At 53.5% G+C, this 57,671-nt stretch carries 42 protein-coding genes, 1 tRNA gene and 2 pseudogenes (1 of these 45 running past the window's edge); 24 read left to right on the forward strand and 21 right to left on the reverse strand.

Annotated features, from left to right (window positions below; genetic code table 11):
* On the forward strand, positions 1 to 111 hold a 111-nt coding region (locus tag ACR0BD_RS08100; RefSeq protein WP_480830220.1), incomplete at its 5' end, for a hypothetical protein.
* Between the two features lie 148 nt (positions 112 to 259).
* Here the strand turns inward: ACR0BD_RS08100 and ACR0BD_RS08105 are convergent.
* Positions 260 to 1,972: an adenylate/guanylate cyclase domain-containing protein gene (locus tag ACR0BD_RS08105; protein WP_480829875.1), complete on the reverse strand. Its 1,713-nt coding sequence runs from the start codon at positions 1,970 to 1,972 to the stop codon at positions 260 to 262.
* A gap of 138 nt (positions 1,973 to 2,110) precedes the next feature.
* Positions 2,111 to 3,691 (reverse strand): hypothetical protein, encoded by a 1,581-nt coding sequence (locus tag ACR0BD_RS08110; RefSeq protein WP_480829877.1) that lies wholly within the window; start codon positions 3,689 to 3,691, stop codon positions 2,111 to 2,113.
* A gap of 136 nt (positions 3,692 to 3,827) precedes the next feature.
* On the opposite strand from ACR0BD_RS08110, the gene ACR0BD_RS08115 reads away from it, so the two are divergent.
* On the forward strand, positions 3,828 to 4,007 hold the full coding sequence (locus ACR0BD_RS08115; RefSeq protein WP_480829878.1) for a hypothetical protein: 180 nt from the start codon (positions 3,828 to 3,830) through the stop codon (positions 4,005 to 4,007).
* 308 nt (positions 4,008 to 4,315) lie between these two features.
* On the forward strand, positions 4,316 to 5,629 hold the full coding sequence (locus tag ACR0BD_RS08120) for a PQQ-dependent sugar dehydrogenase (RefSeq protein ID WP_480829879.1): 1,314 nt from the start codon (positions 4,316 to 4,318) through the stop codon (positions 5,627 to 5,629).
* Between the two features lie 81 nt (positions 5,630 to 5,710).
* Here ACR0BD_RS08120 and ACR0BD_RS08125 read toward each other — a convergent pair whose 3' ends face one another.
* The gene (locus ACR0BD_RS08125; RefSeq protein WP_480829881.1) at positions 5,711 to 6,073 is read right to left on the reverse strand and encodes a hypothetical protein; all 363 of its coding nucleotides are present in this window, start codon (positions 6,071 to 6,073) and stop codon (positions 5,711 to 5,713) included.
* A gap of 867 nt (positions 6,074 to 6,940) precedes the next feature.
* On the opposite strand from ACR0BD_RS08125, the gene ACR0BD_RS08130 reads away from it, so the two are divergent.
* Together ACR0BD_RS08130 and ACR0BD_RS08135 are read left to right on the forward strand one after the other, a co-directional pair.
* A complete protein-coding gene (locus tag ACR0BD_RS08130) occupies positions 6,941 to 7,477 on the forward strand; it encodes a hypothetical protein (protein WP_480829882.1) in 537 nt (178 codons plus the stop codon).
* Positions 7,461 to 8,180 (forward strand): hypothetical protein, encoded by a 720-nt coding sequence (locus ACR0BD_RS08135; protein WP_480829883.1) that lies wholly within the window; start codon positions 7,461 to 7,463, stop codon positions 8,178 to 8,180. Before ACR0BD_RS08130 ends, ACR0BD_RS08135 begins: the two co-directional genes overlap by 17 nt.
* Before the next feature lie 168 nt (positions 8,181 to 8,348).
* Here the strand turns inward: ACR0BD_RS08135 and ACR0BD_RS08140 are convergent, their stop codons facing one another.
* From ACR0BD_RS08140 to ACR0BD_RS08165, 6 genes are all read right to left on the reverse strand, one after another.
* Entirely contained in the window at positions 8,349 to 9,626 is a 1,278-nt protein-coding gene (locus tag ACR0BD_RS08140) for a tyrosine-type recombinase/integrase (RefSeq protein WP_480829885.1), read from the reverse strand.
* A gap of 322 nt (positions 9,627 to 9,948) precedes the next feature.
* Positions 9,949 to 11,733, reverse strand: a complete 1,785-nt coding sequence (locus ACR0BD_RS08145; protein WP_480829887.1) for a TniQ family protein — start codon at positions 11,731 to 11,733, stop codon at positions 9,949 to 9,951.
* A gap of 27 nt (positions 11,734 to 11,760) precedes the next feature.
* Positions 11,761 to 12,543 (reverse strand): ATP-binding protein, encoded by a 783-nt coding sequence (locus tag ACR0BD_RS08150; protein WP_480829888.1) that lies wholly within the window; start codon positions 12,541 to 12,543, stop codon positions 11,761 to 11,763.
* A 146-nt stretch (positions 12,544 to 12,689) separates the two neighbouring features.
* Complete coding sequence (locus ACR0BD_RS08155; RefSeq protein WP_480829889.1) at positions 12,690 to 14,957, reverse strand: hypothetical protein; 2,268 nt, start codon at positions 14,955 to 14,957, stop codon at positions 12,690 to 12,692.
* Entirely contained in the window at positions 14,954 to 15,754 is an 801-nt protein-coding gene (locus tag ACR0BD_RS08160) for a hypothetical protein (RefSeq protein ID WP_480829890.1), read from the reverse strand. Before ACR0BD_RS08160 ends, ACR0BD_RS08155 begins: the two co-directional genes overlap by 4 nt.
* Positions 15,755 to 15,952: 198 nt before the next feature.
* A complete protein-coding gene (locus tag ACR0BD_RS08165; RefSeq protein ID WP_480829892.1) occupies positions 15,953 to 16,195 on the reverse strand; it encodes a helix-turn-helix domain-containing protein in 243 nt (80 codons plus the stop codon).
* 253 nt (positions 16,196 to 16,448) lie between these two features.
* Here ACR0BD_RS08165 and ACR0BD_RS08170 point away from each other — a divergent pair, with 253 nt between their 5' ends.
* Both ACR0BD_RS08170 and ACR0BD_RS08175 read left to right on the forward strand, forming a co-directional pair.
* The gene (locus tag ACR0BD_RS08170) at positions 16,449 to 16,928 is read left to right on the forward strand and encodes a metallophosphoesterase (protein WP_480829893.1); all 480 of its coding nucleotides are present in this window, start codon (positions 16,449 to 16,451) and stop codon (positions 16,926 to 16,928) included.
* 11 nt (positions 16,929 to 16,939) lie between these two features.
* The gene (locus ACR0BD_RS08175; RefSeq protein ID WP_480829894.1) at positions 16,940 to 17,323 is read left to right on the forward strand and encodes a hypothetical protein; all 384 of its coding nucleotides are present in this window, start codon (positions 16,940 to 16,942) and stop codon (positions 17,321 to 17,323) included.
* Between the two features lie 181 nt (positions 17,324 to 17,504).
* Here the strand turns inward: ACR0BD_RS08175 and ACR0BD_RS08180 are convergent, their stop codons facing one another.
* A complete protein-coding gene (locus ACR0BD_RS08180; RefSeq protein WP_480829895.1) occupies positions 17,505 to 17,780 on the reverse strand; it encodes a hypothetical protein in 276 nt (91 codons plus the stop codon).
* Between the two features lie 327 nt (positions 17,781 to 18,107).
* Here ACR0BD_RS08180 and ACR0BD_RS08185 point away from each other — a divergent pair, with 327 nt between their 5' ends.
* The 10 genes and pseudogenes from ACR0BD_RS08185 to ACR0BD_RS08230 all read left to right on the forward strand — a co-directional run bounded on the left by ACR0BD_RS08185 (position 18,108) and on the right by ACR0BD_RS08230 (position 39,850).
* Complete coding sequence (locus ACR0BD_RS08185; RefSeq protein ID WP_480829896.1) at positions 18,108 to 19,007, forward strand: HNH endonuclease; 900 nt, start codon at positions 18,108 to 18,110, stop codon at positions 19,005 to 19,007.
* A 156-nt stretch (positions 19,008 to 19,163) separates the two neighbouring features.
* Positions 19,164 to 24,782 (forward strand): annotated as a pseudogene (locus ACR0BD_RS08190) (RecQ family ATP-dependent DNA helicase).
* A 134-nt stretch (positions 24,783 to 24,916) separates the two neighbouring features.
* Positions 24,917 to 25,954 carry a DUF3800 domain-containing protein gene (locus ACR0BD_RS08195; RefSeq protein WP_480829898.1) on the forward strand — a complete coding sequence of 346 codons (1,038 nt, stop codon included), beginning with the start codon at positions 24,917 to 24,919 and terminating at the stop codon, positions 25,952 to 25,954.
* Positions 25,955 to 26,541: 587 nt separating this feature from the next.
* Positions 26,542 to 27,162 carry a M23 family metallopeptidase gene (locus tag ACR0BD_RS08200; protein ID WP_480829899.1) on the forward strand — a complete coding sequence of 207 codons (621 nt, stop codon included), beginning with the start codon at positions 26,542 to 26,544 and terminating at the stop codon, positions 27,160 to 27,162.
* A 7-nt stretch (positions 27,163 to 27,169) separates the two neighbouring features.
* On the forward strand, positions 27,170 to 27,754 hold the full coding sequence (locus ACR0BD_RS08205) for a hypothetical protein (RefSeq protein ID WP_480829900.1): 585 nt from the start codon (positions 27,170 to 27,172) through the stop codon (positions 27,752 to 27,754).
* A 793-nt stretch (positions 27,755 to 28,547) separates the two neighbouring features.
* Positions 28,548 to 29,525 carry a hypothetical protein gene (locus tag ACR0BD_RS08210; RefSeq protein ID WP_480829901.1) on the forward strand — a complete coding sequence of 326 codons (978 nt, stop codon included), beginning with the start codon at positions 28,548 to 28,550 and terminating at the stop codon, positions 29,523 to 29,525.
* Positions 29,495 to 30,895: a hypothetical protein gene (locus tag ACR0BD_RS08215; protein WP_480829902.1), complete on the forward strand. Its 1,401-nt coding sequence runs from the start codon at positions 29,495 to 29,497 to the stop codon at positions 30,893 to 30,895. The genes ACR0BD_RS08210 and ACR0BD_RS08215 overlap by 31 nt, the downstream gene beginning before the upstream one ends.
* On the forward strand, positions 30,885 to 33,053 hold the full coding sequence (locus ACR0BD_RS08220) for an AAA family ATPase (protein ID WP_480829903.1): 2,169 nt from the start codon (positions 30,885 to 30,887) through the stop codon (positions 33,051 to 33,053). Before ACR0BD_RS08215 ends, ACR0BD_RS08220 begins: the two co-directional genes overlap by 11 nt.
* 6 nt (positions 33,054 to 33,059) lie before the next feature.
* A complete protein-coding gene (locus tag ACR0BD_RS08225) occupies positions 33,060 to 37,436 on the forward strand; it encodes a hypothetical protein (protein ID WP_480829905.1) in 4,377 nt (1,458 codons plus the stop codon).
* Positions 37,433 to 39,850, forward strand: a complete 2,418-nt coding sequence (locus tag ACR0BD_RS08230) for a hypothetical protein (protein WP_480829906.1) — start codon at positions 37,433 to 37,435, stop codon at positions 39,848 to 39,850. The genes ACR0BD_RS08225 and ACR0BD_RS08230 overlap by 4 nt, the downstream gene beginning before the upstream one ends.
* 22 nt (positions 39,851 to 39,872) lie before the next feature.
* Here ACR0BD_RS08230 and ACR0BD_RS08235 read toward each other — a convergent pair.
* The 4 genes and pseudogenes from ACR0BD_RS08235 to ACR0BD_RS08250 all read right to left on the reverse strand — a co-directional run.
* Positions 39,873 to 40,109: pseudogene (locus ACR0BD_RS08235) on the reverse strand (IS3 family transposase); the annotation flags it as partial.
* A 139-nt stretch (positions 40,110 to 40,248) separates the two neighbouring features.
* Positions 40,249 to 41,976, reverse strand: a complete 1,728-nt coding sequence (locus ACR0BD_RS08240; protein WP_480829908.1) for a hypothetical protein — start codon at positions 41,974 to 41,976, stop codon at positions 40,249 to 40,251.
* A gap of 41 nt (positions 41,977 to 42,017) precedes the next feature.
* Positions 42,018 to 43,091 (reverse strand): dsDNA nuclease domain-containing protein, encoded by a 1,074-nt coding sequence (locus ACR0BD_RS08245; protein WP_480829910.1) that lies wholly within the window; start codon positions 43,089 to 43,091, stop codon positions 42,018 to 42,020.
* Between the two features lie 405 nt (positions 43,092 to 43,496).
* Positions 43,497 to 43,571: transfer RNA gene (locus tag ACR0BD_RS08250), tRNA-Gln, on the reverse strand.
* A gap of 306 nt (positions 43,572 to 43,877) precedes the next feature.
* Here ACR0BD_RS08250 and ACR0BD_RS08255 point away from each other — a divergent pair.
* A complete protein-coding gene (locus ACR0BD_RS08255) occupies positions 43,878 to 44,786 on the forward strand; it encodes a haloalkane dehalogenase (RefSeq protein ID WP_480829911.1) in 909 nt (302 codons plus the stop codon).
* 20 nt (positions 44,787 to 44,806) lie between these two features.
* Here ACR0BD_RS08255 and ACR0BD_RS08260 read toward each other — a convergent pair whose 3' ends face one another.
* On the reverse strand, positions 44,807 to 45,286 hold the full coding sequence (locus tag ACR0BD_RS08260) for an SH3 domain-containing protein (protein WP_480829913.1): 480 nt from the start codon (positions 45,284 to 45,286) through the stop codon (positions 44,807 to 44,809).
* A 181-nt stretch (positions 45,287 to 45,467) separates the two neighbouring features.
* Here ACR0BD_RS08260 and ACR0BD_RS08265 point away from each other — a divergent pair, with 181 nt between their 5' ends.
* From ACR0BD_RS08265 to ACR0BD_RS08280, 4 genes are all read left to right on the forward strand, one after another.
* Positions 45,468 to 46,454, forward strand: coding sequence for a 2-hydroxyacid dehydrogenase (locus ACR0BD_RS08265; RefSeq protein ID WP_480830221.1), 987 nt, complete (start codon positions 45,468 to 45,470; stop codon positions 46,452 to 46,454).
* A 54-nt stretch (positions 46,455 to 46,508) separates the two neighbouring features.
* Positions 46,509 to 48,302 carry a gamma-glutamyltransferase gene (gene ggt, locus ACR0BD_RS08270; protein ID WP_480829915.1) on the forward strand — a complete coding sequence of 598 codons (1,794 nt, stop codon included), beginning with the start codon at positions 46,509 to 46,511 and terminating at the stop codon, positions 48,300 to 48,302.
* Positions 48,303 to 48,326: 24 nt separating this feature from the next.
* Complete coding sequence (locus ACR0BD_RS08275; RefSeq protein ID WP_480829917.1) at positions 48,327 to 49,724, forward strand: FAD-binding oxidoreductase; 1,398 nt, start codon at positions 48,327 to 48,329, stop codon at positions 49,722 to 49,724.
* A 154-nt stretch (positions 49,725 to 49,878) separates the two neighbouring features.
* Positions 49,879 to 52,386 (forward strand): GcvT family protein, encoded by a 2,508-nt coding sequence (locus ACR0BD_RS08280; protein ID WP_480829918.1) that lies wholly within the window; start codon positions 49,879 to 49,881, stop codon positions 52,384 to 52,386.
* A 66-nt stretch (positions 52,387 to 52,452) separates the two neighbouring features.
* On the opposite strand, the gene ACR0BD_RS08285 is transcribed toward ACR0BD_RS08280, so the two are convergent.
* Positions 52,453 to 53,106 carry a DUF938 domain-containing protein gene (locus ACR0BD_RS08285; RefSeq protein WP_480829920.1) on the reverse strand — a complete coding sequence of 218 codons (654 nt, stop codon included), beginning with the start codon at positions 53,104 to 53,106 and terminating at the stop codon, positions 52,453 to 52,455.
* Positions 53,103 to 54,170, reverse strand: coding sequence for an NAD(P)/FAD-dependent oxidoreductase (locus tag ACR0BD_RS08290; protein ID WP_480829922.1), 1,068 nt, complete (start codon positions 54,168 to 54,170; stop codon positions 53,103 to 53,105). Before ACR0BD_RS08290 ends, ACR0BD_RS08285 begins: the two co-directional genes overlap by 4 nt.
* A gap of 153 nt (positions 54,171 to 54,323) precedes the next feature.
* Between ACR0BD_RS08290 and ACR0BD_RS08295 the strand changes: the two genes are divergently transcribed.
* Entirely contained in the window at positions 54,324 to 54,695 is a 372-nt protein-coding gene (locus tag ACR0BD_RS08295; RefSeq protein ID WP_480696625.1) for a hypothetical protein, read from the forward strand.
* 2 nt (positions 54,696 to 54,697) lie between these two features.
* Positions 54,698 to 55,930, forward strand: a complete 1,233-nt coding sequence (locus ACR0BD_RS08300) for an HlyD family secretion protein (protein ID WP_480829923.1) — start codon at positions 54,698 to 54,700, stop codon at positions 55,928 to 55,930.
* A 63-nt stretch (positions 55,931 to 55,993) separates the two neighbouring features.
* Here ACR0BD_RS08300 and ACR0BD_RS08305 read toward each other — a convergent pair whose 3' ends face one another.
* From ACR0BD_RS08305 to ACR0BD_RS08320, 4 genes are all read right to left on the reverse strand, one after another.
* On the reverse strand, positions 55,994 to 56,362 hold the full coding sequence (locus ACR0BD_RS08305; protein ID WP_480829924.1) for a ribbon-helix-helix domain-containing protein: 369 nt from the start codon (positions 56,360 to 56,362) through the stop codon (positions 55,994 to 55,996).
* A 15-nt stretch (positions 56,363 to 56,377) separates the two neighbouring features.
* Entirely contained in the window at positions 56,378 to 56,692 is a 315-nt protein-coding gene (locus ACR0BD_RS08310) for a muconolactone Delta-isomerase family protein (RefSeq protein WP_480707119.1), read from the reverse strand.
* A 31-nt stretch (positions 56,693 to 56,723) separates the two neighbouring features.
* On the reverse strand, positions 56,724 to 57,119 hold the full coding sequence (locus ACR0BD_RS08315; RefSeq protein WP_480829926.1) for a VOC family protein: 396 nt from the start codon (positions 57,117 to 57,119) through the stop codon (positions 56,724 to 56,726).
* Positions 57,120 to 57,293: 174 nt separating this feature from the next.
* A protein-coding gene (locus tag ACR0BD_RS08320) for a BMP family ABC transporter substrate-binding protein (protein WP_480696588.1) crosses the window boundary here: on the reverse strand, positions 57,294 to 57,671 show its 3' portion. It continues 696 nt past the right edge of the window; 378 of the gene's 1,074 nt are visible here — the last part of the coding sequence; its start codon lies off the right edge, out of view; its stop codon occupies positions 57,294 to 57,296.

Consider the following 57,671-nt stretch of genomic DNA (forward strand, 5'->3'; position numbering starts at 1 on the left):
GGCTCATTGGCGCGGTCGGACCGGTTGGCCAAGTACAACCAACTGATCCGCATCGAAGAGACCCTGGGCGAAGTCGCCGAATACGCAGGCGTGTCGATCTTAAAGCGATAACAGCACCAGCAGACCTAACCAAAGCCCGGTTTTCTCAAAGAAAGCCGGGTGTTTTCTTGTAAAGCTGCGCGAAGACGTCGTCTTGCAATGGGCAAAGCCCTTTGCCGCCAAGTCTTATCCCAAAACTGGGAAAACTGGCGTAACCGGATCAAGATGGTAATCCAGCGTTTTCCCATCCTTGACGCCACGCTTGCGCGCAGGCGGGAACGGTGAATATGGGTATTTGGGTCTGGGCGGAGGCAATTGTGATGTCGGGGCGTAAAGTCTGCAAATCGGCCACTGCAGCGCGCGCCGCATCGGCATCAGGCAAATGCCCAAGCGAAGCAATCAGCATCAGGTGGCTCATGACAAAGCTTGAACGTACCGCAAGCGCCTCGCGACAGGCATTCGCGGCCTGATCATAATGTCCCAAGTGAAACAGTGCGCTTGCTTTAGCAAGGTATCCGGCATAGCGCAACGGGTCATGAGGGCTAAGCTCAATAGACTGCGTGGCGTGTTCAAACGCTTCGTCTGGACGGTTCAGAAGAAACAAATTGATCGACGCCAACATGTGCACCGTTGCGGCATTTGGGTTTTCACTCAGCGCCTGTTTGAATGCCGCCCGGGCGCGGGGCAAGTCGCGCGCCAACATTGAAATAGAGTGCGCCGCATACGCCATCGCGACCCCATCCGCACGATCACTCAGCAGTACTTTTTCCGCAGCGGCCACCGCATCTTTGGGACCTTGGCCGACCGGCTCCAGCCCCTGGACCATGCGTTGAATGTGCAGCCACGCCAGCAATCCGGCTGCGGAGGCGTAGGTCGGATCACGTTCCAGCGCGAGCGTCGTCAGCCGAATAGCTTCGCGGTTGTCGGCATCAGTCAGCAGGTGAAAATGCGACTGCGCTCTGAGGTATAGCTCATAGGCTTCCAAATTCTCGGTGGGTTTTGCGCGTGCCCGGTTGGTCTCGGCGTGCCGCAGCGAAGGTTCGATGGCGGTCACGACTTCAAGCGTGACTTTGTCTTGCAGATCAAAAATGTCGTCCAGCACTCCATCGAAACGATCGGCCCACAGATGGCTGCCGTTTTCCGCGTCGATTAGCTGCCCCGTGATGCGCACACGCTGGCCGGCCCGCCTGACTGATCCTTCCAGTACATAGCGCACACCAAGTGCACGGCCGACTTCGCGTATATCCGTGCTTTTGCCTTTGAACGTGAAAGACGAGTTCCGAGCAACCACCATGAGCCAGCGAAATCGCGAAAGTTCAGTGATGATGTCCTCGGTCATACCGTCGGCAAAGAACTCTTGCTCAGGATCACCAGACATATTGTCGAAGGGCAGCACGGCAATGCCGGGCCGAACATCCACCGGAGCGGACAGGTTAGCTGATGTCCCTTTGGGCCAACACCATACACCAATACGACGAGTGATATTCTTAAGCTCGGTCTGTTCGCCACCGTCGAACAAGGCAGCGTCTCCGCGGTCCAGACTATTGTGAGAGGTGTCGGATAGCAGGATTTGATCGGGTTCGGCCAAAGCCTCAAGTCGAGCGGCAATGTTTATCCCATCGCCGAAAATATCATCCCCGTCGGTGACAACCTCTCCGGTATGGATGCCAATCCGGAGTTTGATTTTCGTCGATTTCTGTGCCGACTGTATCGCAATCGCGCAATCAGCCGCGTCCGACGTCGACTGGAACTCGGCGATCCATCCATCGCCCATGCTCTTGATCAATTTGCCGTTATGCGCGTCCAGCAAGGGCCGTAGAGATTCTTCGCGAAATGATCTGAGACCGGCGACGGTGCCTTCGCGATCTTGGTCCATCAAGGCCGAGTAGCCGACAATATCTGCCGCCAGCACCGTAGTTAACCGTCTTTCCATTCACACCCCCATTTTTCAAAGCTTAACGCGGGTAGGAGCAACTGTCAGCCCGTCAGCAAGGTTTGGACGGGCTGCACGCAGGTGTGAAAATACGTTTGCTGGAGCATGTGTTGCCGGGCAATCAAAGCTGATGATCGACTATGAGTTCATCCAATAGCTGCACGCCGGGACGGGGTTTGATTGCGAACAGATTTGATGGGGATCGGTGTTCGTTTCTCGATCAAGCAGTATCAAAGCTGAATTCGATCCCGGTTTCAAAAACAACACGTCTATGTCGGAACCTTGGTGACCGTTCGCATCAAGCATTTCTCTCAGGTAGCCTACGGTTGATTTCAGATCACCGTATTCTAAGAAATGCATGCTCCACAGCAATACAGGGCATGCTTCAGGGTCATCCGCGACATTTAAGGCGTGGTTCGTATAGTCGGCACTGCGAATTGCGTCCTCGAAACGATCGCGCGGTAAACGGAGCCATTCTCTTTCCTCGTTTGGTTCGAGGTAATATCCATAAAAACGTTCGGGATTATCCTCGGAGATGTGGGGTTGTTCAAACCACGAAATGGCTAACTTGCTTGAGGCACAAGTCTCGATAGAGGCAACGTATTGCGCCGAGAATTTCCAGGGGCCTTTTCGCATATTGCTGAAAAACGCGATGTGCAAACCAGCAATACCAAGCGATGCGACTAATGCCATGTTTACAGCAAGGCCCAACACACGAGGGGATGACCGATGGGACGTCAAACGAAATGTCCACTCTAAAAAGTATGCAAGGGAAATCCAAAACACAGGCGCGAGAGCTAAGAAGAGCCTAAAAGAAAATACGGGTAGGAAAAGAATTGAAACACTTATCCCAAAAACAATCGTAAGGCCGATGACACCGTACAAGAAACCAATGCCCGTAAAGGTTTCTGCTGGCAGGTTTTCCTTGAAAAACGCCAGGCGGCGACCGCTGACAAATAGCGCAGATACTACGAAGATAAGGAGAGCAAAAACTGCAATGGTTGTTGATGAGCCAAGTGCGGTAAAGCCGCGTAGAATATGTTCTGCAAAGAAGGAAAGACTGGCCTCGAACCATGTATCGTCGACATCAATTACGATTTTCGGCATGTGCCAAGTCACTAACAAGACTGCACAAAGCAAAACAACGAGCCCCATGCAAATAACGAAGAGCCTGTGTGGCCAGGTTTTGCAGGTCAGCAATAAAATGCAGAAGGCCGCTCCGGAGGTCAGAATTGTATAATAGTGGAGGAAAACCATACCAATGGCGCACAGAGACAAGGCCGCAATCCAGAAGATGGCTAATTTGCCTTTTGCCAACAGATCTCGGGCGCGGAGGCCACAAAAAGCGAAAAGTGCGACCATAAAGTAGATGATGCCGTAGGAACGCGCTTCCTGCGCGTAGTAGTACCAAACCCAGCTGGATACCGCTATTGCGATGGATACCAATCTTGCCTGCCAGCGAACCGATCCGATGGGAGCAAAGTAAATTAGAACGAGTGCCAAACAAGCTGCAATGGCAGACAGAGCGCGAGAAACTACAATAAAATCTCCGTCCACGACCCTTAGGGCCGCCCAAAGGCTGATATAGTAGCCGGGAGGATGACCGTCTTCGGTCGCACGCGATAGAAGATCCCCGAAAGTGGTCAGCTGCGGGTCAGCGAAATAGGCCGAGAAGAGTTCATCGGTCCAAAGGGACTCGTGGCCCAGACCGTAAAACACCCTTAGGATGGAAAAGGCGACAAATAGTATACTAACGAGGCAGAGAAGCTTCATAAACGATCGTCATTTGAAATTTTTTTCTGATTTTCGTTAGTTCGCGTTCGATTGAAATGTCTTTTGTTTTCTTCGTAGATCAGTGTTGCAGCAAAACACCGTCGGTGGACGCGGCTCGGTCGGTCAATCGTCGAAAAACCGGACAATCTATGAATTAGCCAACCGAACCCACCAAACGCTGGATTTTGATCTAGAAGTACTTGAGCTTTCACGCAAGGATGCCGCCGTCGTCCTTATTTCGGAGCGAACAGGCCAGATCTAAAGGTATGATAACCCGTAGCATAGGGCTTCCGGTACTTCCTCAGAACTGACGAGTGAATGGGGTCGACAAAGCGTGCTCCAACCCTTTGCAAATAGGTTCCAGTTCACCAAAAAATGTCGAAAATTCTGGTAAACGTTTCTAAAAAAAGATTAATTCGATCATATCCCCGTCTCTCACCGACAGTGTTGTCAGATTTATTGCCAGGGCACTTCTTCAAGCCAAACAAGCTTTTCCTTGACCCGATAGCGACATTAGGCCGACCATTACTCACTCATTACACAAATATGAGTAAGTATTGGGAGGATACTATGACAAATCAGTTCATACCTGCTGCCGTGGCACTAAGTGTGATAACGACGGCGTCCGCTGCGTGGTCAGACGGGCATCAAAGCGCGATGGACGTGCCCAAGATCACTACATCCCTTGTTTTAGGAGAACTGGACTCTCCTTGGGATATGGCTTTCTTGCCGGACGGTACGATGTTCTTCACGGAAAAATGCGACGGCCTTTCTGTAAGAACGCCGGATGGCACTGTGAACGCGCTTTACGGCATGAAGGACACCGAGGGGTACGCGGATGCCGGGAGTGATCTTTTCTGCGAGGGACAAGCCGGGATGCTTGGGGTCGTAGCAGATCGCCATTTCGCGAAAAACCGTACGCTTTACGTCTATTCGACCTCATCCAAGTATCACGGTGATGGCTGCAAGACCAATTTTGAGAAGTGCGACGGTAACATCGTGATGAAATTCACTGTTAGCGACGACTTGCAGAGCGTGTCTGACAGAACTGATATTGTCACAGATATCCAATATAAGCCGTTTGACTCGGATCAGCCCTTTGGCGGGCCAGGTGCTCATAATGGTGGTAGAATTCGGATTGGGCCCGGTGGCTATCTCTGGGTCGCGGGCGGAGATCGTCACAGGGGGATTTGTCCGCAGGATGGAACGCTCTTGTGTGGCAAAGTCCTGAGGATTGATGGTGATGGAAACGCCCATCCCGACAACAATCCTCCTGAAGGTTTTGACAAGCGTATCTACACTTACGGGCACAGAAACGTTCAGGGTATTGATTTCCGCCCCAGCGATGGGAAAGCTTTCACGGCAGAACATGGCCCTTGGCACAACGATGAAATCACCGCGCTCGTAAACGGTGGCAATGCTGGATGGGATCCGGCTCAGAACACAGGTGGTCGAGGTGAATGCCCAGACGAGTACTGTGGATACGAGCCGAACCAGAAGGATGCCATGGATCCAGCCCTGCGTGCAGCCTTTACGCCGATGAGCGACACGCGCTTCGAAGACCTGATGCCTGCGTCTTGGAACAACAACGGGTTTTCGCAAGGCACCGGTTCCGCCGCCTTCATCAAGGGTGACAATTGGGGTATTTACGAGGGTCGCCTGGCAGTCGGAATTATGGGTATCGCATTCGGCGACACGCCAGAAGGGTCAAGAATTGACATGATTAGCCTTACACCTGACGGCTTGGGCATTAATGGGATCACGCGGATGCCGCTCGGATTTTCTGATCGGTTCCGCGGGCTTGTTATGGGCCCGGACAACGCCTTGTACGTTGCGACGGATTCGGGCGAAATCCATAAAATATCGGCAGAAAGCCTTAAGTAGGTTTTCAACAAAAATGCCCGTGCCACTTACCTGGCGCGGGCAACATTTTAGCGCGTCTGTCATTGCAACAGAGCGCTTGGACTAACTACCCGCTAACAACGTTTCGGGCACTTCATATCGCTGGCGCTCAACCCTGATGACATGCATGCCGTCCTTCAGGCTCCAGTCGGTATCTGTACCAACACCAGACATCGTCACGTTTGCGCGCAGAAATTTACCATCCTCGAAGTAAAGCTCCCTCTTGAAGCTGTTCGCAAAGACGACCGTCATTGTCGTTTTTCCATTCTCATCGCGCTTGACGAGATAGCTGCATTGATCAAGTGGTCCGTCGGGTTCCTGTGAACAGGCAATTGACTTTGGTGGTTCGCCATTTTGCTCGGCGGACACCTTTGTTGCGCCGAGCAAGATAACGGCACAAATACCAAGCAATCTCGGCGTAGTCATTCGGACGCTCTCCTAGCGGCTTGCTCCTAAAGTTCATCTCAAATGCAACAGGCGGACCTGCCTTTACCCGGTAGACGAAACAACTTTAAAGTATGAGAACGGCGAATAAGACGCAAATTTGCATCCCAAAATTCGATGTAAGCTGGTGAAAAAATTGCACCGGTCTTTGTGAACCGAAGCCACTTAAAAAATTGGATACTAGAGTTTGTGCGATGAGTTGAGGCTGGAGTATACACTTCAACTGCTCAATTGGACGTTATTTCTCGCGGGGTTGAACCTCAAGAGGCTGCTGTCGTTCCATGTTCCGATGAACTGGCTGGGGTGGTAGGATTCGAACCTACGATACACGGCACCAAAACATCAGATAGTCCAACTGGCAAGATACGGTAAACCACAACATATTGATTTACAACGAAGTTATGTGATTCGATTTGTCATTATTTGTGACATTGGACAAATTGGACGATGAGATTGGCCAAAATGTAAGAGAATGTGACACGCCTGCCCAAATTCGGGCATTTGCCCAGAGCCTGTGTAGTCGGGGTAGTTTAGGTGACCCGAGTTCAAGAATCTGCACTTGAAGTGAAGGGGTTGAATTAAGGATATGCTAGCCATGTACCTTCGCCGGTTCTGAAAGTACCTGTTTGCGAGTGCGTGGATCGTGTGCGTCGGCACGAGCAGGCTAATTTTTAAGGCCAATTTAGCATGGAAAGTCGGGTGTCGTAGCCACACGAGCTGTTTGGAAGTGCGCTATAAGTTTCCCTTTTGACACAAGACCATGCGTCAGGCTCTGATCTGGACACAGCAAATTGATTTACTCAACGCCAAGGAGTAGCTTCGGCGGAAATTTGCGCAATGGAGATTAGAATGAACGATTCGGTGCCACAGGTTGCCAAAATCAAATTGAAGGTCGGCTCTATGGAGCTTGAATATGAGGGTGCCCCGGATTTCCTCATAGGCGGCATCGAAGCACTCTTGGAAACTATGGGTTCATTGGCCAGCAAAGTACCGCAAGAAGCCGCGACACCGGAAGCCTCCGCTGAGGCGCTTCCTGGAAACGAGAATGGTGGTGCAATCCCAGCACCCTTACAAAGCGGTACATATACCTTTTCAACAAACACCATCGCAGCCCATTTTAACTCCAGCTCAGGCTCAGATCTGGTGATTTGTGCAATTGCACAGCTTGAATTTGTGCAGGGCAACTCATCGTCTACTCGTTCCGAAATCTTGGCTGAAATGAAATCGGCGACAACTTATTTCAAAAACACTTACAGCAAAAACTTGAGCAAGAGCATTGAAACGCTCCTCAAAGGCAAACGCATCAATCAGATCGCGAAAGACACCTATGCTCTGAGCGCTGGCGAGCGGAAACAATTAGAGGCCAAGTTTGCTGACATCGGATGAGTTAAAAGCTTGGCTGCAAAAGGACCTCAATAAACTCGACAAGGTTCTGCTTGTCTTGGCGACACAGAACGAACCTGTCGCTGTGGCGAAGATCAAAGGACTCGCCGAAGCGGCGGGGTTTCGTGCTTTCCGCAAGTGGAATGTGTCAGCGAATCTCGGAGGATCAAGGGGTAAAGCCATTCGCACGACAGGATGGGAGTTGACCGACGCTGGGAAGATACATTTGCGGGACTTGGGTGTTTCTTCGATCAGCCCTGCTGCAATGCAAGTAGCAGTTGATCTTCGCAACCACCTCGCAAACATCACTGATGAGCAGACGCGCATCTTCGTTGAGGAAGCCATCAAATGTCACGAGGCTGAGTTATATCGCTCGGCTATCGTAATGTCGTGGCTCGGCGCGGTAGATATTCTGCAAAAGCATGTTCACCAAAATCACCTTGCAGCGTTTAATGCGGAGGCGTCTCGCGTGAACGGCAGGTGGAAGACTGCTGTTTCGCAGGATGACATCGGCAAGATGGGCGAAAGCGACTTTTTGGACCGGATCGAGGCACTGTCGATAATAGGAAAAAACGTCAAGGCGCAGCTCAAGACTTGTCTCGATTTGCGCAATGGCTGCGGTCACCCAAACAGCTTGAAGGTATCTGTGAACAAGTCGGCGGCACACATTGAGACGTTGCTGCAAAATGTGTTCGAGAGATTTTAGCGATTCAATGCCGAAGTCAAAGTGCGTACTGGCCAACAGAGGTTGCCACTAGCTAGCAGCCATGGTTGCGGGAGAGGGTATACACTGCCGACGCCTTTCGGCTTAACTGGCACAGCGTCCAATAGTGGTTTCCCTCCCTCGCAATCGTTAACACGAAAAATCTCCCCCTTAATCTTGGTTTTCGCCGTCGTCAGATGCTTGATCAGTTTCATCAGAGGTTAACCTTCCGTCGGCTGACGCCTTCGGCTCGCCATCGCTAGGTTCATCTTTGGGAGGTGGCATGAACGTCTCTGCTACCATGTTAGCTATGGCCTGCATTTTCGTTCTCTCATCACTGATTAGATGACCATACTGTGACATAGTAAACGACGCGTTATGGTGGCCGAGCAGTTTTTGAGCCTCCAAATACTTCCCGCGAAGCATCAACTCGGATGCAAACATGTGTCGCAGGGTGTGGAGTCCGCGCTGCCTGACCCCAGCAATTCGTTGGACTCGATACCAACCGTAGTTGTTGACTTGAGAATGATGCATTGGAAGCCCGGCTTTGGTGCAGAAAACGAAATCGTGGTCGTGTGTGGCAAGGTGATCAATTAACCAATGTCGTGCCAGTGCGCCGATGGGGACTGTGCGGTAGGCATTAGCGGATTTCATTTTCCCGACCCTGTCGCTGTCCGGTCTGCCGCGCCTGCTTTGATCTACCTTCCTACGCAGAGTAATGGATGTGAAATCCTCAGAAATATCGCCTCGCTTGATGCCAAGAGCTTCCGAAATTCTCACTCCGGTTGACGCAATCAATGCAATTAGTGCGCTATACTTTATCCAACTGCGCCTCACCTGCTTATTGGGATGTTCACGAAGCTCAGCAAGTGTTTTGAAGATGATCCTGACTTCTGCCCGAGTATGTATTGACCGTGAGGCGGGTTCGCCCCTGCCGTCATTCAATTGCACTGCTAGTTTGTAGGCAGGGCTTTTGACGAGGAGGTCCCTAGCCACAGCCCAGTTCAGGATCGACTTGGAAAGGTCAAATGCATGCTTGGCAGTTTGTCGGGAAGTGAACTTCTCGGTGAGCTGTCCCATGAACATGCTCATCTTGTCTCTGGTCAGCTCGTTCAGGCGCACATTCCCGATGTACGGGAGTATGTGCTCGTCCAGATAATGTTGGTAGCCTTTTAGCGTGGAGTACTCGAGCGGCATTTTTCCATCCCTGCCGCGCTTTGAAGCTTCCATATATTGTTCGGCGAGTTGAGAGAACTTCATCTCCCGCATGCCCGGTCCGACTTGAGAAGCGTTCATAGCATCGATTTCTCGTTTGCGTTGCTTCGCTTCAGCCAGCGACTTGAAAGTCTCCTCCTTATAATTTTCACTCCAATCACAGTACCAACGCACTCTGTACCGCCTGGAGTCGCCAATGATTCTGTCACTTATACGAACGCTTTTGTTGCGCATGTCGATGTCTCCCGATGTTTTTTGGGGGACGCAGCCGGCCGGAACCGCGACCATGCACTATCTGTGGGGGAGGTGTGGGGCAGAAATCAAGGTAAGTATAACTTACATCTTGAGAGCTTCTAAATGTCTGATTTTTATTGTGGCGTCCGGTTTAAATTGGAGTCTGGAGAATTTCTAACCCACTGAAAAAACAGAAACATTCTTGAAGCAACCATTTAGAACTGAAGTTTTGTCCGGGCAAAACGTGACTCTGGTTCCCCGGGCAAGCAAAGAAAAAGCCGCTCAAGGCGGCGCGATTGTCGGCAGGTTTTGGTGAAAAATGTCAGTCGAGCAGATCGGAACGATGGAAGATGGGAACACCGCCACTTTCGGGGACGGGCTCGATTTTCTTCGATATGATCATCTCGCAAACTTCTTTCTCATGTATGTCAAGATGCCGTGCCGCCGTCCTTACTGTCTGGCACTTATTCAAAAAGCGATCGAGCACAATCCGGCTGATGTACTTCAGCGAACGGTGCGGATGGCCTGGCGGAGAGGGAAAGCTCGGCAACAGATGCAATTCTCGCAACGATTTCAATTCGCCGAACGACAGGCCGAGCAGATTGTTCAACTCCCTCGGGCCAACATGTTCATCCGTGAATATTTTCATCGCGTCACGCAGTTCATCACGATTGATCCGGATTGCGGCAAAGCCAGTTGACCCTTCAACACGAACAGAACTTGGCAACTGTCCACCAATGAGCAACCGGGTGATTTGTGCCGTTGTCGGCCCCAACTGGAAACAGGCTTCAGGAATCGAACAATATCCTTCTGGTTCGCCCTGGGCGAGTCGGCCAGCGTTTCTATGCATCAGCACTAGAAGTCGGTCCAGATCGGATGGCAGGAACCGCCGCTTTTTGTGACAGCGGCTCCGCATTCTGGAGATCACGCCATCATCGACCAAGGACTCGAACCCCTTGATGCCGATATTCAGCTTTGTTGCGCTCTTCGTTGAGTCGAGGCTGTCGACGACAGCATTGATGTATCGGCGGCAACGTCCCATATGAGCCCTTAGATCTCGGGTTTGTGGTAAGCCGGACGGAGGGAGCAGGCGTTCCCGTTGCAGTGCCTTGCGGACCCAAACCACAGGCCTTTTGTTCTGCTGAGCAAGTGTCGCAATTTGGTGGTTCACATAATGCTGTTCTGCCGATGCAGACGCCACGCTTGCCAGATGATACCGCCCCTGATGAGAACAGATCTTTTGCATGAGATGTCGAAAGATCGTCCGTTCTGGCGGTTTTGCTGATTGCGCAGCCCACTTCTGAACCCAAACAGCGCTCAGTCTCACACGGTGACGGATCAAGGCAGCATCAATCTCTGCTTCCAATTTTTCGAACCCGGCCAGCGTCGCTTTAAAGCCAATGTCGATGAGGTTGCGGTGCGATGATATGCCTGCGTTTTCGGGGCGCTGTGCGCCACTCTCAAGAAACAGCCCAATCCCGAAACACCATGCTTCCAAAGCGTCCATCTGAGTTTGCCCGAGCCAGGGGCAGATGGGTATCCCTGTGGCAAGCAGTTCAAGTGCTGCGCTTTCAAAGTCGGATGGTGTTTGCTGGATTTGCTGGTCAGGGAGTTGATGCAGGAATTTCAGGTCGAGGTCCGCGCGAAGCAGATGGTCGTAGCAACTGGTATAGTCCTCATAAGGCAAAGTGATTAGTGCGAGGTCATGCTTGGCACATGTTGATATCGTCTTCGGCAACCATGTGTCGCGGATATGAAGTTGATGCCTTGCAACAGATAAGTCCTGTTCCCAGCATGCGGGGCAAACTGAAAGATCTGCCTTTCGGATCGACCGGCTCAATAATCGCTGTCCATTCAAATGGGCAAACTTCCGTCTCTCGTGGCAAGGCGAATGCGTCAGCAAAGTCTCGGCCGGAGATTTTATGAGCTTGGCGAGCTTCGTCAGTTCGGATGTGTCTCCGGCGCAAATGGCCGCCTTAGACAATCCAACGGCGCTGCAAAACTCAGCTGTCGTATCCGACGCATTACTATGTGTGTTTCTGGCAAGGATTGAGAATCCTGGTTCGCCGGCCAGGGCCGGTCTTGCGACTGGTAGCGTTGTGATCATTGTTCTGCTCGTTTTTTGTTGTCTGATTTAGTCGGTCAGTTGGTCTTCTTTGATGCTGTGGAAGTTGACAGCGATGAAAGGATTGAGGGCCGGCACGCAATCTTCGCGGGCGATATAGGCGTCTTGAAAGTGCTGGATTTGGAGTTCGTCGGAGCCTGAGGAAATCGCTCTGAAGAGGCCCCTTCGGCACCATAATGCGACAATCCCAAACGAATACATGCCCGCATGCATGAGGCGGCTGGCAAACTCTTCGGTCATGATACTGTCATGCATTGTGACTTCGACTGTCTGACAATAGGTCTCGAGAATCTGCATTCCCGCGGCCAAATCAACGGAAGGGTCCAGGCTGCGCATTTTGATTTTGATATAGCGCCGGTCAAGCTGCGTATCTGAATTCAGGACCTCTTCGAATTCCGGCATGCCGACAAGTATCGGCATGAAACGATGGCCACCGGGCTGTACGATGGATTTCAGATATGCCTGAAGATCTTTGCGGTCTTGAGGTCCCGCTGCGCGGACATGCTGGATTTCATCAAGGATCAGAACACGCGTCTCAAGTTCCGCCATATAGTCGCAAGCCTTCGACCATAGTGTCTTTGCAGAGCCAGTTGAGCCGGTCCAACCGTATTCCTGCAAGACCGCTTGGGCGAGATCACGCAGCGAGGCTTTGCCGCTGAGCGCACATTCTAGGAAGGGACGATGTAGATCGCCTGTTACCGTTTCGAAGAGACCAAGACCAATCAGTGCGCGGATCACGCTTGCCGTCTTCCCACTTCCGGATTTACCGAGGATCGCGAGTGCGGGGGGCATCAAAACGAGATCCGGATTTCAGCGAATATTCAAACTCGGCATATGCATCAACGATCGCAGATTTAATGCGCGCTGAGTCTCGTCGATCAAACCAAATCTGCTCAAGCCTTTGGTTCTGCGCCAATGCGTGTTGTCGAAGCGCGATATTAGTCATCGGTGCGTCCATCGTGCCACCAGCGTTTGATGGGCTTGCTGTGCGGCGGTTCCTCTTCGTGCGCCGATAGGTCGTCCTGCCTGGTCTCGCTCTCGGGTGGAACCGCAGTGGTTTGAGGAGTCATGGGGGGCACGTCGCGCTCGTTAGGCGATGCGACATCATTCTGATTGGCTTCGTCGTGAGACGTCCGTGAAGCAGGAGGGTTGCGTTTTGGACCGCCGATGACGTAGCCGATGCCTGTTTCTGCCAAAGGAAGATCGGCCAGCTTCGATGGCCTGTCGTCGATAACGGACAAGCCCCAGTACAGCTCACGATCGAAGCGTTCGAGATCCTCGGACGTATACATCTGGGGCAAAACGCCCATTATTTCCTGGATCTCGTTTGAGCGTCTGCGCATGTCAGACAACGCGGTGAATATGGCGGAAATCTTGATCTCAGCTTGCGAGGAGTAGCGCTTGCGCAGGATTTTTCCGACCTCAATCCAGTCCACGAGTTTGATTTTGTGAAAGTTCTCGATGCTGCAGTTCACATCAAGCCAGTGATCATTGTTCCAGACGCTGATCGTCCCTAGGTCTTCAGGGTCGACATAAAATGCGCGCTTGTTTGTCCCGGCTTCTTTCCTGATTTTCTGAAGCTCTTCGCAGTTTCCGCCGTAGTGAATACCGAGGAAACAAATGCCGCGTGCTGTTATTTTGCGTTCTTGTCGGATACCGAAAGCGCGGCGACGCGTGGGTGGTGGGAGCTTGGGGGGCAAGCCAGATGTTCCACCGATCCTTTCCAGCGCATCTGCCGGTGACTCGCCAAATAATCCGCTGTGCTTGGTTTGGTTATAGACATCGACGATAAATCTAATGAAGAGCAGAGCAAGCTGATCGTCCGTTAGAACGGCGCGCCCTTCCGTGTCGTAGTCTCCGCGTACTTGCGGATTTCGAAATGTCTGGCCCGGAAAATAGGGCATGGCCCGATCAGTGAATATTCCGAAGACTCGTTCCATCACGTGGCGCAACTGCGGCTGACCAACTTGAGGGTAGCAATATGTCGCGCCGACAGTTTCCACAGCACGCTGGGTTAGATCCGCACGAAATGCGGGGCCAGTATCTGTTTCTAAAGACTCGAACGAAAGCCCGCGCCATTCAAAGCGACAACCGGCTGCTCGTGCGATATCGCTCTTGTTTTCGGTTGCCATCCGCAACGCACGAACGGCCGCTTCGGGGTTCTGGGTCGCTGATAAAACAAACCCAACGATGTATCTGGTTGCTACATCAATGACGACGTATAGCCATCGGCGTCCTTTTTCCATTGCTTTGATGGCGTCAACTGTTTCCTGGTCGAGGCCCGGACGGATAGCGCCAGTGAGCAGGATGTTGCGGACATCGTCTTCCCACTCATCCACCATGAACGTCTGCCCTGCGCGGGTTGCACGTTCGGTCTTACCAACACCGGCATATTTGCGGATCGCGAATTTCTTGCCCTTGCGTCCAAGATCGATTGTATAGCCGCCAAAGTTGTCGACCCATTCATGCAGAGCGGTCCGACGTCTAGTTTGGAGAAGGTGTTCGCCGGTTTCTCGGCGCCTCTTGTTCTCCAGTTTGAGGGCGATGATCGTCTTCTCCACAACTTCGTTTTTGCTGTGACGATCTTGTGTGAGGTATTCGCGTAGCCTTTCGATTATGAAGACATAGCTTTCCTGATCGATGTTCAGGCCTGTAGCGCGGCCGCGTTTGTCGACCAGGACATCGATACGACCATCGGCGTCATTGACCGTTCGACGCCACTTCAAAATTGTCGATGCGGACGGTGTTGCACCGAGACTAGCGTCCTGCGAACAGTAGTATTGCTTTCCAAACTCACCGCAGAAGGCGCGCCATTCTTTGGTCGCCTCAAGATGAATTCGGTAGTAATTGCTGATGACGTTGACTGGCGTTAGCTTGACCAAGCCTTGCGCATATAACCTGTTCAGTGCACAGACGAAGAACCAACGGTACAGCAGTAATTTGCGTTGTTTCGCAGTGAGCTCCCAGACGAAAACGAGAGGATCTGGTGCCCTTTGAGGATCGGATGTTTTTCTGGGTCGCCTCTTGCAGTCCCAACGATCGCCGCCCACGATTTCGTTCAGTTCCTCCCAACCAAACCACTCAAGTGCGCCAGATCCGTCTTCCCGGCGAAAACAAGCTTGGCGATCATCGCTGATCTCAAAATGATAGGGAACACGGTCAATATAGTACAAGTCAGCGGGGCTGAAGTTGATCTTGGGTATCATTGGAGCCGCCGCACCCTGGTAAACAGATCGATGCGCCCCGGGCTCAGTTTTTCAAGGCGGCCCTCGAACATGCCTTGAACTATCACTCGAAATGCGCGCCCCCCGGCACGGCAGCGTTCTGCCAAAGCGCAGATCGTCGTTTCGCCTGACGTAGAGGCTAGGACTTCCGACAAACGTTCTTGAACGGCGTGGTCACGACAAATAGCAAAGCGCTGATACATCACGGCGTTGAATGCATCAGCCCGGGAAAAGCAGACTTCGGTAACCAACCGAACTTCATCGACGATATCTGGTGGTATCGTCTTTTGAATAGCTTCGAGCTCTCGGATGAACCTGCCTGACTTCAGGCGCTCCGTTGGCTTTACGGCTGTGCCAACGCGACGGCCATCCGCTTTGGTGACGAGGAGATCGAAGTAGTGCTTCCCCGGGTGACCATCGGGCTGGACGAAAGAAACTGGCCCAAACTGCTCATGCACTTGCACGGTGTCAGGCGCCAATAGTGTCAGCGCGAGATTGTGGTATTCGACCTGACTATCAGCGCCATACTTGCGCGGGCGACCTGTTTCTGGGTCTAGCCAGACCGGAAATATCCTTGATGATCCCCGCGAACGCGGGTTGATCTTCCGGTGACCGCGATAGGGTAGCGGCACAAATTCAGGCATTTCAAGGTCGCCAAAATCATTCTCGAATGGTTCGGTTGGCCCGAATGCCCGTTGGAACGCCTCCGGCATTCCACAAAGGTCAACGGAGGCAGTTTGGACCCCTTCCGGCATGAGGTGATCATCTGTCATGTTCATAGCAATGCATCCCTGTTTCCGCACGCGATGGCGTCGGATTTTCGAGCGCAAGCAGCCAGTCGCTTGCGCGAGTCTGTTGACTTTCAAAATGTGAGGTGGGATGAATGAAGCTAATCACAGCAGGGGTCTGGTTGCGCAAGCAGCCGGGCCTTTGTTCATTCAGCGCATACCTCGTGCTGAAGTTGGTTGATTGCTACGTCATGCGGCGTCCCCCTTAGAAACAGGTTTTGGGCGTATGACATCACAAGATGCAGCCCGCGTTGGGTCATTCAGTATTTCAAAAATGGCATTCATGATCGGTGCGCTTTTTCTCCGCCCATTAATCACCATGCTTATCGTTGATGGATCGCGCTTCAACCTCTCGGCCAGCTGCTTCAGTGTGAGATTGGCCTCAGAGCGAAGCCTATATTTAATTAGCGCCGCATTAGGTTTTGGGTCCATTCAATCCTCCTGATCCACAAAAGTGGATTGGGTGGCAGTTTGATTCGGAAGGGTTTGTGGGTCAAGCTCTCAATGAGCTTGACGAACGCCTCTTTGTGTGCATAATTACTGTTCTAAATCAATATGTTAGAGTTAATTATCAATTCAATATTTGACTTTGTGGTACATGGCAATCTGGTACACAGCTGATCCGCACTTCATGCATGAGAACGTGATCTCATTCTGCGATCGTCCGTTCAGATCGGTCCATGAAATGGATGCCGTCCTGCTGGAAAACATGCACGCTGTTGTCAAACCGGAAGATGAGCTTTGGGTTGTCGGCGACTTTGCATTCGGGCCCAAAGCCAAAGATGAAGCAAAGCTCGCTAAGATCTTCGAGCAATTGCCTGGAGCGAAAAAACACCTGGTCGTCGGCAACCATGACCTTGCGCCCACATTGGCGCTGCCGTGGGACAGCGTTCATCACTTGGCGGAAGTCAGAGACGGCCCGCACCGACAAGCACATACCCTGTGCCACTATCCGATGATCACCTGGAACCACGCCCGGCGGCAGGCGCTGCATATGTTTGGCCATGTCCATAACAACTGGTTGGGCTCCCGCAATGCCATCAATGTCGGCGTCGATGTCTGGGATTTCGCGCCGGTTTCGTTTGAACAGATTGCCGCGCGCGCCGCTGAACTGCCGCCAAACAAACACCTTGTCGATGTTGAACCAGGAGTCGCTGAGAGATGACAAAAGAAAAGATGTATCCGCTCTCAGACTATCCCGTTCTGAAGAGGCTATCAGAGCGCACATCACGCGACACTGAGCTCGATCTTGAGGACGTCAAGTTATTCTACGAGATGGTAGCAACCGATGATGACCGGGCCGATATGGACGAACATGAAAGAGGCTTCGCAGAAGCCGTGTTGGCTAGCCGATACCGACATAGCCCGCCACCAACTGTTCCTTTCAAAGCGATATGTCCCCATTGCTCGGATGTGATCATAAGCTGGCACGCATCATGCATCGACGTGCCGAGAGGCGAAACGCGCGGCATCGCTTACTGCGGATGCGGACGAACTGCTGCCGATAGCTCCGATATGGACGGCATGGGCCGTATGATCGAAGCGCGCCAGAAGGATTGACGGCGTGACGAACAGCCCCGTTCTAAAGCCACGGCTGATGAGCGGATTGAAGACGCCTGAAAATGAGCAGCTTCGACAACCCATCCGGCTCTTATCGACCGTTTTTTGTGGGTCTTGATCTGCCACTGGATCCTAGAAATCCAACAGATAAAGTTGGTGAGAGCCGGACAGGTTTTTTAAGCTACCAATAGTACTCATGGGGTTTGCGGTTCAAGGGCCACGCAATATTGTCAGGATCGCTGCCTTTCAGCACGTCTTGCTTCAGCTTGCTTTCTTCACGTCGGCGAGGGCGCGTGTGGTGGATTTTGTCGTGCCAGCGCGGCCAGTTTCCAAGCCAAAGCACCTCATCAGAGGTAAGCTTGAGGCGGCGCTCAAGCCCCTTGGCGGAATAGCCTGCCTGGCGCCCAGCTAGACGAGATCGTTTTCGTTTGTAATGGGCCATAACGTGGCCTTTCATGCAGTTTCGTCACTACATGGCGTTCTCCAATTCTGTGGTTCAGGTCTTCACCGCTGGCCGTCTAGCGGTCAGCCGCTCTGGATATGACTTCGTCCAACGTCGCGCAAGAGAAATTCTCACGCTAGCTGAACCCCTCATTCGCTTAGCGCACTTTGTCTCGGCTAAGTCCCGAACTTTCATAGCGCATGAGACATGGAAACATGTTGCATAAAACGGGCAACTTGTTTCCATTCATCCAGGATCATCAGTTTCGCATCACGCTCTTCGCTGCAATTCGCATGGCTTGATGGGTTGGCTCCCTGGTCCTTTGCCGTCATCTTCGAAATCATGGGATTTGGCGTTTTCATCCACCGGACTGACTCCATTTACGACGACGTGCCGTCGGAGCGATATCAGTTTCCAAAGCAGTATCTGACGCGCGTTCAGCAATGTGAGGGTGACTGGATCGTCTATCTCGAGCCCAGTAAGGTCGCCAACACCAAGGGCTACTTTGCGGTTGCCAAGGTGCAAGAGGTCATTCCTGATCCTAGGGAAACAGACATGCACTTGGCGGTAATTGAACCAGGCACATATCTCGACTTTGGCGATCCTGTTCCGTTTCGCTATGAACATGAGGTTGTCGAGCAGGGTCTGCTCAATGATTTCGGTAAGATCTCCGGACGGGCTCAGGCTGCTGTTCGGCCACTATCACCGACCGATTTTGGCAGGATCGTAGAGCTAGGTCTTGGGACAGATCATGACATCCTTCCTCGGGTCGGTCAGACCAACGAAACTGGTGGATTCAAAGAAGATCAAACCCCTTTTCAGTTGCCAGCCGCCAGAGAACGCATCAATCAGCTGACAAACAGGGCTGTGCGCAACCGCAATTTTCGGAAAACAGTCCTCCGTGCTTATGGAGAGCGCTGCGCAATCACCGGCCTGCGTCTCATCAACGGTGGTGGACGCGCAGAGGTAGAAGCTGCCCATATCAGGCCGGTTGAACACGATGGTCCCGACATCATCAGCAATGGTATCGCGTTGTCTGGTACGGCTCATTGGATGTTCGACAGGGGACTTGTCGGCTTATCGGATGATTTGTCGGTTTTAGTATCGAGACAGACCAACGATCCGGAGGCGGTGAAATCGATGATCAATGCGTCAGGCAAGCTTTTGGTGCCGGAGAGGGTGGCGGAACGACCAAGAGCAGAGTTCGTGTCGTGGCATCGTGAGAACTGCTTCAAGCACTAGCAGTGGATCACGCTAAATCTGAGCTTCGAACGGCCGCTCTCAGACTTAGGCCCGAACGAAGCAATTGAAATACATTCGTTGCGCGGTTCGAGCTGCATCCGACAGCAATAACGTTCTAGTTGCACACATCCTAAGATTTGTATTCCATCTTGCTAAATGATTGACTCAGATAACTCATCTTCATTGCCTGAGAAGCATCGCGCCTTTTTGAAGCGGTGTTTGTCGATTGATTTAGAAGTCAATCCAAAGATGGCCCGGATCTTCGCGTTCGCGGCGGTTCCATTCGACCAAAGCCCATCAATTGTTTCGAAAGAGGAACGGATTGAAGTGGGGTTTGATCGCTTGGAACAGGCACTTAATGGCATTGTACATCCAATTGGCCATAACTTCCTGCAACACGATATGGCGCATCTTTTGGCGCGACGACCACGCTTGGCCCGGATCATGCAGGCACCCATTGATACACTTTGGCTGAACCCGCTCGCCTTTCCGCGCAATCCCTATCACCACTTGGTCAAACACTACCAGGACGGGCGATTGCAGGCAGGTCACCTGAATGATCCGGAACTTGATGCGAAGCTGGTCTTTCAGGTTTTGGCGAACCAGTTGGAGGCCTTTGATCAGCTCAACCGAGACACCCCCGATGCTTTGTTGGCTTATCACTGGCTCACAACGCGAGGGGATCTATCGCCCGGATTTGACGCGGTGTTCGGTCACGTAAGGGGAACGGAGAGCCCAACGCAGCCTGAAGCACTTGCGGCAATCGGCCGTCTGGTCAAAAACAAGGTTTGCGAGAAACGTCTTGAACAGGTTTTCGGTCGCCTGGATGACGCAAACATAGGTTGGCCGATGGCCTATGCGTTGTCTTGGATCTCCGTCGCAGGTGGCGACTCCGTTATGCCGCCGTGGGTTCGCGCTCAATTTAAAGAAGCGTCTCTCATCGTACGGCATCTCCGCGATACTTCTTGCAAGAATCCGAGCTGCGAGTGGTGCGTCGAGCAAAATGATCCAGTTGCAGCACTCCAGAGGTGGTTTGGGTTCGAAGCATTCAGACCAAAACCAGAAGATGCCAGCGGGCAGTCTCTGCAGGAACGCATCGTCGATGAGGCCATGGGCGGGAACAGTGTTTTGGGTATCCTGCCAACGGGCACTGGTAAATCCGTTTGCTATCAGATCCCGGCGCTAACCAAATTTGACAAGACAGGTGCCCTGTCCGTGGTGATATCACCACTTGTGGCGCTCATGTCTGACCAGGTGCAAGGCATGGAGCGCGCTGGCATCTCGTCGTCGGTGACGGTTAATGGCATGATGTCCATGCCGGAACGTCAGGACGCACTGGAGAAAGTCCGTATGGGCGATGCGTCCATCCTGATTATCTCCCCGGAGCAGCTTCGTAGTACCTCGATACGTACCACGTTAAAACAACGCGAAATCGGCCTATGGGTTCTTGATGAGGCCCACTGCATCTCAGAATGGGGACATGATTTTAGGCCCGACTACCGCTATGTTTCGCGCTTCATAAAGGAGTTCTCCGGCGATGCGACTGCGCCCATCCTTTGCTTGACCGCCACGGCCAAGCCTGAGGTCGTACGCGATATCTCGGATCATTTCAAAAGCCGTGTGGGCTCTGATCTGATTTTATTGGATGGCGGGGCGACACGCCACAACCTCACATTTGACGTGCGTCCAACGCGACGAGAAACAAAGCTGGGTGATGTCCATGATGTGATTTCAGAGATGCTGCCGCAAGACGGGCGGTCAGGCGCTGTCATCTATTGTTCCAGCCGGAAATCAACGGAACGTGTTGCCGAGTTTCTGGCGCATCAGGGGATGGCAGCGGGGCATTTCCATGCTGGGCTCAGCCCTGATGAAAAGAAAGATATCCAAGAGAAATTTCGTGTGGGCGATTTACGCGTGATCGCAGCCACAAATGCGTTCGGCATGGGGATCGACAAACCGGATATTCGACTTGTGGTCCACTGCGATATTCCCGGATCGCTCTAAAACTACCTGCAAGAGGCTGGGCGCGCCGGGCGTGACCGAGAGGATGCAAATTGCGTTCTTCTTTACGCGGTCGATGACGTGGAGCGGCAGTTTCAACTGTCGGCCCGGTCGCGACTTGCGCGCCATGAGATTGGCGCAATCCTCAAGGCGATCCGGCGGATTGATGAACGCACGGGAAAGACCGGAAAAGTCGTGGCGACCTCCGGGGAAATCGTCTTGGAAGAAAAGGACCGGGATTTCCAGCGGGACAGCACAACCGACGACACACGGGTCAAAACGGCAGTGTCCTGGCTAGAAGAGGCAAAGCTGCTTTCACGGGAAGAAAACCGGGTTCAGGTTTATCCATCATCGTTGACGGTCAGCACTGTCGTCGAGGCAGAGCGCAAATTGAATGCGGTGCAGATGACTCAGACCCGGCGCAAGGCTTTGTTGGCTATAGTACAACATTTGATCGATGCACCCGCCGACGAAGGTATTTCCACTGATCAGCTTTGTGGAGTTAGCGGCCTGTTGCCGAAAGAGCTGAACAAGGCGATGGCAGACTTGGAAACCTTTGGGGTCGCGCGCAACGACATGGCCGTCACGATATTTATACATGTCGGCGTTGAGGGGCATTCCTCGGCACGTTTTGCCGCTGCAGCGGAGCTCGAAAAGAGCTTGATCGGTGTCATGCGAGAAGCTGCGCCCGATACGGGGCAGTCCGAGGTTGTTTCACTGCACTTATCTGAGATGTGCCAGCACCTTCGCGACAAAGATCATAAAGGCGCACGTCCCGATGTTGTAGAGCGGCTGCTGCGCGGCATTGCCCGAGATGGCAGAGAGCAAGACGGCGGGCTCGGAAATCTGAGCATCAGAAAGGCCTCGCGCAATGCGCTATCGGTCACGCTCAATCGGTCGTGGGGCATCATTGACCAAACGGCCGAAGTTCGCAGGAAAGCTGCTGTGAGCCTGCTTGAATTTTTGACAGGTCTGGTGCCCGGCGGCACGCGCGGCAAGGACCTTCAGGTCGAAACAACGGTCGGTGATCTCCTTCAAGTGATCACCGGAGATATCGAACTCAAAACCATCGGCATCCGCGACATGACAAAGCTGCTTGAGCGCGCGTTGTTATGGCTGCACGAACAAAGCATCGTCACGCTTGGCAAGGGGCTGACTGTTTTCCGGCCCGCAATGACCGTTTACCTCAACCGGGAGGCAGCCCGGTTCACGCAGGCGCATTTCGCGCCGCTCGAAGAGCATTATGCGGAACAGACCATGCAGACGCATGTCATGGCAGCTTACGCAGAACGTGGCTTGGTCGAAATAGATGAAGCGCAGAAGTTATCAGCCGACTATTTCACCAGTGACAATGATGCGTTTCTGGATCGCTGGATGCCGGGCAAAACCCGCGAAATCAAGCGACAGACCACAAGCGCCTCTTGGAAGGCGATTGTTGAGGTGCTGGGAAACCCGGCGCAGCAAAAGATTGTGACTGACGCACGTGAGCAAACAAGCGTTCTTGTCCTTGCCGGGCCTGGCTCCGGCAAGACGCGGGTGCTTGTCCACCGGATCGCATATCTGCTGCGGATCAAGCGTGAAGAAGCGCGGGGGATATTGGTCCTGACTTACAACCGTCATGCGGCAACGGAAGTGAAGGCGCGCTTGCGCAATCTGGTGGGTGATGATGCGAATGGGGTGACAATCTCAACCTGCCACGCCTTGGCCATGCGTTTGGTCGGGGCCAGCTTTGCGGGCCAACGATCCGATGACCATGATTTCGATGCCGTGATCGTGGAGGCGATCGACCAGTTAAAGGGCGAAGGCCTGAGCGCCAGCGATGCCGAGGCGCAGCGGGATGCGCTGATCCAGGGTTATCGCTGGATCCTTGTCGATGAGTATCAGGACATCGGACCACATGAATACGAGTTGATTTCAGCTGTCGCTGGACGTTCGCTTGTCGATCCCGATCTCAAGCTGAGCCTGTTTGCCGTTGGCGATGATGATCAGAATATCTACGCCTTCAAGGGTGCGTCGATCAAATACATCCGCAAGTTCGATGAAGACTACAGCGCACGCCCCGCCTTCCTGGTCGAAAACTATCGATCAACCCAGGCCATCATCACGGCGGCGAATGCTGTGATCCGACCCGGCAAAGACCGCATGAAGGCCGAACATGACATCACCGTCAATCGTGGCAGGCAGTCAGCCCCCCCTGTTGGCGCAATGGCCCAACATGACGCCGTGGCGCAGGGTCGGGTTCAGCTTTTGGACTGTGCTGCCGGGGAAATACGTCATGCCATCGCGGCGGTTGATGAACTGGTCCGAATATCAAAGCTGGATCCTGATTTTCGATGGGATCGGACCGCAATCATCGCGCGAGAATGGAAGCGGTTGGGCCCGGTCCGATCCTACGCTGAAAAGCTGGACATACCGGTTGAGTTGGCGAACGAGGCCTTGCCAAGCATCTGGCGCCTGAGGGAAATGCAAAGCCTCATTGCCGATATGCAGCAGGATCCGGGGCGGCTGCTATCGATTGAAGCGATCATTGCGTTGTTGAACAAGCAGCCTCGAAACAGATGGATCGACATGATCGCCGAAGGCATCGCAGCACTTGCGCGCGAGCTTGGCAAAGGCACGATGCCGGCTCTGGATGCGATTGAATGGTTGGCTGAGTGGTCACGGGACACGCGCGGAGATCAACGCGGTTTGCTTCTTCTCAGTGCCCATCGTGCGAAGGGACTGGAATTCGATCATGTCGTCATTCTGGATGGTGGCTGGCAAGCGAAGTCAGACAATGAAGATGCGGATGCGCCCAGGCGTCTTTTCTATGTGGCCATGACCCGTGCGCAAAAGACCTTGGCCTTGACGACCACAGGCCAACACCTCTTCCTACAGCCGGAAGGTGATAGCGTTGTCCGGCGGCCAATTGCAGCCGACATCCGCACAGAATTGCCGACCGTCAAACACTACCAGTTGCCGGACACAGCGTCGGTCGATCTGTCCTTTGCGGGACGTCTGGGTCAACATCACCCTGCGTACCGTGCCATCGCTGCCGCAAAGGTGGGAGATGAGATCAGATTGATCCAACGTGATGGTCGATGGACATTCGAGGACCTTGAAGTTCGACCGCTGGGTCGCATGGCCAAATCCTGGCAACCCCCAGCAAGGCATGTCTTTGTGTCGGGACACGTCGGCGCGATCATTCACTGGAGCAAGACGGACAACGACAAAGACTTCGTTCAATATCTCAAACAAGACAACTGGGAAACGGTACTACCCGAAATGACCTTTGAATTGGAGAGCTCGTCAAGCAGCACCTCGGCAGTGATTAACGTCAGCAATCCCGCCCGAGTCACGCCCATAGACAATGTTTCCGAACGCATTAGCGTTGAGATGGGCGCGGTCGAACCGTCAAGACCGAACGATGCGGACGATATCCCCTTGAATATTCTGAGAGAAATCGTGGCAAGTGCCGTCGCCGCCACGAAGACATGGGGTGAGCTTGCTGAACGGTTAAATGACAGCAACATCAAACTTGCACCAAAAGGTGGCGGCTTGGTGGTCAGCAATTCAGACACCAACGACGAACTCTGCAAGTTATCAGCGCTCAAGTTCAGCTATATCAATCTGATCCGTCACTACGGTGAGGGCTTTCCTAAGCACACTGCGACATGGCTTGTTGAGCGTGCATTGAACGATGAATACGTGCCAAAGCGGCCCAAGCGATCGAAAAAGAAGAAGAGCATCGGAAAGCGGTCAAGTGGGGACGATTTCGAACTCATAGAAGACTAGGAGAGCACGACGGTTTTGCGATTTGTGCTTCGTCCAACATTGGTCTTCCTTTTACAGGTTACCTAACATCCGTCGCGACCTAATGCTACAGCCGCCAATTTCGGACTATTACACGACACGATTGGACAGAAAACATGTATACATACACCGATGAGACTGGGCACTCAGGCAAAAATATATTCGACACCAATCAAACGTTTCGCTTAGGAAGCATTCTGTCCGTTAACGACGTAAGCGTAGCATCGGAAGGGGTTATTGGACCTTTCAATTTGGCAAAAGGGGTAGACCGACTACACGCCAATCAATGGCAACAGCATGAACTTGCAGATTTAGGTCATAGTCTTCTGGATGCGCTCGACGAAAACAACACATGGCTCTTCAACCTTATGCAGATTCACAAACCATATATCGCGCCAACTAAACTTGTAGACCTAATATTTGACCCCGGCGAGAACACGGCAGTGCCTGGTGGGTGGTACTGGGACGAAATGCATAGACACATACTATGCTTGCTAATGGATGAAGCAATGTCATTGGACACTTCAAAGCAGTTTTGGAATGCGTACCTCAAGGATGATTTTGATCAAATAATCGACGTTCTCGCTGCCGTGGAAACCTCCATCTTAAGTTCAACCCACCCGACTCCCTTCAAGACCGTTGTAAGCGCCGCGTTCAAGTTTGCGAGAAAAAAACCCAACGAATTTACCATGAACGCCACAGCCAAGAAGAAGGGCTATCAAGCACATTCACCAAACGTTATTGCGTTCACCCAGCTCTTCCAAGCCATCCACCAATTCGCATCTGACAATGGATGCAAACCGGTCCTCTTGTTGCATGACAAGCAAGACGAGTTTCGAAAAGAACTCCTCGATACCTACGAGGCTTTCGGGAGCATAATCATGAATGAAACCGCCGGCGGAAATTTTCCCGAGGCGGAAATTGCAGAGTATGGCCTCGCCAATCTCAAGATCATCCCGTCAGTCGCAAACTTCGGCCTACAAGCCGCTGATTTACTTTTGTGGATCAATCAAAGACGCTCAGATGACCCCAGTTTCAACGCACTCAAAGAGCGAATGAGCGAACGGGAAACGCCATACTATGTGTCTCGCGGGATGTCGGAGCTCATAGTGAACATGCATATGAAAAACCGCTTCGACGACAATCATAGCTAGACGAACTCAAAATAACTCGGTTCACATCAAACGACTTCACGACCTCTTCGTTCCTCATAAGCATGTAGTGCTAGGGCTACATAAAGGCCGCACCTAACTCTGTCCATTTTGCCGTTGATCCTCGATAACTTGAAGCTAACAGGGAAGGGGCGGGTGATACGGCCCGCGAGATGATCGGTGCGAGGCGGTCGCCGAACGGGACAACATCTTGGCCGTCATAGAGGACCGCTCCGAATGCGAACCGATCCCCACAAGCCTCCGATAGTGTTCGCAGCCCTTTGAAGTCCGAGGCAAGCACCGTTGCCGATACGCTTGCGGTGATCGTACTGGCGACGGGTGAAATCGGTCAGTTCTCTACAAGGCTTCGCTGGCAAAGGAGCGATGTTGAACGGTTCGTGAAGACTGTAACCGTCGAGTCTAGAACCTAGCTTCCGATCCAACCACACGGCCGCTAAAACTTATTGGCGTCTTCGCGAGCACGAAATCCATTGATTTTTGAAGATTGAAGTGGCACACTTTATTGGTGTGTGGGGAATAGTAGTTTGAGAAAGTGTTATTGCGGCGCAATCAAATTCATCTATTGCGCAATGTTTATTCTATTCGGATCAGCGGCGATTTCGTCGCCCGAAGTCGAATATGGAAACTTACAACCTTTGCCTCCGGGGACATCGATCTGCCCCCCGGATGATGTATTCGAGGTCATTCGCGCCACCTTTCTTGTGCCACCTGTCGATTTACAAGTTCGGGGGATCGCTCAGAGAATTCCCTACAGGGCCGAAGCGAACCCTTTGGTCGGTTCCCACGGCGAAACACGAACGAGCGCGGATGGAACAACGCGTTTTCATGCTGGTACAGACTTACTGGGCGAACAAGGGGAAACCGTTCGCTCAATAGTACCAGGCGAAATTGCGGCTACGGGGACTTCGCCTCACTTGGGGAACTTCGTGATCCTACGCGGCAGTGCGATCGTTCCACCTGCTTTGCCGTGTGCGTTCGATGTCTTGTACGCACATCTTGACTCCATAGGGGTTTCGTCAGGCGACAATGTTGAACAAGGCGCGGCCCTTGGAACGATTGGTAGAACCGGCAACCTCTCTGCGGGGATCCCAACCCATCTACACATCGAACTATGGGCGGGTCCATATCAAGCTGGGCTTGACAAGCGACGTGAATTCACACGCGACATCATGAAGCTCTACGGTTGGTGAGTGCGAGATGTACACCGCGATTGACTCTAGAATTTTTTCTTCGAGATTGATGCCGTCTATGGCTTTGGCATTCATTGGTGTTCTGGTGACCACCACCTTGGCAGGTGCCCAAGCCAATCCATGCGCATCCCTGCAAGAGGCAGGTGTTGATTGCGATTTTGTAGAAGTTGGGCTCTTCGAGGTCAATGATGATGAAATCGCCGTAAAGTCGGAACCCGTGCGGTTCCGGCAGGGCTACCATATCGTTGCCTGCTGTGGCGAAAGCCTTGCAGGTTTCGAGCTCGGATTGGTGACAGTCTTGGAGAGCGAAGAGGTCGTGGAAGGTTCCGAGCTAGTCGATGGCTGCTTGGGACACGTGTTTCCCTCGGTTTCAGCTATAGACGAGGCGGTTCGCGAGCCGGAGAGTGCACCAGAGATGGTCACGCTTAAGCTGGATGACTCTCATGAAACGAATACGGTGGTGGAACTACGTGCACTTAGATCTGCTTCACCATCCAGTGAGTTATGCCGAACACTCCCAAGTGGTACCGCCGATGATGATAGCTTGGGATCTGCATTCATTATTTTCTTTGATGATGAGGTCGATGAATGAAAGACGTCCGCTCGTGTTTCACTGGCCTTTGGATCGCCACCGCTATTTTCTGTTGTGCGATGAAAACAAGTGCAGATGAAGCTCGAGCAATGATTGACGTACCAGTAGCACATACTGGCATTTCTGGTGGCATTCCGAGTTGGCAATTGCGGGTTCCACCAGATGCAACAGACGACCCCTTTGAGGTTCTTCGGGAAGGTGACGAGGTTGAGTTTGTACTTCGCTCACCCGGCAATACGATTGTTGGGCTTTGGAACCAACGCGACCGGTGGTTTTCCCACGAAACTTGCCGAAAACGTTTCTTAAGAAGCACTAAGTGCACCAGACACTACGCGAATTCTGACTGCCGCATAGAACACAGGCAAGATCCCGGGAACGGCGCACTTGAGATATTCATTGAATTTCTGCCTCCTATTCCAGGAGCACAAGCTGTTGATGCCGAAACTGTGAAACTCGGTAGATCAAGCACGGCCGCAACAGTGAACATAAGTGGTCCGAGACGAATTCGAATAAGCGGCAAATTTCAAACTGAACGGATTCGATGCACGAGCCTTCGCGGAACCGCTCAAGGTGGTCCGACAGTAGTCCAAATTCTGGGCAGCCCTAAACCGGAGAACTGGTTTCGGCTGCAGGTCACGCGCAGATCTCCGGACCTCGAAAATTAGATTGAAGTCGACTGGGTGAAGAAAATGGGGGAGAAATCAAAGTGAAAAGAGTAGGCGTTTTGCAGAACACTACGGTGGGACTTACGGTTCGATCGGCAACAATTAGTGCAGTCGTCCTATCTCAAGTCTTGTACACACCCGTGCTGGCGCAGGAAACGACAGGCACTACTTTGAATGCCTCCTGTCTAAGCAAGGTTGGGGGGATCATCACGTCTGGCGGGCAAGAACTGCAATCAGTCGAGATTGAAGGTCAGTACCGAGGTGACATAGGGCAGGGACGCGTTCGGCTGGACATACCCAACAGCTGCTTCTTCGTTGCGGATGTCGCGAACCAGACAACGATCGTCGACGAAGAAGAACCCGATGCCAAACAAGTAGTGGGCGACGCGATAGACCAGTCCGAGCGGGCCTTGGTTTCCAGTGGTGTAGATCAAGAACTTATTGATGAAATTATAGACCGTTTAAGGAATAACAATGAATTATCTGAATTTAAAAAGCCGGAAGAAGCAATACCGGAACTCGAAGACTTCATTGAAAATCAGGAGCAGCAGTTTGAAGATACGGGTGACGAAGACTTCGCAAATGCGGCCTTGGCGGCTGGTATGGTGGCTGGCTGCATCGCGCTGACTGGCGGAGCGGCGTGCGCAGCTTTGGCCCCACTCCTGAGCGGTTTATTTGGCAAAGAGATTACGACCGAAGAGCTCGAGCAGGGTCTAGGCGCGATTGATCGCATGAGCAATGGAGAAAGCCTTACGCCCGAGGACTACGAATTCTTCGAGAAGTTTGGAGCTCCAACAGAAATTCGACCCATTATTGAGGCCCTGCAGTCGGGCGAGATCGTGGAGATTGTGCGAGCAACTGGACAGGCTGCTGGTCTCGAAGACGGGCAAACGGACGTGCTGTCCGAGATCGCTCAAGCCGCAAAGGACGGAAGCATAAGTTGTGAGAAAGTGAGTGAGATTGCTGAGGGCCGGATTGATACGAGAATAGCGATAAGTGCGAAATTTCGAACCCAAATCGATGCACTCATTGCCTCGGCTCTGAAGGAATCCGAGCAATCCGCAGCTACTCTGCGATGCGTACGCAATCTCTTCCTGACGGGTTGAGCATGTGGCGGCTCTCAAGACCTAGTGCTTTCCAACTGGCAGATAGCGTTCTGCTTGGTTTGGCGGCTGCGGCGATATTTGCAATCATTGTTCATCTTGTTCAGGGTGAGGCGGAATTCCTTGAATTTCGCACATACATGATACTGCTCGGAGCGGGGTTAGGTACTGCTGTTATTGCGCTGATCGTTGGCATCAATCGCGGGCATGACAAAATCGACGGTGTCTTCATAGGTCCGAAGATCCGCATTTCATCTATTCTATGTGTCTTTATCACTGTCGGTATGGCTGGTTTTTTGGTCGGTGAGACTCAGGAGACACTTAAATGTGATGATGGAACGGTCGTTTCTTCGATGGATCAATGCAGGTCTGGCCAGTCCACTGCAGAACGTTGTGCTTCCGCAATAGAACATCTGGCCATGAAAGTCGATGAAGCAAGGGCGATAGGTACCTTTGGGGCTTTGGAGGCCGGCCCAAGAGGGCGTTTGCTTGAAGCGGCAAAGTCGGTCAACGGGACATGTCCCATAGACGAACGTACAGCTCCTATCGACAACTTTCGATCTTATCGTGATGCCGGTGCCGAAGATGAACCTGAAAAGACGCAGGACCAGATGTTAGTCGACGATCTAGTTAACGCTATTCAGGGCCCTGTTGAAAACGTTCGTGTGGTGATTGGTCCAGAAGCGCCAGGTAACCCATCAACAACACAGGTGACTGTCCCAGATTCCAGCGTCCCAGTTTCTCCATCTCCTGACGCGAGCGAACCAGACGGCGAAGGAGAAGATCGACCTACGCCGGAACCGGGCGACGATGAGGGTGATTCAGATCCAGATTCTCCTCCGGAAAACACGAAAACGGTAACACGCGAGTACAGGCTTGGCCTCTTGCCTGAACTACTCAATCAAATTCTTGGGGGCATCGGGTTCGGGTTTGGTGGCGTAAGTATCACTACAACTGAAATTCAAAGTGCTCTTGAGAACAACGACGTCGTAGAGGGCGGTCAAACACTTGCCAATGAAGCAGCCAAGCTTGAGGCAGCACCAAGAGCGCGGTTGTACTGGGAGCTAATCCAACTGGTCACGCTAGAACAAAAAGTCGGGGGGGAGGCTGATGTGGACACAATCGCTTCCGCGCTGCAAAGAGACCCCGCCCATGCAATGTGCCTTTTCGTCGTTTTGAAAGAAACCGACGATGAAATGCTTGAATTCGTTTCAAGTCTGGAGGGCACGATTCTAAACAACTTCACAGCAGTAAGGCACGAGCTGGGAGAGGAAGTGACAAGCTGTATAGATGCTTTAATCGAAGATCAAGGCAGGAGAGATTCGGCTAGACAGATTTTCCGGTCAATTATGGAGGTGCTCGATGCTGGATAACTCAATGCGGAGTGGCGCTCATCAAGGGCATGTGAAATTTTTGCGCGGCGTCGATCCAATAAAGACGTCGATGCGCGAAGCTGTTTCGTGGCTAACGGCGAAACCTCGGTTGCGAAATCCCATTGAACGAACTGTCGCGAACAGGTTCTTCGAGACGGGGCCGGACCTGATAGCCTCCATCACCGGGGCAATAGCGTGCGGGCAGCATGTTGCTGTCGCTGGTCCAAGAGGTTGCGGGAAGTCTTATTGTATCGGCGAGGCCATCAAGAAGGCCGAAGAGCAAGGTTTATTGCCTCCGCGCGGCTGGATCAAGGTCCAAGGAAACAAGGAACTACCCAGGGACTACTTATTCGAAGACGACATGACGCTGGTCGTCAACGACGGAAAGACAGTTCTGCCAAAACGTAAGAGTGCACCACTTTTCACCTTCGCAGAGCGCAGCACTGAGCCCGATATGCTCGGTCGCCCGGTAACGGACCCCGACCGGAATGTAATTTGCTACGGTCTCGACGAGAATGGCCAGATTGACCGCAGCAACCAATTGGCAGCGCATCAACGAATCGTATTGTTTCTCGACGAGGTCAATCGCTTCTCGGATGGGGTGCTGGATAGCCTGCTGCTTCTGTTGGAAGAGGGGCAGGTGGTCATGGCAGGAGAGACCTTTACACTCCCTGTGGTTGTCCTGATGACAATGAACCCGCCGGGCTATGATGCGTCGGCGCGTACCTTGAGCCCGCCACTGTCGGCACGAATTGGACGACAGTACCGGCTGCTCAGTCCTCGAATAGACGTGCTCACAGATCGGATCGCTCCAGCGGTATCAGAACGTATCGTGGGTAGTGAGAAGAATGTTGGTCTTGGCTCAGCAGAACTCAGCATTGCTGCTCCGCCAGCATGGCTGGTTCGAAGAGCCGCGGCAGTAACGTTGGCCGCTTGGGGAATACCCCCTAGAGAAAACGCAGACGCGGTTCCCGGTTTTGACTATCTCTCGAGTGACAGCAGGTCGCTTCTAATATCGATGGCGGCGCTTACTCCCCGGCTGCGGCAGGCAATGTCGACTCTTAACGAGCTTTGCCATTTCGGACCGGATGGGCGTGCGCTGGGAGACTGGATGGTCGCCGCTTCTGTCGCTGCCCGAAACGAAGCACAAGCTCGCCAGCTAACGCAGGCTCAGGCAGAGGCCCGGCACTTTGTTTCCTGTGCCGTCACCGTTCTTTCCCACAAGCTACAAGATAATTTCTCGTCAGCCACGAGGCCTGACAATACCCGTCGCAAGGAAGAGGCGCTTCAAGTTCTGGTGTCCGAAATCATGCTTGCAGATAGCCCTGCTCTCGATGCTCTGCTTCGGCGGAATATCGACGACCTCAACACTTTGACGAAGATTGCAGAACATATGAAGGATGGTCTTGAGGCTGACTCAATACGCGCAACCTTCCTGAATTACGGCGTCGTAAAAGATAGCGAAGTCAAGCAGTGGGAGGAATTTATTAGTTCGATATCTCTTTCGCCAAAAGGTCGACAGAGTCAGGCCTTGATCAAGGAGATGATAAAGGATGCCCTGCTAAGTACCAGAGTGGCTGAAATTCATGATGAACAGCTTTTCTTATCCTCGGCAAACGCGCGCAATACTCTTGCTTGGTTGGCTGGCACGCTCAAGATAACCAAGCAAAAACAAGATGCTCTAAATGATCTGATCAGTGAAGCGGCCCATTTCTCGGACACCTTTGCGGACACCCTTAGCGGCCACCTGTTCGTGGCTGACGGAGTCATGGAAGTGGAGAAAGGCGATTTGCTTGCAAGCCTTGAACTCTCCGAGCTTTCGGGCCTCCCCAGACATGAAATGATCAACCTGTTCAACGCTCTGGATCGAGTTTGGTTGGAAACCGAACATGTAGGGCTTGATCCCTGTGACGCTCTTTGCGGGTTACTGGAGAAACTTCACCAGAACGAGCAGATCTCTAAGGAAACTAGAAGTTCAGCAATGATCTTCGCGGGCGATATGGTTGAGAGCATGGCAATGCGACCGGATCGAGGAACCAGAACTCGAAGAGCAAGCCGAAGAGTTGCGAGCTTTGTCGCCATTCACTTGCCAGATCTCAAAGAGGTCTCGAGCACCTCGAATCCAGATGCAGCAGTACGAGGTAACGGCGAGGTCTAGAAATCAATGGCAGATTTCGACCTTCTCCATTTGCAGGCTTGGCAACTTGCCTCTTCGCTTGCTTTTTTGGCTGCGTTAATCGTTTTTGCCACTGCTTTTTGGCCATCAATCCATCGCCGCCGTCTGATGACAGCCGCAATTTTTTTGCCAATCGTATGTTCCTTTTTTAGTTTGGGTTGGCTTGGCTCACTTCGCCTCCCATTCCAAGTCGTGGTCGTCGCCGAGTGCGGTGTCATCGACGAAGCAACTTTTCTGGACGACATTGGGGCCTTGGACGATGCGTCTGGCGCACTAAAGGATCTGGGCCTTCTGGTATACCCTGTTTCGGAGAACGAGACTTGTGACACCAGTAATTTTGATGGTCTACTGCCAGTTGAATTGCTCCAGCAGATTGCGCAAAATCCGGATGATACGCAAGATCCGGAACAAAAGAGAACCGCTCGTAAGCACGTTGAAGAAGAAGCGAGAAGATGGCTTGACTCAGGGCGCCCACGGCATTTCTTAAGTTGGCCACGTAGCTGGGCTCAGCGACCCAGAATTGTATTTGCGTATCCGCCTGGGGGAGCGATTTCTCCAAGCGAAGCCCTGCCAACGCAAATGGAGTTAGACGACGGTCGTCAGCCACAGATTTTTGATAGGCAGTATGGCACTGCACGGGCCGCGGATTTTCGTTTAGACATTGTGCCTCCGCTAATAAGCGAGGAAGGACAATCACTAGCATTTCGGATCGAAGTTCTGGACCAACGACTCGTTGAGGCGCGCGAAGTAGTCGTCAAGTACCAGTTCAATTTTGCTGCCACTGAGCTCCCCGCTGGTTGCGTGCTAAGGCAAGAACCAATGGGCGATCCGTTCGAACTGAGATTTGACCTCACGGGCACGGACGGTACCGCGAATGCCCTCGATCTTACCGGAAGTGGTCAAGCTACGGCAACCGTGGATAGCACAACTGGTCCCACGCCGAGACTGACAATTTTCGGGTCCGACTTCTTCCGTCGCCCTGGATGTACCGGCCCTGATGCACCACGAGATTGGATGAGCTTCACTGCTTGGACAGAAATCAAACTCTCATCCGGTGGATGGATATCCACCGAGAATACAAAGCTGCTCCCTATTGTGCGAAACGAAGGGGTTACCTTGATCTCGCCTGACCCAACTAACCAGTTTGCTGATCGCCATGTTGCAGCGGGTTGGGCGCTTAACACAAACGGGGCTGGACTCGGTCTAATCAGCGACGTTGGAGCAACCAGAGTGCTGGAGGCCTTGTTTGCTGAGCTTACTCCGCCGCAGTGCAGTGGCCCGGGATGTTCTACAATATCGTCGAAAAGCTTGGAGCGTACGGAGCGGTGCTGGTTCCGTGGAACCACTGAGGTTCTGACAAATGTAGTCAGATTTGGTAGTTGCATCGACCGAACGCGTCGACTTGTGGTTCTGGGACAAGGTGATGCCGAGTTGATTTCCTTAGATTCTGCGCTGCCAACAAGCATTTCCCAACAAGTACAATCAGGTGCGCTCGATGTGATGGTTGGTGCACCGATGCATTCGGACACATCAGCAACACTGCTCAACTGGGTTCCGTCTCTTGCACCGGTACCTCAAATGCGCAACGAGGTGAGGCTGCACATAGTAAAGTCGCCACGCGACGTGTTGCGTATGCAGGGCAACGGTTTGCCTAGTGGTTGGCAAGCACAAGGCGACCTCTTGCGCTCTTTTGTTGATTTCGGGCTTCTGGGTGCGGCAACTATCGATACAAGCGGCGGCACGACCGTTCCTTCCCTTTGTCGAGTAGGTGAAGGATTTTCCGGAGACAGTGGGCTAGCTTGGTGGCAGCAACTTAGTGAGCGCCCGCGAGCACCCAACCTTGAAAACCTTCGCGCAGGTAACCCAATTCATCCGACCAATAGACTGCGGGCGATAGTCCAAACTCATACGCTTCCGATAACAAATGACTTCAGGGAAGACACAGGTTACGTCCGTGACTTGGCATGTAGTGGACCAGTCTTAAGACTTGACCAAGCGCTGATTGAGCTTGAACGCCGTGGTGAGACCAACACTAATTTCACTACTCCCAGATCCGCAATTCTCTTGATGGCCGACGAGGACGCGCATGTTAGCCTCGCTTCGGTTGAAGAATTGGTTCCGACGTTGCCGGGCTGCGCTCCTTCGCCGTTTAATCGCGCGGATTTCGCAGCGCGGCTGCGGCGTTTCACTGGGTCCGGGGGACGTGTCATAGTCGTTCCAGTTGCTGATGCTTACGGGCTGGGAGCGGATCCAGAGGTCGTGAACCAGCTTGAGTTGGTATCGATGTCGCTTTCTGATGTTGTGGCTGAAATTGATACTCTGTCCGCTAGTGCAGGTTCAGTTTCTTTGCTGCCTGGAACAACTCTGAATGATCCATCTGGCAACATGACAGACGTCGCGACGGAGCTCCACACCACACTTGACCTCTCTTGGTCTGGCAACCCTCGACTTAGCGGTATGGCGATCGGTGACGGTGATTTGTTCGCTAGGAACGCAGCATGTGCAATTGCGCCAGTCTTACCTGGTAGCGGCATCAGCGGTCTGATTCCTTATTCGGATGGAAGTTGCGCAATTGACAGCACAGCGGACTTCCGCGGACCGCTCAACCGATTAACTTCTACGCCAGAACAGACTGCTATTCTCCAGCCTCTGAATGATCCATTTGTTTCAGCGCGCTGGCGACTGCTTTCCGGCGAGGAAATCGGATATTCATCGCCATTGGAGCTTGGTCGCGTTACTGCGCTTGGGTTTTCACCAATAGCTCGAGACCTTGTGCAGACAGATATCCGAGGTGGTTACCTATCCACTCTTCTCAGTGCAGGGCCGGCGGCCATCGAGCTCAATGCAGCTCTCGTTGTTCACGGACAATGCTTTTTGCAGCAGACCGGGCGGCAAACACTACCGCGACACTTCACTGCCCGGGCGGCACTTAATCCCAATGAGACTGTCCCAGCTCAAGAGCGAGGCGGTCTGAAGCTGCTATCTTGGTTTCAACACGGTGCACAAGTCGATAGACCGATCCACCAGCCGAGAGTGATTTCTGCGTCGATCGAGGCTAACACTGGCGCTTTACGGGTGGCTGTGCAAGCGTCTCCTTCAGAGACGTGGATTTGGGCTCCCAGTGCTCAAATTGATGGCGAAGAACTGCCAGTTCATTTTGCATCGACAAATCCACAAACAGGTGAAGCCATTCTGCGCGTACTGCCGACTAGAGCGCGGGCGGGGCTGCTAAGACTGACCTTGGCAATCCATGACTTGGAAGGTGACTGGCGTCCTATTGCCGAGACCTTTGCGGTCAGCTTCCCCGGACTTCCGGCTCCGTCAGGATCTGAGCTACGAAGAACCGCGTTCGTGGAACCTGAATTGCTGAGTTTTGACCCGCGCTCCTTCGCAGTTTTCGGTATGCTAGCGACTGTTATCCTTCTATTTAGCCCGGCTGCACGCAGCTCACGCGGGTGGAGATGGGTAGCGGGCCTTGTGCCGTTTAAACGTCCAGAACACACTTTGCTCACCCGCCCGGAAGGTAGAGCACCACTTTTCGACTTGCTGGCCGGACTCGCGGAATGGGGTGCTCATCCGGGCAACCCAGCCGCCATCAACCGTGCAGGCTTACCAGCAGGTATACGGAATTGGCGGAGCGGCGACTCCGGTAGCGCCATGCGATTGGCAAGCTTGTACCCGCTTTTGGCACACCAGGTGAACATTCCTGCGCGTCTTCCAGAGGTCAATCTCAAAACGGCATCCGAAGCCGTTGACGTCCTCGTAGTGATTGAAGGAAACGGCGCTCTTCAAACGCCCTCGGCTCGTCGAGCGCCAGCCAAGACGGCGTTCGCGGCACGTCTAGGTTCCTTCTTGGCTCATTCTGTTGTCAACGTGGACGGTCAAGCCCACGTTCTGAGGTTAGGTGACGAAGCCACTCAGGTTGCCACTCCAGATGAAACGGAGATGCTTCTCAATTCCGCGCTTGCCAAGACGCCAACTTCAAATTCTCCCATCGAAGACCTAGAAAACGAGCCCTTGTCAGGTCGGTTAATCTACTTCATCTGCGACGGGCTTTCTTTCAACGAAACACAAGTGGACGCGATGTCAGCCGAGCTCATGGCTGACGGTGGGAAACTGCGCGTCGCTGTTGTTACTTCGCCGGACGATCGCGATAACATAGGCCTGTCTCGCGATCCGATTGACGGATCGTTCACAGACGACAGCGAAAGCGCACCCTTAGAATTGATTGCAGCGCGCGACGCTAAGCTGGAAACATCAATCGTGCGTCTCGCTCGGCGGCAAGTTTCGGTCGTGGTGCTAGATTGTAGCCTGACAACGCAGGAATTGCTTGATCGCCTCAACGAGAAGGGCTTCATGAAATGACAAGCCTTGGCGAAACCCTCTTTCTTTGGTCCATGAAACCTTGGTTGCCCTTCGGATGGGCGCTGTTGGCACTTCTCCTCTGTTTCATAGTCGTAAGCTATGCCTGGACGGTGCGCCCGTCTGGAAGAGCGGCGTCTTCGAAAGGCACTCTCAAGCGCTTGGCACCACTTGCCGTACTGGTGATCCCGACCGGGTTATTTCTAGGCTTTTCGCTGTTATTCTACCCGGTTGCGCCACCCAAAACACTTGTACTTCGTTCTCAAGCAATTCTTTTCGAAGCGGACCGAGTGGAATCTGCCTGCCTATCTTCAACCTTAGCTGCGGCCGCCTCTGGTCAAAATTCGGAGCCGCCTGTTTGCTACAACGCGTCCAAACCTGGTCAGTTTGAACCAGCGGACGGCAACGCAGAAATTGCCAAGACAATTGGGGAAGCCTTACTTCAAGATGCTGCTGAACTGATCCGCCCCGAGGATTGGAATGCACGCTGGAATGAAGAAATCGCAAATCAACCCGGCTCGCCCTCGTTCTCTGATCCCGATGTAGTAGAACAAAATGAGTTGTCGACGCGGGGACGGTTGTCAAGATTAGCGCAGGCAGAGGCAACATGGTGGCATTTAGTCACTCGCTCAGACTTCTACGATGTTCGGCCGGTAGTGGAGGATGCGTTGGATCGGATCGTCGCTGCGCGAGCAGGTGTTGACTTCAACGATTCCGATGCAGTTGCCAGAATTGCATCCGAAGCCATCGCGGAGGCCCTCAATCGAACAAGACCAATAAGGCTTGCTGCTGCCGAAGTTCCTGATTTTCCGCCCGCTCGTCGTGATCTGCCATTGGAACTCATCGAAGCTGTCGAGATAGCGATATTACGGTTACTAGTGGCGGAGGGTAACGTTGTGGCAGTTTTGGCGGAACGCCACATCCGCACCGATCGGAGCGCCGACATTAACCCTTGGCGTGCCCTTCAAGAAGACTTGATTGATACGGGCAACACCGCTCACGGTCGTCCCGTCGGCCTCAGTGTTTTTGAAGGCTCCACCGGTTCAGCATCAAACCTGATCTCAATAGTTGGGAGTCCTTGGAAACAGCGTGATGCTACCGACATCACACGCATTTATGCCAATTTGCGTTTTGGCGCGGAGCCGGGCGACTGGCAAGTATATATCGAGGACCTAGCGGGCAACAGGTTGAGTTTTTCATGCGATTTCGTAGCCGGTGCCCCGATTGTCGACAGCATGGACCTGCGAGATTGCCTCCCCGCAACCACGCTAGGCAACGGCGACGGACTAATGCTTGCCCTAAGGCTTGAGGGGCCACTAGCCGACGAAGTAAACCTGCGCGTGCGCTTAGAATTCCCAATGGAATCGGCAATCGTTCCATTGATAGCCCCAGTCGAGGACATAGCGACCGTAAACGTAAACTTGACCGCAGAAGCGAGCCCCGTGGCGCTGGAAAACACAATGGCCTGCTTGTTGCAACCAGGCAGCCCAGTCAGCAGCACTGCGAGCATTCGCGCGTTTCGAGCAGCATTGGATGAGCGAAGCGGTATCTCATACTCAGTTGGAAATGCAGAACCAAATATCACGCTTCGCCTTTTCGAAGACCAACCAAGTACCTTTGGGTTTTGGATCTACCCCAAGTCCATTGCGTGGGACCGAGTAGTAACGGAAATCTCGATTAATCGAAACAGAGATACTGATCTTGCGGCTGAGCTTGCGGTGGGTGGAAAGTATCATGGTCTGCCTTTGTTTCCTGTTGCTTTCACGAACGAAGTCCAGCTCGCGGGTATTCGTCCGATTATCGCTTTGCCCTTGGTACCAAAACGCAGCGCTCCGCTTACGACCACCTCTGAAATCAATACTGGGCTGGAACTGCCACAATCGGCAACTCTAGCCCATCCGGGGGCGCGTCCGGTTGGATTTTCCGCGCTGCCTCAACAACACGAGGAGAACAACTTCGGTGTGCGACCACGAGGTATTGCCCCGCTGATATGGAAGATCTCGCTGGGGCCGTATCCTGACGGCAGTGGCGAAATCATAGTATGGTTCTTTGACCTCGACCCGTTTCTTCAAGGGCTTTTTCTCGATGCGAGTTGTACCCCGGATTGGAAAGACGAGCAGCAGCTTAGCGCGGACTCTTCCCTAACAGAGCTCTATGAACCGACTTGGGACGAGGCACGTTTCTTTCCTTTATGGATTGCAATAATGCGGGCGGCGGGTGCGACTGCACAGGCCGCCGAGGAAGAATTGGTGGCTTCCGGCCCCTCGCAAGACGTTTTTCCATCGCTCGTCACTGCCGATATGTTGATGCAAGCTCGCATTGCTTCATCGTCATTTACCCTGGTCGTGCTCTCAATACTGCTTGTAGCCTACGCCATTTACCTTGTTGTCCTTAGAACGAGGTCACGACGTGGTTGATGTCTGAGGTGCCCCTAGTTTTCTAGACACCTGCCTTTTGCAGTTTGAGCTGTCTTTCTTTGAAGTCAACCGGCGACAGCATGCCGTTGTTCGTGTGCTTGCGTTTAGGGTTGTAGAACAGCTCGATGTATTCAAAGACGTCTTGCCTTGCTTCCTCGCGCGTCCGGTATTTCCGGCGTCTGACCTTCTCCCGCTTCTGGAGCTGAAAGAAGCTCTCGGTGACAGCGTTATCATGGCAATTGCCCCGACGGCTCATCGTCTGTCTCCTCAATTGGAGAACAGGCTAACCCAAAAGGCCGGACATTTCAGGGGATCAGGTCAGCGGAATGACAGAGCACGACAGATCAACTCATTCAAAAGTTTGAATTTTTTGGTTCTTATATACATCGGTGATATGGTTACTTCGATAGCAGTAGTTCATGCATTTCGCCGATGTCAGCGATTGCTTCAGAAAACTGATCACGTCGCAAGATTGAGTACTTTTCGTTGGAGAGAACGATATGGTTCGCACTTTTCGGAATGATTTCATCTGGCACAGCTTCTGTGGAAATCGTTCCCAGAATGAGTTGCTGACCATCAAGCGCCTTAGAGAAAATGAACTTGAAAATCGCGCCCACGTTGCTGGTGTCTTGCTCTTGTTGCTGCGGCGAGTCGATGATAAGTGGGCAGACTTTGGTGCCGCCAAATCTCTTCATTGTGTGCAGCAGTGCAAAATATTGGGCTAGCAAAGCACGAGGGAGATCACTGCCTAGAGCGTTATTCTTTATTACTCTAGTTGGCTCCGCATAATCGCTTTCTTCCAAAACTAATACGTTGAGAGCATTCAAGTATTCTTTCATACGCGACTGGTAATATTCGAGGATCTCCTTTTTCCTCTTTGAGTCCAGCTTCAAGTCAGCCTTTAGCCCATCGATCGCTTTCTGAACTTCTTCGATTGACTCATCTTTACCAACTATGTCTGCTCTGAGAGAGACGACCATCTCCTTGTTGCCCTCTGAAGCAACAATGTCGCGCAAGGTCACTTCCGATTTTTTTCGATTGAGTAACAGTTCCATTTCGTGGGTTTCTTGCCCAACCGATCTATATTCGCGTTCTGCTGCATCGAGCTTCTCAGAAACTTCGATACGGGCTTTCTGACGCTGGTCTAGAATTCCTCGGCAATAGTCCACGTCATCCAGCAGTCCAAACCTCTCTTGAAATGAATTCTCGAACTCTGTTCCGCATGTGGGGCATCCCACAATGTCGGGCGTCTCCAGCCGTGCAGCATACTCGTAGTCGGCAGTCAGCTCTGATATTGAGCGACGAAGGATCGCTATATCGGTATCAATCGCATTTCGTTCGTTCCTTATATCTTTGACCTTAGCAAGAGCATCCTGTTGTCGTGCCCTCTGCAGATTGTAAGAGTCGACCAGCTGGTCCAACTCTTTCTTGAAGGCCACGGGATCAAGGTTGACTTGGATTTGAGAGGAACGTTTCTGAAAAGTGGCCAGCGCTGTAGACAGAACCTTTCTTTCGGCTTGGTGAGCTGACCTTGTCTCCAAGAATTCCATCTCTTTCTTCTTGGCATCGTAGTAGCTCTGCGGACGTATACCCAGATGATACTCGATCATGTTCTTGCGATAAGAAGTGAACTGCTGAAGCCCGCTGAACGACTCCCAACTCTTTGCCCAGCCAGCGTCTTGATCAACATAAAATGGAAGAAAGTAGAATGCTGGTCCAGCTCGCCCTAACTTGCCGTCCGCGCTCTTCTCCAGTTCAATATTGAAATTCAGTTGTTCACAAATAAAACTAGCGATGCCCCCTTCCGTCGAGATACCACTGTGCTTTGAAAGCATGCCCTTCTGAGCATCAAAGACACCAAAGTGTTTTCCGTCCCTAACAATAAAGTAAGTTGTGCCATTCAGCACAATTTTAGAACAGTAAAACGCTTTAGCTCGTTTCCACCGGGTATTGTTCATTTGAGGCGCGTCGGCGCCAATGGAATGATAGAGGGACTTGATTAGCGTCGATTTTCCAACATCATTCTCCCCCGTCAGAATGTTCGTTCCGGACTGAAAGCTCACTATCTTCGCGGCTTTCTCGAGCTTTGATACTATCCAGAGCTTTTTGAACACCAAGCCTGTCATCTTCGCGACCTTTTCTTAGGTTTCTAATGAGTTTATGGAAATTAAATTTCTTCATTGAACACAATCACGGCAAACGCCAAGAAATAGAACTTTTCACTGTATAAGGGTAAGCCGTCTGTCAATTCCGCAATGTTTGACAAGGCGCTTGCAAGGAAACCGGGTAGCGCCTCTTCCGCCTCCGTATGGAAGTGATGTTCGAGGCGCGTCTTAAGTTCCTCGGCGTCGCCGTTTGTTGGATTGGTGTAGTCAGCTACCGCGTTGGAGATCTTTTTCCCCATTTTCATAAGGTCGACAGCAACCCACCCTGCTTCCTTCAGTTCGGCATTCACCAACGTCATATCAGGGACGCGAGTTGTGTTGTTCGCAGCCAGTTGGATTGTGTTCGAAAGAAACTTCCGGTCAACGCATTTCTTTGCCTTAAGATCATCGGTTGAAGAAATCGTCTCAGAATCGACGTTATTCTTACGATTGATCTCGTCCTGCACCAACCTAGTCCACGCGTGCATGTTGACCCCATGGCCTTCTCCAAGCTCCATCTTGAACAGCTCGGATACTTCGCCCATTAGGAAGCTCTGCATGGCATCCAGCGAGACTCCAGTTGTAAGAAAGTAAACGTTGTTTAGGCGTTCCTCATCAAAGTCTGATAGCTCGTCGGAGAGTTTTTCTTTGATCTTTTTTACATCGCTTGCCTTGAGATCGGTGGCGCGCGAATTGCTGCCACAAAACGAAAACGGTACATTTGAAACAAGAACTGTCTTGACCTTGTGCCCGGTGCAGATGCCATCGAAGTTTTCGAACATTTTGCCAAGGATTGAAGGCTTTCTGCCTTCTTTTGCCTTGGCGCGGGCCAAATAGAACCCCAAGGTGACGCTTGAAGATGACTTCTGTGTTTTGACCTGGCAAAAGTCGACGTTCTGTGGGTCGTCGTTCGGTTCCATGAAGACCACATCGTCGTGATATTCGAATGCAACCAGATAGTCAGCACCTTCCAAATGCTTCTTTATCATTTCGCAAAAAGCCCAGTTTTTCTGATAGTCGAACCGCAGGCTCGTGTCAGCTCCAGCGGTTTCGCGCTGCGGCTTTTTCAACATCTCTTCAAGTAGTTGCTGCGACACCCTAAAACACCCAATTCAAAAACAGAAACTTGCCTCACACCCTAAAGTTGATAAGCGAAGATGCAAACCAAAATCACATCGAACTCACGCAAAGGCCTTTGACCACAAAACGTTTCCTCCAGCGTAATGGAACAACCCGCGTCTGAATGTCCATTTTCGGTTCCTCAGGCCCAACGTCTCGCACGTGCAGCAGCGTCCAGTTTCTGCCCTGGGTGCCGATTCCATATCCAGCGGGCCTCGTCTATCGGGGGCAGTTCTTGGAAACGTGAGAACACGCCACGTGAGTGAGGAAGCAACCCTCAAAAGTGTCAAAATTGGTTGAAGTCGCGTTCTTACCCGTCAAAAGTCGCATCTCTCGCCGGACAAGTTGCGATTCATGCCGGACGGCACATTTATGAAGTTTTGTGGCTGGGGTGGTAGGATTCGAACCTACGATACACGGTACCAAAAACCGCTGCCTTACCACTTGGCTACACCCCAACGGTGTGGCGCTATCTACGATTGTTGTTTGCGGGGTTCAAGTCCTTTCCAGCAAAAAATGGAGGCTGCCTCAAAAAAAATTCCGGACCTTTATGGTGCGTACGTGACTGCATGAAGCAGCTTGGCATAAGTGGTTGATTTTGCCCATGGCTAGAGCTTAACGCGCCAGCTTGGTACTATGCTCTCAGGTATCGGGTTGGTCGGTTCGAAGTGCTTGAACCACGATATTCGGTATTGTGAGGTGACACTGGGAATGGTCACGTGGCGCTCAGACATATGACCTGAGAACCTGCGCAAAGGTGAAACATGAAATTTCTACGTACACCCGACGATCGCTTTGAGGGACTGACGGACTACGATTTCGCGCCACACTATACACAGGTCGACGATACCGAAGGCGGGACCCTGAGGGTTCATCATGTGGACGAGGGTCCTCGTGATGCGCGCCCTGTGTTGATGATGCATGGTGAACCCAGCTGGTCTTACCTCTATCGCCATATGATTTCGGGGTTTGTGCGGCAGGGGTACCGGGCAATCGCTCCAGATTTGATTGGGTTCGGCAGGTCGGACAAGCCGACAGAGCGGAGCGATTACACTTATGCACGGCACGTCGCGTGGATGGGTGAGTGGTTGCGCAAGACGGATCTGCACGATGTTAATCTGGTCTGTCAGGATTGGGGTGGGTTGATCGGTCTGCGACTATGGGCGGAAATGCCCGATCGGTTCGCGCGAATTGTTGTTGCGAACACGGCTTTGCCGACAGGGGATCAGCCTATGGGGGCGGCTTTCGAAAACTGGCGTGAATTTAGCCAGAATGTCCCTGTCTTTCCTGCCGGCGGGATATTGCAAGGCGGTACCGAAAGCCAACTGTCTGATGCCGTTTGCACCGCCTATGACGCGCCGTTTCCAGACGAAAGCTACAAAGCCGGTGCGCGACAGTTTCCAATGCTTGTCCCAAGCTCGCCCGATGATCCCGAGGCGGAGCCGAACCGGAAAGCTTGGAATGTGATTCAGGGATTGCAGACCCCGGTCCTGACGGCCTTTGGCGCGGATGACAAAGTGATGGCGGGAATTGATAAGGTGTTTCAGAAACTCTGTCCCGGTGCCGCAGGTCAACCGCACACCCTGTTGCCGAACGCGGGGCATTTTCTACAGGAAGACGTGGGTGCCGAATTGGTTGAATTGACCTGTGCGTTTATTGCACGGACATCTTGAGTTTGTGGGAAAACCGCGCGCTATTCCCGAATCTCTGCCGGATCAACGCCCCAAAGGTTGGATTTGAGGGTCCAGCCTTTGTAACCACTTGCCGAGACATGGCACCAATCGATTGTGCAACTTCCCAAACGGGCAACGACGCCCGTTTCGAATTGCGCACTGACCTGCGAGTTGGGATTCGGGTTGGAATAGACCGGCAGCATGTCGGCCTCGATCAGGACAGTCCGAACACCTGACAGCAGAGCATAGTGTACCCAGCCACCTGCGCCGTCCCGGTCCTGAACCTTTCGCCAGTTCCCGTATTCGGCAGTGATTTGCAGTGGCATGCCGCGCCGTTTGAATACCCAATCGATTCTGTGGGTTAGCGACGGGCCACGGCGCACATTGCCCTCAGCCGCCTTCATCGAAACAAAACGCGGCAAGGGTAGGTTGGTAACCTGCCCACGTTTTTCCTGCGCGATGGCGTCAGTTGCGCCGATCGCAATTAGAATCACACTCATCAGCGCCACCAGCTGGCGACTTGCGGGTCTAATACCACTCACGGACTGTCTGCTCTTGCTGCCTGTTGATCTTGTTTCGAAAAAAGGTCGTCTCAATGTGGCTGGGGTTCTTGTGCCCCGCCTTATCCTGCGCCACGATGCCATGGCGCGCGAAGGTTTGCAAAGCAGTGGGGGAGCACAAGTGCCAAGAGAACGTCTGAGTGTTGTCGTTACGCGACGGTTGCCCGAGGCGGTTGAGACCCGGTTGAGCGAATTGTTCGATGTGCGCCTGCGCATGGATGACGCTCCGATGTCACGGGAAGAGCTTGTCGAAGCCGTCAAAACAGCGGATGTCCTTGTGCCGACGGTGACCGACACCATCGACGGTGGATTGCTGGGGCAGGCCGGAGAAAAGTTACGCCTGATTGCCAATTACGGGGCAGGGGTGGACAATATTGATGTCGCCACTGCGCGCCAGCGTGGAATTCTTGTTTCGAACACACCGGGTGTTCTGACGGATGATACCGCGGACATGACGATGGCGTTGATCCTTGCCGTCACGCGCCGCATCCCCGAAGGCCTGAGCGTTATGCAGCAGGGTGAATGGGAAGGCTGGGCTCCGAATGCGCTGTTGGGTGGGCGCATCGGCGGGCGTCGACTTGGTATCTTGGGTATGGGGCGCATCGGGCAGGCCGTGGCCCGCCGCGCACGTGCCTTTGGCATGCAGGTGCATTACCACAATCGCCGCAGGTTGCGCCCGGAAACGGAACAAGCGCTTGAGGCCACATATTGGGAGAGCCTTGACCAAATGGTCGCTCGGATGGACGTTATATCCATCAATTGCCCATCGACCCCTTCGACGTTTCACCTGATGAACGCAAGGCGTTTGAAATTGATGAAGCCATCCGCAGTCATCGTGAATACATCGCGCGGAGAAGTGATCGACGAGAACGCGTTGACCCGCATGATCCGTTCCGGCGAAATCGCCGGTGCCGGTTTGGATGTTTATGAACACGGAACGGATGTGAACCCGCGATTGCGGCAATTGCCCAACGTTGTTCTACTGCCCCATATGGGTTCGGCTACATTGGAAGGTCGAATTGAGATGGGCGAAAAAGTCATCATCAATATCAAGACCTTTGAAGATGGTCACCGTCCACCTGATCAGGTGGTCCCGGCCATGTTGTAAATGTCGGCTGCTGCAGCGCGGGCCGGCAAGCAAAGTTTTTTTCAGGAGGATACTATGAAGAAAAGTCTGATTTCTGGATTGGTTCTGTCGCTGATGGCCTTCTCGGGCACGTCATTTGCACAAGAGGCAGCAGACGCCGTCGCGCCCGAAGGCGGTTCCGAGGGAGAGGTTCAAGGCCTGACCGAGGAAGTGATCGCGTCTCTCGAGGCGAAATTGGCCGGAAAACCGGTTACGTCCCAAAACTGGATGGTGGCCGCAGCCAACCCGTTGGCAGTCGAGGCTGGGGCCAAGGTGTTGCGGGCCGGTGGCTCGGCTGCGGATGCGATGGTCGCCGTACAGGTGGTTTTGGGGCTGGTTGAACCTCAGTCATCCGGGCTTGGCGGCGGTGCTTTTTTGGTTTGGTATGACGCCGCGACTGGAAAATTGACGACACTGGATGGGCGCGAAACCGCGCCATTGGAAGCAAACCATAGATTGTTTCAGGACGAAAACGGCGAACCTCTGCAGTTCTTTGATGCCGTTGTCGGCGGCCTGTCCGTCGGTACACCCGGAACGCCGGCCCTGTTGGCAGAGGCCCATCGCCGCTGGGGCCGCAGCCCGTGGCCGAGCCTGTTCGCCGAGGGGATAACTCTGGCAGATGAAGGGTTCCTTGTTTCTCCGCGTTTGGCCAGTTTGGTTGAAAATGACGCCGAACGCCTATCGCGGTTTCCTGTAACGGCCGAGTACTTCCTGCCGGATGGCAAACCATTAGAGCAGGGGCAGCGGCTGATGAATCCTGCCTATGCAGAAACGCTGCGTACATTGGCCAGTGAGGGCGCGGCGGGTTTTTATGGGGGTGAGATCGCAGCCGGGATCGTCAACACCGTGCGCAATGCACCGGGAAATCCCGGCGTTCTGTCTGGTATTGATCTTGCCCTGTATCAGGTAATCGAACGTGAGCCGGTTTGTGCTGCCTACCGCGTTTATGAGGTCTGCGGGATGGGTCCGCCATCTTCGGGCGCTCTTACTGTCGGGCAGATACTAGGTATGTTGAACGGCTATGATCTGGCGGCGTCCGGCCCCCAAAGCTATGACACATGGCGTTTGATTGGGGATGCGTCCCGCCTGGCCTTTGCGGATCGCGGGCGGTACATGGCCGATCACGACTATGTACCTATGCCGACCAAAGGTCTGGTTGATCCGGAATATCTGGCCGAACGCGGCGCCCTGCTGGGTGAAAACGCCGCTTTGATCGACGTGGAACCGGGCAATCCGGAATTCGAACACGCCTCGAACTGGGGGGATGATGTGTCGATTGAGCTGCCGTCCACCTCACATATTTCGATCGTGGACCAGTACGGAAACGTCCTTTCCATGACGACAACGATCGAAAACGGGTTCGGGTCGCGTCTTATGACCAACGGGTTCCTTCTGAACAATGAACTGACGGATTTCTCGTTCAAGACCCACAGCAACGGTGTTCCAATCGCCAACCGGTTGGAGCCGGGCAAGCGCCCGCGGTCTTCGATGAGCCCGACAATCGTAATGGAAGATGGAAAACCGGTTCTGGCCATCGGCTCACCGGGGGGCAGTCGTATTATCGGCTATGTCGCCAAGTCGATCATCGCCTGGGCAGATTGGGATATGGATGTGCAACAGGCTTTGTCCCTACCGCATCTCGTAAACCGGTTCGGAACCTATGACCTCGAACAGGGAACCGCGGCCGAGGGGTTCTCGGATGCGCTGACCGAACTGGGATACGAAGTGAACCCTCGCGATCTTACATCAGGTCTGCACGCGATCGAGATCGGAGACGTCTTGACCGGCGGCGCTGATCCACGGCGCGAAGGCATCGCTTTGGGTGAATAAAGCCCACAAATCAGGAGGAGAAGGATGGTGCAGGCAGTCGCGCTAGCTCGGAACGATGATGGGATACAAACGGTCGTCGGTATTCTGAAACAAAGGTTCGGCGACCGCCTGCAAACCGGTCACGCCATTCGCGAGCAGCATGGACACACGACCACTTGGATTGAAAATCAGCCCCCCGATGCGGTGGTTTTTCCGCATTCCACGGAAGAAGTGTCCGAAATCGTCAAAGCCTGCGCCATGCATAAAGTGCCGGTCATCGCATTCGGTACCGGCACATCGCTGGAAGGGCATGTGAACGCGCCTGCGGGCGGTATCTCGGTTGATCTGACACAGATGAACAAGGTTCTGGCCGTGCACGCCGATGATCTTGATTGCGTTGTCCAGCCGGGCGTGACACGCGCAGACTTGAATACGCATCTGCGCGATCAGGGGTTGTTCTTTCCGATTGATCCCGGCGCGAACGCTTCGCTCGGTGGCATGGCTGCGACGCGGGCTTCGGGGACCAATGCGGTGCGCTACGGAACAATGAAGGACAACATCCTTAGTCTTGAGGCCGTGATGCCCGACGGGCAGATCATCCGAACCGGGCAGCGCGCCAAGAAATCGTCGGCCGGGTATGATCTGACGCGCTTGCTGATCGGCGCCGAAGGGACGCTGGGCATAATCACGGAAATCACGTTGCGCTTGCAGGGCATCCCCGAAGCGATCAGTTCCGCGCGCTGTTCTTTCCCGACCGTGGACGCGGCATGTCAGGCGGTCATGACGACAATCCAATATGGTGTACCCGTCGCTCGGATCGAGCTGTTGGACGAAATGTCCGTCAAGGCAGCCAATGCCTATTCCAACCTGACGCTGCCCGAAACGCCGCTGCTGCTTTTAGAGTTCCACGGATCCGAAAGCGGTGCAGTCGAGCAGGCCGAAACCTTTGGTCAGATCGCGGAAGAGTTCGGCGGAACCGACTTTGCAGCAACGTCGACAACTGAAGAGCGTAACAAGCTATGGCAGGCGCGGCACGACATGTACTGGGCTTGCCTGCAACTGCGCCCCGGTGCGCGCGGGATATCTACGGATGTATGTGTTCCAATCTCGCGTTTGGCTGATTGCGTGACCCAATCCCAGAACAAGGCCGAAGCGCTGGGCCTGTTGGCACCGATGGTCGGCCATGTCGGAGACGGGAATTTTCACACATTGCTGCTGATCGATATGGAAAATCCAGACGAGGTAACCAAGGCCGATGAATTCGTCGGCTGGTTGAACGAACTGGCGATTTCGATGGACGGAACCTGTACGGGTGAGCATGGAATCGGACAGGGCAAACGGCCATACCTTGAGAAAGAACTGGGTGAAAGCACGCGGTATATGGCGGCTATCAAGGCGGCGCTTGATCCGGATGGCATCATGAATCCGGGAAAGATTCTATAAAACGCCGACCCGGCCAGCCCATAACTTTCCCAACTGGTTCAATAGCGTCAGAAAAAGGTCGGTTTTGCACCCAATAGCGTCGGGTGGATTTTGCGGTGCGTGGTTCTGTTGGGCATAACTCCTGCCAAACAGATTCAATCCGGAGTACGGGCGAATGAAAACCCAAGTCAAAGCACTGGTCGTTGGCGGTGGCGCCATCGGAACCTCGATCGCATATCACCTGGCCAAGGCTGGCTGGGATGATGTGATGCTGATCGAACGGGATGAACTGACATCCGGCTCCACCTGGCACGCGGCTGGCCTGCTGCCGCTGTTCAACATGTCCTATGCGACGACCCACATCCACAAGTATTCGGTCGATTTCTACAAAACGCTTGAGGAAGAAACCGGCCTGAACGCGGGCTTCGCCGTGGTCGGCAACCTGCGCATGGCACAGACGCAGGACCGTATGGACGAGTACATGCTTTATGCCTCGACCGCCGAAACTTGCGACGTCAAATACGAATGGCTGACCCCGGATCAGATCAAGGAACGCTGGCCACTGATCGAAACCGGCGACCTGAAAGGCGCGATCTATCACACCGAGGACGGCTATATTAACCCCGCCGACGTGACTCAGGCCATGGCCAAAGGTGCCCGTCAACGTGGCGTGGATATCGTGCGCAAGATGCAGGCTGATGCCTTCCACTGGAACGGTACCCATTGGGAAGTCACCTGCACCAAGATGGTCGAGCAGGGCGGCAACCTAGTACCCTCGGATGAGCAGGTCGTCATCACCGCCGAACACGTTGTGACCGCATCGGGCAACCACGCGCAGCGCACCGCCAAGATGCTGGGCATCAAAATGCCCGCGATCCCGGTTGAGCACACGTTCATCGTCATGGACAAAGACCCTGAGCTGGTCAAATGGCGTGAAGCTGGCAACCCGGAACACCCCGTTGTGCGGGATGCAGACAATGAATCTTATGCCCGTGAGGAACGCGGTGGCTGGATTCTGGGCATCTACGAACACGGCGCGCCTGCGCGCTTTGAACATGGCGTGCCGGACAGCTTCCGCGCGGACTTGTTCCCATTGGATATTGACCGGATCGCGGATCAGTACATGGCGATGGCCGAACGGGTTCCTTCCTGCGCTGACTCAGGTCTCAAAGACGATTTCAACGGCCCGATCTGCTACACCCCAGACGGTAACCCGCTGGTTGGTCCGGCTCCGGGCCTGCGCAACATGTGGCTGGCCGAGGGCTTCAGCTTCGGGATCACCGCTGCAGGCGGCACCGGCTACTATCTGGCCCAGATGATGGTGGATGGCGAAGCCGAGATCGACATGGCCTCGCTGGACCCCAAACGGTATTCGTCCAACTGGATGACCACCGAGTTCGCGGCCCGCAAGAACGAAGAGTGCTATGAGCACGTCTACATCCTGCACCACCCCGATGAAGAGCGCGAAGCCTGCCGTCCGTTGCGGACCGTTCCGGCCTATGACCGGCAGAAAGCGCGCGGTGCTCAGTTCGGCTGGGTCAACGGCTGGGAACGTCCGAACTATTTCGGGCCGCTGGATGCGTCGGACAATTTCGACAAAGAAAGCCGCTCGTTCCGTCGTGGTGGCTGGTGGCAATACGCCGTCGAAGAAGCCAAGGCGATCCGCGAAGGCGTGGGCCTGATCGACGCATCGGCCTTCACAAAACATGTCGTTAAAGGCCCTGGTGCCACCCAGTTCCTGGATTGGTTCACCTGCAACAAGCTGCCCAAGATCGGTCGTATCAACCTGACCTACGCGTTGACCTCGCACGGCACCACCCGTACCGAATATACCATCGTCCGCAATGGTGAGAACAATTACTACATCGTCTCTGCCGGTGCCTGGACCGAGTACGACGCGGACTATCTGCGTAAGGCGGCCGAGGACAAGATGGAGGAGTTCGGCTATATCGAAATCCAGGACGTGACCACCCAGTGGGGCGTCTTCGCAATCGCCGGACCCAAGTCCCGTGACGTTCTGAAAGAGGTCATCAAAGACGCCGATCCGGAAACCGCTCTGTCCAACAAGCGCTTCCCGTGGCTGTCGGCCCGTCAGATCGAACTGGGTATGTGCCCTGTGAACGCGATCCGCGTGGCCTATACCGGTGAGTTGGGCTGGGAACTGCATCACCCGATCGAAATGCAGAACTACCTGTTCGACCTGCTGGAAAAGGCCGGTGAGAAGCATGGTATGAAACTGGTCGGTGCGCGCGCGCAGAACTGGCTGCGTCAGGAAAAATCCTATCGCGCCTTCGGCACTGAACTGGGTCGCGACGCGACTCCGCTTGAGGCTGACCTGCCGCGTTTTGTCGACCTGTCCAAGGATTTCCACGGCAAGGACAAGCTGGAAGAGACCGGTGTGCGCGTCAAATGCTGTACCTTGCTGATCGACGGGCCGGACGATGCCGATCCGTGGGGTCGTGAGGCGCTGTACACGCCAGAAGGTGAGCGCGTCGGTCGTCTGACTTCGGGCGGCTATTCGGTGGCCTTCGAGAAATCCATCGGCATGGGCTATGTGAAGCCTGAGCTGGCAGTTGAAGGGACCAAGCTGAAGGTCAAGATGCAGGACAAGCTGTGGGATGCGGTCGTGACTTGCGACAGCCCATACGATCCAAAGAATGAAACCATCCGCAAGGACGGTTAACTTATCAAAGGCCTCGGAACACTCCGGGGCCTTTTCTTTGGTACAGGTGTTGGGTTTGAATCCAAATCACACCGCCGGCTTTTCCACGACGAAGGCCAGATTGTTTGCGGGCATCTCAACCGCTTGCAGCAGCGTCAGGCCCTGCGAGCGTAGAAAATTGGTGATGTCCGCATCGTTCTTGTAACCGATCTCTGCATCCTGCTGAACCAACGCTTGATGAAAACGCTGATCCCCGTCACTGATCAAGCGACCGGCACGCATAAAAGGCCCATAAAGAACAAAGCGGCCATTGGGATTAAGGGCCAGTGCAACTTCGGTCAGTATCTTTTGTGTCTCAGACCAACTGATTAAGTGCGTCAGGTTGATCAGCACAATAAGGTCCTGACCGCCGTAGGAGCGGCTCCAACCGTCCTCCGTGGCATCTAGAATTACGGCATCTGACACGTTGGTAAGGCTGGCGGTGTAGGCGTTAATACTCTCCCGCCTGTCAGGTTCGACCTCAGACGGTTGCCAGTGCACTTCGGGCAGACATCGCGCGAAAGCCTGCACATGCTGGCCAGTGCCGCTTGCGATCTCAAGGGCTTTTCCGTGGGTCGGGGTCCATTGCACCAGCAAATCGCACAAAGGTTCAACATTTCGAAGCGCTGCCTGCGCGACCAAACGGCCGTTCTGAGCGCTGTTCACGCTGCTGATATGCGCGGGAAAGATGCGTTTGCTCATCGTCCGAGTCTTTCCGGCCCCAGCGCTTTGACGGTCGCGTCGTCCAGTTCGGGTGGGCACCCAGCGACCAGATCAGCAACCAGTTTCGAGGCTGCGGGTGAGGTCTGAAACCCGTATCCGCCTTGACCGGCTGACCAAATGAACGTCGGATCACGCGGGTCGGGGCCCAATACCAACGTTCCATCTGGTGAAAAACTGCGCAGCCCAGCCCAGTTCGCCTCGACTCGTGTTACGGGTTCCGTCATCAACTCTTCGTAGCGGGCCAGTCCTTCTGCAAGGACCATGTCATCGGCGAACGCGTCATGTGGTTCAACCGGGTCAGCCTCTGACGGAGAGACGATCAATTTGCCTGCGTCCGGCTTGGCATACCAGCTTTCTCCAGCACCAAGCATCATCGGCCAATCCCGCACGTCGTGACCACCCGGAGCAGGAATGCGGGCCATGGATCGGCGGCGTGGCGAGATCCCTATCGGTGATATGCCAGCCATTGCTGCGATTTCGTCTACCCACGGGCCTGCTGCGTTAACGATATTGCGGGTTTCATAGTTTAGACCTGCTTCGACAACCCAGTGCCGGTCCCGCCGCAGGGACGTTACCTTTTGGCGGGTGTGAATTTCCCCGCCGTTCTTACGAATTTCTCGCGCGAAATCCTGCATCACCAGATCAGTGTCGACGTCAAAAGCCGAAGCGCTAACGGCGGTATGGCGAACGACCTTCGGGTCAAGGATCGGAACACGTGCCACCGCTTCGGGCACATCGATGACCTGCATATTCAGATCGCGCAGGTCTTGATGAAATACATTTGATTGTCGCTGACCCGCGACCAGCATCAGACCACGCGGCGACAGGTATCCCCCTTGATGAAGGAAGTCTGCACCGGCCCTGTTCAGGGCGACAACGGATGAAGGGCCATAGCTTTCTTCGAACAATGCGGCAGAGCGACCGGACGCGTGGTATCCCAGAACCGCTTCGGCCTCGAGCACGGTCACTGCACCAAACTCTGACAATCGCGCACCTGCGCTTAGTCCTGCAATGCCGCCACCGATGATCAGAAAGTCAATCATATCACCTCGTTCGGAACAGGGCATAAAGGTCGGAAAGCTGGTTTTATCGAAGCCCAGCTCATACTAAGCAGGCTTGAAATTGCGCTTCAACCCATCCAAACAAGAGGCGCACAAAAATAGGAGGGCAGGGTGAGCACAGCAGATTTACACCCGATGGCCACTGGACATATTCCGTCCTACGTGACCCAAGCGGACGGCAGTGATTTTCTTTTGACGTTCATGTTCGTTTTTACAGTTATCGTGATCATTCTGCTCGGGGTCGGTTATTTCACCCTGCATTCGATCCCTGAAAAGCTCGCGCACAAATCAAATCACCCACAGTTTCAGCTTGTTGGCATTTTGGCGTTGTTGGCCTTGTTTACCCACAATGGGTTGTTCTGGGTCGCGGCCATTTTGGTTGCAGGGTTCCAGTTCCCGGACGTCGGGGCGCCCTTGCGGGCTATTGCGGATGCAATCCGCTCACTTGGTCCGCAACGATCTGAACCGGCGCAACCTGTCGAAACCACGGCCCAGCAGGAGCACTAAATATGCTTGAGACATTGATGTGCGCGCTGGTGACAGTGCTGCCTGACTATTTATTCCGCCGATTTGTGCAGGGAAAACGAATTGGGCATGAAATTACCCTGTTCACGATGTGGTATGAACTGCGTTGGGGGCTGACGACATGTGCAATTCTGGCGCTGACCGTCATTACGACCCTGTTCTATTTTCACCCGGCCAGCCGGACAGCGGCGTCTTATTTCCGGACGGTAACGATCCTGCCGCAGCTGGGTGGGCGGGTGTCCGAGGTTTATGTGACCAACAACCAACAGGTTGTTGCAGGACAGCCGATTTTCCGGATCGAGGACTTCAGCCAAACCGCGATGGTCGAGGCCGCCAACGCGCAAATCGCGCAGGTTCAGGCATCGCTTAAGGTGGCTGAGACAGACTTGGCTGAAGCCACCGCTGGAATTGCCGGTGCAAAGGCCGCGCTGGATCAGGCGCTGGAAGATCTCGAACGCAACACCACACTTCGCGACGAAGGGTCCAGCGCCGTTAGGCTGGCCGAGATTGATCGGTTGGAGAATGTTGTTGCCGAACGCGAGGCCCAATTGGTTGCCGCTCAGGCCCAGCAGGCGGCAGTCGTTCAGCAGATCGAAGAGTTGATCCCAGCCCAGATGGCCAGTGCCAACGCGCAGTTGGACGCGGCCCTAACTGAATTGGACAAGACCGTGGTTAGCGCGGGCGTTACAGGACGGGTCGAGCAGTTCGGGTTGCAGGTTGGGGATTATGTTAGCCCGCTACTCCGACCGGCGGGCATCCTTGTTCCATCAAATTCCGGCCACGATCGTTTTCAGGCTGCCTTCAACCAGTTGTCAGCTCAGGTCATCAAACCCGGTATGATCGGTGAGTTGGGCTGTATGACAAAACCTTTTACCGTCATCCCGATGGTCGTCGTCGAAGTGCAGGACGTGATCGCCTCGGGGCAGATAAGGCCGTCAGACGAGCTGCGTGATGTTCAGAACAACACAAACCCGGGCTCGATCCTGGTGTTTATGGAGCCCCTGTATAAGGGCATGGCGGATGACATCCCGCCGGGCAGTAACTGCCTAGCCAATGTCTATACCGACAATCACGAACGGCTTGAGCATGAAGACCTTGGTTTTTGGGAATCCGCCTTTTTGCACGTGGTGGGCACTATTGGTGTCGTCCACGCCGCAGGCCTGCGATTGCGGCTTATCCTGATGCCGGTCAACACGCTGGTTTTGTCGGGGCACTGACCCCTCAGGTCTTACAATGACCTGCTTGTGGGTAGCGCAAATCAAGTGCGCTACCCACAATCCTTATAACTTGGGTGCGTTTTTGCTTCTGGCCGCATTCTCTAAAGAAAGAATATCGGCTGCAGGTAGCAGTGACAGATTCACATGCGCTTCGGTTGGGATCAGACCTCGGAGTTGCAGGTCCAGATACCGCAGGCAACAAACCCGAAGAAACGAGGTGAAGTTTCCAACGTCGTGCCCGGCGTCCAAGCTCTCATTGTACAACCTGTGCAGTAATTGTGGAACGGTCAGCGTGTCCCTCGCGCCAATCGTTTCCAGAGTGCGCCAGAAAAGCTCTTCCAGACGTACGCTGGTGACCATACCGTCCATTCGGAAGGATCTTGTGTGTGAGGTCCAGAGCGCCGGATCGGCATCGATAAACAACTGGCACATTGGTTTTCTCCGGGTTTAGCGTCCGATACGTTCCTTGACGTCTGCAGCAAAGTCCTCGTACCGACGCAAGGATTTTACCTCGACCGTTACATGATGACCCATCTTTTGCATGATCGGCAAATCGAACAGGATACGATCCAATGTATCCGGGTCTTCGACGTCGACAACCGCAGTCACCTTGCGCTCGCCCACAACCTTCCACAAATCTTTGACAACTCCGGCCGATTTGGCGCCCAAGGCAGCTTCGGCCTCTTCAGCCCAAACGCCCAGCAAGCCCTGCTGCGCCATGCTGGCATCGTATTCAACGTTAAAGTTCAGTTGGTAAAGCATCATGTCCTCCTGATAGTTGCTTTTCAGATATTCAGACGAAGCGCCCGCCTTTTTCGATCACCTCGATCTGGTACCCATCTGGATCGGACGCGAAGAAGAACCGCGCCAGACGTGTTCCACCGGGTTGAAAATCGACAATGTCTTTTGGGGATCCACCGGCAGCAGCGACCTGTTCTTTCGAAGCCTCCAGATCGTCGACAACAAAGGCGATATGCCCGTAGCCATCCCCAAGATCGTAAGGGTCGGTTCGACCTTTGTTGACGGTCAGCTCCAGCTCAAAACCTGTGCCTTGCGAGATCATGTAGATTAGGGTGAAGCTTTCAAAATCGAGCCTGTCTTTGATCTGTAGGCCAAAGCCGGCCTCGTAGAATTGGACAGAGCGACTCTCGTCTGTCACGCGGATCATACTGTGTGCTAGTTTCGCCATGCGTCACCTCCTTGCTGCTTTCTAGCGAGGGAACGGCGGCGAGTGGTATTACCGGGTTAATACGTGGCCAATTAATCTTTAAGCGATTGAAAATTGGTACCTAATTGTTGGACCTTTTACACAAAAAAAGGCCCGCGACGCTGCGCGGGCCTTTTGACAACTACATTCGGTAGCTTACTGCGGAATTTCGCCTTCCAGGCCTTCAACATAGAAGTTCATGCCTGCCAGTGTGCCGTCGTCAGCCACTTCGCCCTCGGCCAGCCAGTCACTGCCGTCCTGCTTTTTGATCGGACCGGTGAAGGGGTGGTATTCACCCGCAGCCATTGCGGCCTTCATCGCCAGTGCTTCTTCTTTGACATCGGCTGGCACGGCGTCCGAGATCTCGCCGATCTCAACCATGCCTTCCTTGATGCCGTCCCATGTGTTCACGGTTTCCCAAGAGCCGTCAATCACCGCTTGCGTACGTGCGATGTAGTAGGGCGCCCAGTTGTCGATGATGGATGATACGCGCGGGAACGGACCGTATTCGCTCATGTCCGATGCCTGACCAAA

The sequence above is a fragment of the Ruegeria sp. G5 genome (assembly GCF_056533365.1).

What these genes read in the sequence shown, in the direction of transcription:
- ACR0BD_RS08130 (WP_480829882.1), top strand. Translation starts at nt 6,941, where the DNA reads ATGAACGATTCGGTGCCACAGGTTGCCAAAATCAAATTGAAGGTCGGC.
- ACR0BD_RS08170 (WP_480829893.1), top strand. Translation starts at nt 16,449, where the DNA reads ATGGATGCCGTCCTGCTGGAAAACATGCACGCTGTTGTCAAACCGGAA.
- ggt (WP_480829915.1), top strand. Translation starts at nt 46,509, where the DNA reads ATGAAGAAAAGTCTGATTTCTGGATTGGTTCTGTCGCTGATGGCCTTC.
- ACR0BD_RS08300 (WP_480829923.1), top strand. Translation starts at nt 54,698, where the DNA reads ATGCTTGAGACATTGATGTGCGCGCTGGTGACAGTGCTGCCTGACTAT.
- ACR0BD_RS08150 (WP_480829888.1), bottom strand. Translation starts at nt 12,543, where the DNA reads ATGCCCCCCGCACTCGCGATCCTCGGTAAATCCGGAAGTGGGAAGACG.
- ACR0BD_RS08155 (WP_480829889.1), bottom strand. Translation starts at nt 14,957, where the DNA reads ATGATACCCAAGATCAACTTCAGCCCCGCTGACTTGTACTATATTGAC.
- ACR0BD_RS08215 (WP_480829902.1), top strand. Translation starts at nt 29,495, where the DNA reads ATGCGTACGCAATCTCTTCCTGACGGGTTGAGCATGTGGCGGCTCTCA.
- ACR0BD_RS08160 (WP_480829890.1), bottom strand. Translation starts at nt 15,754, where the DNA reads ATGAACATGACAGATGATCACCTCATGCCGGAAGGGGTCCAAACTGCC.
- ACR0BD_RS08315 (WP_480829926.1), bottom strand. Translation starts at nt 57,119, where the DNA reads ATGGCGAAACTAGCACACAGTATGATCCGCGTGACAGACGAGAGTCGC.
- ACR0BD_RS08255 (WP_480829911.1), top strand. Translation starts at nt 43,878, where the DNA reads ATGAAATTTCTACGTACACCCGACGATCGCTTTGAGGGACTGACGGAC.
- ACR0BD_RS08120 (WP_480829879.1), top strand. Translation starts at nt 4,316, where the DNA reads ATGACAAATCAGTTCATACCTGCTGCCGTGGCACTAAGTGTGATAACG.
- ACR0BD_RS08185 (WP_480829896.1), top strand. Translation starts at nt 18,108, where the DNA reads ATGGGATTTGGCGTTTTCATCCACCGGACTGACTCCATTTACGACGAC.
- ACR0BD_RS08295 (WP_480696625.1), top strand. Translation starts at nt 54,324, where the DNA reads ATGGCCACTGGACATATTCCGTCCTACGTGACCCAAGCGGACGGCAGT.
- ACR0BD_RS08180 (WP_480829895.1), bottom strand. Translation starts at nt 17,780, where the DNA reads ATGAAAGGCCACGTTATGGCCCATTACAAACGAAAACGATCTCGTCTA.
- ACR0BD_RS08140 (WP_480829885.1), bottom strand. Translation starts at nt 9,626, where the DNA reads ATGCGCAACAAAAGCGTTCGTATAAGTGACAGAATCATTGGCGACTCC.
- ACR0BD_RS08260 (WP_480829913.1), bottom strand. Translation starts at nt 45,286, where the DNA reads ATGAGTGTGATTCTAATTGCGATCGGCGCAACTGACGCCATCGCGCAG.
- ACR0BD_RS08195 (WP_480829898.1), top strand. Translation starts at nt 24,917, where the DNA reads ATGTATACATACACCGATGAGACTGGGCACTCAGGCAAAAATATATTC.
- ACR0BD_RS08230 (WP_480829906.1), top strand. Translation starts at nt 37,433, where the DNA reads ATGACAAGCCTTGGCGAAACCCTCTTTCTTTGGTCCATGAAACCTTGG.
- ACR0BD_RS08145 (WP_480829887.1), bottom strand. Translation starts at nt 11,733, where the DNA reads ATGATCACAACGCTACCAGTCGCAAGACCGGCCCTGGCCGGCGAACCA.
- ACR0BD_RS08285 (WP_480829920.1), bottom strand. Translation starts at nt 53,106, where the DNA reads ATGAGCAAACGCATCTTTCCCGCGCATATCAGCAGCGTGAACAGCGCT.
- ACR0BD_RS08310 (WP_480707119.1), bottom strand. Translation starts at nt 56,692, where the DNA reads ATGCTTTACCAACTGAACTTTAACGTTGAATACGATGCCAGCATGGCG.
- ACR0BD_RS08105 (WP_480829875.1), bottom strand. Translation starts at nt 1,972, where the DNA reads ATGGAAAGACGGTTAACTACGGTGCTGGCGGCAGATATTGTCGGCTAC.
- ACR0BD_RS08175 (WP_480829894.1), top strand. Translation starts at nt 16,940, where the DNA reads ATGTATCCGCTCTCAGACTATCCCGTTCTGAAGAGGCTATCAGAGCGC.
- ACR0BD_RS08275 (WP_480829917.1), top strand. Translation starts at nt 48,327, where the DNA reads ATGGTGCAGGCAGTCGCGCTAGCTCGGAACGATGATGGGATACAAACG.
- ACR0BD_RS08165 (WP_480829892.1), bottom strand. Translation starts at nt 16,195, where the DNA reads ATGGACCCAAAACCTAATGCGGCGCTAATTAAATATAGGCTTCGCTCT.
- ACR0BD_RS08220 (WP_480829903.1), top strand. Translation starts at nt 30,885, where the DNA reads ATGCTGGATAACTCAATGCGGAGTGGCGCTCATCAAGGGCATGTGAAA.
- ACR0BD_RS08125 (WP_480829881.1), bottom strand. Translation starts at nt 6,073, where the DNA reads ATGACTACGCCGAGATTGCTTGGTATTTGTGCCGTTATCTTGCTCGGC.
- ACR0BD_RS08205 (WP_480829900.1), top strand. Translation starts at nt 27,170, where the DNA reads ATGTACACCGCGATTGACTCTAGAATTTTTTCTTCGAGATTGATGCCG.
- ACR0BD_RS08240 (WP_480829908.1), bottom strand. Translation starts at nt 41,976, where the DNA reads ATGACAGGCTTGGTGTTCAAAAAGCTCTGGATAGTATCAAAGCTCGAG.
- ACR0BD_RS08305 (WP_480829924.1), bottom strand. Translation starts at nt 56,362, where the DNA reads ATGTGCCAGTTGTTTATCGATGCCGATCCGGCGCTCTGGACCTCACAC.
- ACR0BD_RS08225 (WP_480829905.1), top strand. Translation starts at nt 33,060, where the DNA reads ATGGCAGATTTCGACCTTCTCCATTTGCAGGCTTGGCAACTTGCCTCT.
- ACR0BD_RS08280 (WP_480829918.1), top strand. Translation starts at nt 49,879, where the DNA reads ATGAAAACCCAAGTCAAAGCACTGGTCGTTGGCGGTGGCGCCATCGGA.
- ACR0BD_RS08290 (WP_480829922.1), bottom strand. Translation starts at nt 54,170, where the DNA reads ATGATTGACTTTCTGATCATCGGTGGCGGCATTGCAGGACTAAGCGCA.
- ACR0BD_RS08200 (WP_480829899.1), top strand. Translation starts at nt 26,542, where the DNA reads ATGTTTATTCTATTCGGATCAGCGGCGATTTCGTCGCCCGAAGTCGAA.